53 protein-coding genes, 1 tRNA gene and 1 pseudogene (2 of these 55 only partly in view) are annotated in these 56,717 nt (G+C 71.1%); 19 read left to right on the forward strand and 36 right to left on the reverse strand.

Annotated elements, in window-relative coordinates:
* From ACIRRH_RS28975 to ACIRRH_RS28995, 5 genes are all read right to left on the reverse strand, one after another.
* Window positions 1-300, reverse strand: the 5' portion of a protein-coding gene (locus ACIRRH_RS28975) for an LPXTG cell wall anchor domain-containing protein (protein WP_403073273.1). 831 nt of this gene lie to the left of the window's left edge; only the first 300 of its 1,131 coding nucleotides appear in the window; its start codon is at window positions 298-300; its stop codon lies off the left edge, out of view.
* 376 nt (window positions 301-676) lie between these two features.
* Entirely contained in the window at window positions 677-1,255 is a 579-nt protein-coding gene (locus tag ACIRRH_RS28980) for an NAD(P)H-dependent oxidoreductase (protein WP_403073275.1), read from the reverse strand.
* A 115-nt stretch (window positions 1,256-1,370) separates the two neighbouring features.
* Complete coding sequence (locus ACIRRH_RS28985; protein ID WP_403073363.1) at window positions 1,371-2,306, reverse strand: NAD(P)-dependent oxidoreductase; 936 nt, start codon at window positions 2,304-2,306, stop codon at window positions 1,371-1,373.
* Window positions 2,307-2,349: 43 nt separating this feature from the next.
* On the reverse strand, window positions 2,350-2,769 hold the full coding sequence (locus tag ACIRRH_RS28990) for a hypothetical protein (RefSeq protein WP_403073277.1): 420 nt from the start codon (window positions 2,767-2,769) through the stop codon (window positions 2,350-2,352).
* Window positions 2,770-2,989: 220 nt separating this feature from the next.
* On the reverse strand, window positions 2,990-3,550 hold the full coding sequence (locus ACIRRH_RS28995; protein WP_224281307.1) for a heme-binding protein: 561 nt from the start codon (window positions 3,548-3,550) through the stop codon (window positions 2,990-2,992).
* 298 nt (window positions 3,551-3,848) lie between these two features.
* Between ACIRRH_RS28995 and ACIRRH_RS29000 the strand changes: the two genes are divergently transcribed.
* Entirely contained in the window at window positions 3,849-5,102 is a 1,254-nt protein-coding gene (locus ACIRRH_RS29000) for a sensor histidine kinase (protein WP_403073279.1), read from the forward strand.
* A 13-nt stretch (window positions 5,103-5,115) separates the two neighbouring features.
* A complete protein-coding gene (locus ACIRRH_RS29005; protein ID WP_403073281.1) occupies window positions 5,116-5,763 on the forward strand; it encodes a response regulator in 648 nt (215 codons plus the stop codon).
* Between the two features lie 641 nt (window positions 5,764-6,404).
* Here ACIRRH_RS29005 and ACIRRH_RS29010 read toward each other — a convergent pair.
* Window positions 6,405-6,884 (reverse strand): hypothetical protein, encoded by a 480-nt coding sequence (locus ACIRRH_RS29010; RefSeq protein ID WP_403073282.1) that lies wholly within the window; start codon window positions 6,882-6,884, stop codon window positions 6,405-6,407.
* A 363-nt stretch (window positions 6,885-7,247) separates the two neighbouring features.
* On the opposite strand from ACIRRH_RS29010, the gene ACIRRH_RS29015 reads away from it, so the two are divergent.
* Both ACIRRH_RS29015 and ACIRRH_RS29020 read left to right on the forward strand, forming a co-directional pair.
* A complete protein-coding gene (locus ACIRRH_RS29015) occupies window positions 7,248-8,033 on the forward strand; it encodes an alpha/beta fold hydrolase (RefSeq protein WP_403073284.1) in 786 nt (261 codons plus the stop codon).
* Between the two features lie 154 nt (window positions 8,034-8,187).
* Window positions 8,188-9,306: a nucleotide disphospho-sugar-binding domain-containing protein gene (locus tag ACIRRH_RS29020; RefSeq protein WP_403073286.1), complete on the forward strand. Its 1,119-nt coding sequence runs from the start codon at window positions 8,188-8,190 to the stop codon at window positions 9,304-9,306.
* Window positions 9,307-9,405: 99 nt separating this feature from the next.
* On the opposite strand, the gene ACIRRH_RS29025 is transcribed toward ACIRRH_RS29020, so the two are convergent.
* Together ACIRRH_RS29025 and ACIRRH_RS29030 are read right to left on the reverse strand one after the other, a co-directional pair.
* On the reverse strand, window positions 9,406-10,023 hold the full coding sequence (locus ACIRRH_RS29025) for a cysteine hydrolase family protein (RefSeq protein ID WP_403073288.1): 618 nt from the start codon (window positions 10,021-10,023) through the stop codon (window positions 9,406-9,408).
* A complete protein-coding gene (locus tag ACIRRH_RS29030; RefSeq protein WP_403073290.1) occupies window positions 10,020-11,336 on the reverse strand; it encodes an MFS transporter in 1,317 nt (438 codons plus the stop codon). Before ACIRRH_RS29030 ends, ACIRRH_RS29025 begins: the two co-directional genes overlap by 4 nt.
* Window positions 11,337-11,482: 146 nt before the next feature.
* Here ACIRRH_RS29030 and ACIRRH_RS29035 point away from each other — a divergent pair, with 146 nt between their 5' ends.
* Window positions 11,483-12,418 carry a LysR family transcriptional regulator gene (locus ACIRRH_RS29035; protein ID WP_403073291.1) on the forward strand — a complete coding sequence of 312 codons (936 nt, stop codon included), beginning with the start codon at window positions 11,483-11,485 and terminating at the stop codon, window positions 12,416-12,418.
* Between the two features lie 75 nt (window positions 12,419-12,493).
* Here the strand turns inward: ACIRRH_RS29035 and ACIRRH_RS29040 are convergent.
* A tRNA-Gly gene (locus tag ACIRRH_RS29040) sits at window positions 12,494-12,567 on the reverse strand.
* Between the two features lie 276 nt (window positions 12,568-12,843).
* On the opposite strand from ACIRRH_RS29040, the gene ACIRRH_RS29045 reads away from it, so the two are divergent.
* On the forward strand, window positions 12,844-13,065 hold the full coding sequence (locus tag ACIRRH_RS29045; protein ID WP_174315667.1) for a hypothetical protein: 222 nt from the start codon (window positions 12,844-12,846) through the stop codon (window positions 13,063-13,065).
* Window positions 13,066-13,136: 71 nt separating this feature from the next.
* Window positions 13,137-13,712: a dCTP deaminase gene (dcd, locus tag ACIRRH_RS29050; protein ID WP_224281315.1), complete on the forward strand. Its 576-nt coding sequence runs from the start codon at window positions 13,137-13,139 to the stop codon at window positions 13,710-13,712.
* 73 nt (window positions 13,713-13,785) lie between these two features.
* On the opposite strand, the gene ACIRRH_RS29055 is transcribed toward dcd, so the two are convergent.
* The 4 genes and pseudogenes from ACIRRH_RS29055 to ACIRRH_RS29070 form a co-directional block, all read right to left on the reverse strand.
* On the reverse strand, window positions 13,786-14,676 hold the full coding sequence (locus tag ACIRRH_RS29055; RefSeq protein WP_403073293.1) for a metal-dependent hydrolase: 891 nt from the start codon (window positions 14,674-14,676) through the stop codon (window positions 13,786-13,788).
* A 95-nt stretch (window positions 14,677-14,771) separates the two neighbouring features.
* A complete protein-coding gene (locus ACIRRH_RS29060; protein WP_403073295.1) occupies window positions 14,772-15,800 on the reverse strand; it encodes a YIP1 family protein in 1,029 nt (342 codons plus the stop codon).
* Window positions 15,801-16,012: 212 nt separating this feature from the next.
* Window positions 16,013-17,086 (reverse strand): annotated as a pseudogene (locus tag ACIRRH_RS29065) (sugar phosphate nucleotidyltransferase); the annotation flags it as partial.
* A 339-nt stretch (window positions 17,087-17,425) separates the two neighbouring features.
* Window positions 17,426-19,657: a (Fe-S)-binding protein gene (locus ACIRRH_RS29070; protein WP_403073296.1), complete on the reverse strand. Its 2,232-nt coding sequence runs from the start codon at window positions 19,655-19,657 to the stop codon at window positions 17,426-17,428.
* Window positions 19,658-19,949: 292 nt separating this feature from the next.
* Here ACIRRH_RS29070 and dnaK point away from each other — a divergent pair, with 292 nt between their 5' ends.
* From dnaK to ACIRRH_RS29100, 6 genes are all read left to right on the forward strand, one after another.
* Window positions 19,950-21,791, forward strand: a complete 1,842-nt coding sequence (gene dnaK, locus ACIRRH_RS29075; protein ID WP_403073298.1) for a molecular chaperone DnaK — start codon at window positions 19,950-19,952, stop codon at window positions 21,789-21,791.
* Entirely contained in the window at window positions 21,788-22,408 is a 621-nt protein-coding gene (gene grpE / locus ACIRRH_RS29080; RefSeq protein ID WP_403073300.1) for a nucleotide exchange factor GrpE, read from the forward strand. Before dnaK ends, grpE begins: the two co-directional genes overlap by 4 nt.
* A gap of 249 nt (window positions 22,409-22,657) precedes the next feature.
* Entirely contained in the window at window positions 22,658-23,818 is a 1,161-nt protein-coding gene (gene dnaJ / locus ACIRRH_RS29085; RefSeq protein ID WP_403073302.1) for a molecular chaperone DnaJ, read from the forward strand.
* A 7-nt stretch (window positions 23,819-23,825) separates the two neighbouring features.
* A complete protein-coding gene (locus tag ACIRRH_RS29090; RefSeq protein ID WP_403073304.1) occupies window positions 23,826-24,356 on the forward strand; it encodes a heat shock protein transcriptional repressor HspR in 531 nt (176 codons plus the stop codon).
* 193 nt (window positions 24,357-24,549) lie between these two features.
* Window positions 24,550-25,542 carry a hypothetical protein gene (locus tag ACIRRH_RS29095; RefSeq protein WP_403073305.1) on the forward strand — a complete coding sequence of 331 codons (993 nt, stop codon included), beginning with the start codon at window positions 24,550-24,552 and terminating at the stop codon, window positions 25,540-25,542.
* A 580-nt stretch (window positions 25,543-26,122) separates the two neighbouring features.
* Window positions 26,123-26,740 (forward strand): hypothetical protein, encoded by a 618-nt coding sequence (locus ACIRRH_RS29100; protein ID WP_051709310.1) that lies wholly within the window; start codon window positions 26,123-26,125, stop codon window positions 26,738-26,740.
* A 7-nt stretch (window positions 26,741-26,747) separates the two neighbouring features.
* On the opposite strand, the gene ACIRRH_RS29105 is transcribed toward ACIRRH_RS29100, so the two are convergent.
* From ACIRRH_RS29105 to ACIRRH_RS29120, 4 genes are all read right to left on the reverse strand, one after another.
* The gene (locus ACIRRH_RS29105; protein WP_403073307.1) at window positions 26,748-27,740 is read right to left on the reverse strand and encodes a helix-turn-helix domain-containing protein; all 993 of its coding nucleotides are present in this window, start codon (window positions 27,738-27,740) and stop codon (window positions 26,748-26,750) included.
* The gene (locus ACIRRH_RS29110) at window positions 27,733-28,701 is read right to left on the reverse strand and encodes a LuxR C-terminal-related transcriptional regulator (RefSeq protein ID WP_403073309.1); all 969 of its coding nucleotides are present in this window, start codon (window positions 28,699-28,701) and stop codon (window positions 27,733-27,735) included. The genes ACIRRH_RS29105 and ACIRRH_RS29110 overlap by 8 nt, the downstream gene beginning before the upstream one ends.
* Complete coding sequence (locus tag ACIRRH_RS29115) at window positions 28,691-29,680, reverse strand: LuxR C-terminal-related transcriptional regulator (RefSeq protein ID WP_403073311.1); 990 nt, start codon at window positions 29,678-29,680, stop codon at window positions 28,691-28,693. Before ACIRRH_RS29115 ends, ACIRRH_RS29110 begins: the two co-directional genes overlap by 11 nt.
* A 677-nt stretch (window positions 29,681-30,357) precedes the next feature.
* Window positions 30,358-31,467, reverse strand: a complete 1,110-nt coding sequence (locus ACIRRH_RS29120; RefSeq protein ID WP_403073312.1) for a TDT family transporter — start codon at window positions 31,465-31,467, stop codon at window positions 30,358-30,360.
* Between the two features lie 70 nt (window positions 31,468-31,537).
* Here ACIRRH_RS29120 and ACIRRH_RS29125 point away from each other — a divergent pair, with 70 nt between their 5' ends.
* A complete protein-coding gene (locus tag ACIRRH_RS29125) occupies window positions 31,538-32,491 on the forward strand; it encodes a LysR family transcriptional regulator (protein ID WP_403073313.1) in 954 nt (317 codons plus the stop codon).
* A gap of 116 nt (window positions 32,492-32,607) precedes the next feature.
* Entirely contained in the window at window positions 32,608-35,214 is a 2,607-nt protein-coding gene (clpB, locus tag ACIRRH_RS29130) for an ATP-dependent chaperone ClpB (protein WP_403073314.1), read from the forward strand.
* 144 nt (window positions 35,215-35,358) lie between these two features.
* Here clpB and ACIRRH_RS29135 read toward each other — a convergent pair whose 3' ends face one another.
* A complete protein-coding gene (locus ACIRRH_RS29135) occupies window positions 35,359-35,643 on the reverse strand; it encodes a helix-turn-helix domain-containing protein (RefSeq protein ID WP_403073316.1) in 285 nt (94 codons plus the stop codon).
* A 381-nt stretch (window positions 35,644-36,024) separates the two neighbouring features.
* Here ACIRRH_RS29135 and ACIRRH_RS29140 point away from each other — a divergent pair, with 381 nt between their 5' ends.
* Both ACIRRH_RS29140 and ACIRRH_RS29145 read left to right on the forward strand, forming a co-directional pair.
* Window positions 36,025-36,582, forward strand: coding sequence for a YbjN domain-containing protein (locus tag ACIRRH_RS29140; protein WP_403073318.1), 558 nt, complete (start codon window positions 36,025-36,027; stop codon window positions 36,580-36,582).
* Between the two features lie 120 nt (window positions 36,583-36,702).
* Window positions 36,703-37,866, forward strand: coding sequence for a pyridoxal phosphate-dependent aminotransferase (locus tag ACIRRH_RS29145; RefSeq protein WP_403073320.1), 1,164 nt, complete (start codon window positions 36,703-36,705; stop codon window positions 37,864-37,866).
* A gap of 24 nt (window positions 37,867-37,890) precedes the next feature.
* Here the strand turns inward: ACIRRH_RS29145 and ACIRRH_RS29150 are convergent, their stop codons facing one another.
* From ACIRRH_RS29150 to ACIRRH_RS29230, 17 genes are all read right to left on the reverse strand, one after another.
* Window positions 37,891-38,139, reverse strand: a complete 249-nt coding sequence (locus ACIRRH_RS29150; protein ID WP_403073322.1) for a hypothetical protein — start codon at window positions 38,137-38,139, stop codon at window positions 37,891-37,893.
* Between the two features lie 4 nt (window positions 38,140-38,143).
* Window positions 38,144-38,545: a hypothetical protein gene (locus ACIRRH_RS29155; protein ID WP_403073324.1), complete on the reverse strand. Its 402-nt coding sequence runs from the start codon at window positions 38,543-38,545 to the stop codon at window positions 38,144-38,146.
* On the reverse strand, window positions 38,536-39,828 hold the full coding sequence (locus ACIRRH_RS29160; protein ID WP_403073326.1) for an IS1634 family transposase: 1,293 nt from the start codon (window positions 39,826-39,828) through the stop codon (window positions 38,536-38,538). Before ACIRRH_RS29160 ends, ACIRRH_RS29155 begins: the two co-directional genes overlap by 10 nt.
* Window positions 39,782-40,843, reverse strand: a complete 1,062-nt coding sequence (locus tag ACIRRH_RS29165) for a hydroxymethylglutaryl-CoA reductase (protein WP_403073328.1) — start codon at window positions 40,841-40,843, stop codon at window positions 39,782-39,784. Before ACIRRH_RS29165 ends, ACIRRH_RS29160 begins: the two co-directional genes overlap by 47 nt.
* Window positions 40,840-41,934, reverse strand: a complete 1,095-nt coding sequence (fni, locus tag ACIRRH_RS29170; RefSeq protein ID WP_403073330.1) for a type 2 isopentenyl-diphosphate Delta-isomerase — start codon at window positions 41,932-41,934, stop codon at window positions 40,840-40,842. The genes ACIRRH_RS29165 and fni overlap by 4 nt, the downstream gene beginning before the upstream one ends.
* Entirely contained in the window at window positions 41,931-43,019 is a 1,089-nt protein-coding gene (locus ACIRRH_RS29175; RefSeq protein ID WP_403073332.1) for a phosphomevalonate kinase, read from the reverse strand. The genes fni and ACIRRH_RS29175 overlap by 4 nt, the downstream gene beginning before the upstream one ends.
* Window positions 43,016-44,062 (reverse strand): diphosphomevalonate decarboxylase, encoded by a 1,047-nt coding sequence (gene mvaD, locus ACIRRH_RS29180; protein ID WP_403073334.1) that lies wholly within the window; start codon window positions 44,060-44,062, stop codon window positions 43,016-43,018. The genes ACIRRH_RS29175 and mvaD overlap by 4 nt, the downstream gene beginning before the upstream one ends.
* Window positions 44,052-45,056 carry a mevalonate kinase gene (gene mvk / locus ACIRRH_RS29185; protein WP_403073336.1) on the reverse strand — a complete coding sequence of 335 codons (1,005 nt, stop codon included), beginning with the start codon at window positions 45,054-45,056 and terminating at the stop codon, window positions 44,052-44,054. Before mvk ends, mvaD begins: the two co-directional genes overlap by 11 nt.
* Window positions 45,057-45,134: 78 nt before the next feature.
* The gene (locus tag ACIRRH_RS29190; protein ID WP_403073337.1) at window positions 45,135-46,181 is read right to left on the reverse strand and encodes a polyprenyl synthetase family protein; all 1,047 of its coding nucleotides are present in this window, start codon (window positions 46,179-46,181) and stop codon (window positions 45,135-45,137) included.
* A 155-nt stretch (window positions 46,182-46,336) separates the two neighbouring features.
* Window positions 46,337-46,738: a transposase gene (locus tag ACIRRH_RS29195; protein WP_403073365.1), complete on the reverse strand. Its 402-nt coding sequence runs from the start codon at window positions 46,736-46,738 to the stop codon at window positions 46,337-46,339.
* Between the two features lie 312 nt (window positions 46,739-47,050).
* Window positions 47,051-47,263 carry a ferredoxin gene (locus ACIRRH_RS29200; RefSeq protein WP_398076440.1) on the reverse strand — a complete coding sequence of 71 codons (213 nt, stop codon included), beginning with the start codon at window positions 47,261-47,263 and terminating at the stop codon, window positions 47,051-47,053.
* Entirely contained in the window at window positions 47,256-48,830 is a 1,575-nt protein-coding gene (locus ACIRRH_RS29205; RefSeq protein ID WP_403073338.1) for a cytochrome P450, read from the reverse strand. Before ACIRRH_RS29205 ends, ACIRRH_RS29200 begins: the two co-directional genes overlap by 8 nt.
* Window positions 48,767-49,702, reverse strand: coding sequence for a hypothetical protein (locus ACIRRH_RS29210; RefSeq protein WP_403073340.1), 936 nt, complete (start codon window positions 49,700-49,702; stop codon window positions 48,767-48,769). The genes ACIRRH_RS29205 and ACIRRH_RS29210 overlap by 64 nt, the downstream gene beginning before the upstream one ends.
* On the reverse strand, window positions 49,702-51,231 hold the full coding sequence (locus ACIRRH_RS29215) for a prenyltransferase/squalene oxidase repeat-containing protein (RefSeq protein ID WP_403073342.1): 1,530 nt from the start codon (window positions 51,229-51,231) through the stop codon (window positions 49,702-49,704). The genes ACIRRH_RS29210 and ACIRRH_RS29215 overlap by 1 nt, the downstream gene beginning before the upstream one ends.
* Complete coding sequence (locus ACIRRH_RS29220) at window positions 51,224-52,474, reverse strand: cytochrome P450 (protein WP_403073344.1); 1,251 nt, start codon at window positions 52,472-52,474, stop codon at window positions 51,224-51,226. Before ACIRRH_RS29220 ends, ACIRRH_RS29215 begins: the two co-directional genes overlap by 8 nt.
* Window positions 52,475-52,776: 302 nt before the next feature.
* A complete protein-coding gene (locus ACIRRH_RS29225) occupies window positions 52,777-53,064 on the reverse strand; it encodes a hypothetical protein (RefSeq protein ID WP_403073346.1) in 288 nt (95 codons plus the stop codon).
* Between the two features lie 43 nt (window positions 53,065-53,107).
* Window positions 53,108-53,263, reverse strand: coding sequence for a hypothetical protein (locus ACIRRH_RS29230; RefSeq protein ID WP_403073348.1), 156 nt, complete (start codon window positions 53,261-53,263; stop codon window positions 53,108-53,110).
* Between the two features lie 122 nt (window positions 53,264-53,385).
* Here ACIRRH_RS29230 and ACIRRH_RS29235 point away from each other — a divergent pair, with 122 nt between their 5' ends.
* Both ACIRRH_RS29235 and ACIRRH_RS29240 read left to right on the forward strand, forming a co-directional pair.
* Entirely contained in the window at window positions 53,386-55,059 is a 1,674-nt protein-coding gene (locus ACIRRH_RS29235) for an ISAzo13 family transposase (RefSeq protein ID WP_403073350.1), read from the forward strand.
* A gap of 605 nt (window positions 55,060-55,664) precedes the next feature.
* Entirely contained in the window at window positions 55,665-56,177 is a 513-nt protein-coding gene (locus ACIRRH_RS29240) for a DinB family protein (protein ID WP_403073351.1), read from the forward strand.
* A gap of 52 nt (window positions 56,178-56,229) precedes the next feature.
* Here ACIRRH_RS29240 and ACIRRH_RS29245 read toward each other — a convergent pair whose 3' ends face one another.
* Window positions 56,230-56,717 carry the final stretch of an MFS transporter gene (locus ACIRRH_RS29245; protein ID WP_403073353.1) on the reverse strand. Its footprint extends 940 nt past the window's final position, so only the last 488 of its 1,428 coding nucleotides appear in the window; its start codon lies off the right edge, out of view — the gene reads right to left on this strand; the stop codon is at window positions 56,230-56,232.

Here is a 56,717-nt window from a genome sequence, read left to right on the forward strand (position 1 = left end):
CGCCTGGAGCGAGCCCGCCTTGTTCTTGAACTTGAGCAGCGGGATGAAGACGAAGTCGTGCTTCGTCCGGTTGTCGATCTTGAAGGTGAACTCGCGGGCGTCACCGCCGGCGATGAAGGTGCCGGGCACGCCGTTCAGCGAGAGGTCGAGGCTCGCGTGCGACGCCTTGTCGGCCTGCGGCGCGACGGCGGACGGGGTGCCGGTGGCACCGACGGCCATGGCGCTCTGGGCGCCGGCCAGCACGAGCGAGGACGCGAGCGCGGCGGCGCCGGCAAGGGCAAGACTGCGACGTATGGACAAGGAAGACCTCACGGAAGTGTCCGGGCGAGGCCCGGGCGCGAGGGGGCGGCCACAGACGCCGCGTACTCCCCGCGAAGCTGAAAGTCCGACGGAGAGTACCGAACGACCCGACCGGTCCGGAAGCCGGGTGACCGGCTACGGTCCGGACTCAGGGAAGTGATGCCCGAATCGTCCAACTCTGGCCACCCGTAAGGCTTTTGCGCCGAACCGAGGGATGGCCGACAGGTGACGGGTACACGCCCGGAGGACGGTACCGCACGGCCCCGCGGCGAGCGGCGAATGCGGACCAGCGCCCGGTCCGCCGGGCGCCGGTCCGCACGGGCTCGGGCCCCGGCCTCGACCCGGGAGATCGACCCGCGGAGTCGGCCTTGGGAGATCAGCCCGCGAAGAAGGACTTGGCCGCGATCACCGCCCGCTCGTCACCCAGCACGTCGCCCGGGCGGGTCCCGTTGCCGAGCAGCACCCCGCCCCAGCGCATCCCCATGTACTCGGCGGTCAGCCGGAGGGTGCCGATCAGCGGCTCCGCCTTGTCGTCCCCGGTGGCGAGGGCGGTGACGCCCCAGAGCGTGCCGCCGCCCAGCCGGGCGCGGAAGTCCACCCCGGGCACCCGCATCCAGGCCGACCAGTGGTCGAGGTAGAGCTTGGCGCTGGTCGGCAGCGAGTACCAGTACAGCGGCGCGACGAAGACCAGGTCGGTGGCCGCCAGGGTGGCGTCCAGCAGAGTCCGCTCGTGGCCGGCCGGCTCGGGGTAGCTGCCGTCGCCGGTGTGCCGCAGGTCCCGGAAGGGCGGCAGCGGGTGCTCGTCCAGCCGCAGCCAGCGCTGCTCGGAGCCGCCCGGCAGGCTCGACTCGGCGGCCAGCCGGGCGAGTCGAACCGAGTTGCCGTCGGCCCGCGCGCTGGCGTCGAGGAACAGGAACCGGCGCGACGCCTCGGCGCCGGACTGCTGATCGGCCATCAGGACTCCTCCGTCGTGCGTGCGGTGCGGACGCAGGAGGGAGCAGCCGTCGAACGCCGGTTATTCCGTGCCCGTGCCGCCCCCGGACCGGAACCCGGGGGCGGCCGGCCGACGGTCAGTCGGGCAGTCCGGCCCGGCGGCGGGCGACGGCGGCGACCGCCGCCCAGTCCTTGTCCCCGTCGCCGTGGGCCAGCGCGTCCAGGAAGGCGTCCCGCAGGATGCTGCCGAACGGCAGCGGGACGTTGCGCGCGGCCCCCGCCTCCAGCGCGAGGCCGACGTCCTTGAGCCCGAGCGGCAGCCGGAACCCGGCCGGCTCGTAGCGGCGCTCGGCCACCATCGCGCCGTAGCCGGCGTGGATCGGCCCGGGGAAGAGCGTGCCGGTGAGCATCTCGACCAGGTCGGTCGGCCGGACGCCGTGCGCCTCGGCCAGGCTGCACGCCTCGGCCATCGACTCGATCGCGCAGGCGATCAGGAAGTTGGTGCTGATCTTGGCCGTGTTGGCCTGCCGGGGGCTCTCGCCGAAGTGCCAGGTGCGCTCGCCCATCGCGGCGAACAGCGGCTCGGCCCGCTCCAGCAGCCCGGGCTCGCCCGCGACCAGGATGTTCAGCCGCCCCGCCGCCGCGACCGGCGGCCGGCCGAGGACGGGGGCGGCGACGTAGCCGATGCCGTGCTCGGCGTGCAGCGCCTCGGCCCGCTCGGCGAGGGCGAGCGAGACGGTGGCCATGTTGACGTGCAGGGTCGCCGCGGCGCCGGCCAGCAGCACGGGGTCGAGCAGCAGCTGCTCGACCGCCGTGTCGTTGGCGAGCATGGAGACCACCGTGTCGGCGGCGAACACCTCGGCGAGCGAGTCGGCCGCCTCCGCGCCCTCGGCCACCATGGCGGCCACCGGCTCGGGCGAGCGGTTCCAGACCCTTACGGTGTGGCCGGCCCGCAGCAGGCTGCCGGCCATGCCGCGCCCCATCGCCCCCAGCCCCACGAAGCCGATCGTCCGCCCGGGCATCCGTGCACTCCTCTCGCCGCCACTGCTCGTGTGCGACCGACTGTATGTCAGGAGGCCTGCGGACCGGCCTGCGGACCCGCGGCCGGGTGGCGGCTCACGCGCAGGCCGGCAGCCGGGTGCGGTCGGCGACCGCGCCGCGCTCCAGCTCGGCGACCACCCGGCTGCGCAGCAGCTCGTACTGGGCCTGGAGCCGGCCGGGGCGGGCCGGGCGGGCGACCGGACGGCCGGGGCCGACCAACTCGTCCGGCCCGAACTGCTCGCGGGTGAGGTCGATCTCGAAGCCGGTGGCGAAACGGTTCCACCAGTGGAGGTCCGTCCGCACCCCGTCGACGTACACCTCGCCCATCATGAGCTCGCCGCCGAGCAGGTCGTGCACCACCATCGCCGTCACCCCGCACTGGCCGCGGGCGGGATTGTCGGGACGCCAGTGGGCCAGATCCTCGGGCGCACAGGTGTCGACGCCCCAGGAGGAGCGGATCGCACGTTCGATGTCGTTGAGGGTCCACGCCGTCATACCGGGAAGCCTGCCACGCGCCACTGACAGTGGCACCGGCTTTTCGAAGGGTCATCCCGTGTTCTGCGGCGACCCTCCCGGCGTTCACCCGAAGGAGGCAATGGCCCGGCCGGCCCGGCCCTTGCGCGGGGCGGGCCGGCCGGGCTGCCGCCCTCCGCCCGGGCGGCGGCGCGGCGGGGAGACGTCCGGGGAGCTGTCCCGGGAGGTGTCCCGGGAGGTGTCACTTCGCCAGCTCGGCGACACCGGCCTGCGCGAACTGCTCGTCCAGGTCGCCGCTGGGAGCACCCGCGACACCGACGGCCGCGATCGGAGCGCCCTTGGACTGGATCGGGGCACCGCCGGCCAGGAACAGGGTGCCCGGGATGTCCTTCAGGTTCGGGGCCTGGGCCAGGCGCTTGGCCAGCTCCGAGGTCGGGGCGTTCCAGGACACCGCGGTGAAGGCCTTGCGCTCGGCCGAGACCGGGGCCTGCGGGCCCGCGCCGTCGCCCTTCAGCAGCACCCGGGTGACACCGTCACGGTCGACGACCGCGACCGACACGTGCTGGCCGGCCTTGGTGGCCGCATCCAGGGCGGCCTGGGCGGCGCGGGTGGCGGCGTCGATGGTCAGACCGCTGCTCGCGGCCAGGTTCTTGTTCTGGGTGTCGGCCTTCGCCGCGGCCGGGACGGCCGGGGTGTCGGTGGACTCGGCGCTGGCCGAGACGGCGCCCACGGTGGCGGCGGCGAGCGCGGCGGCGACGACGGTGCCGGTCAGCACCCGGGTGCGCACGGAGGTCTTCTTCATGGTCCGGCTCCTCAGCGGATCTGCGGGGTGGGGTGGGGGGTCGGGAGCCGCCGGACAGTTGGGGGGATCGCCCGGCGGCGTGCTCCGATCCTCCGCCCGGGGACGGGGCCGCCACATCGACGGTCCGGCGCGGGCGTCCGGGCATGACGGTGGACGGCGGCGTCAACCGATCGGCTGATGCGGACCCGGGCCGGACGGGTCACCATCGAGGGATCGATGCAGGTCAGTGCGGACCGGGACGGCCAGGACGGGCCGGCACCGACCGCGCACGCACCACCCGTTCAGCCAGGAGCCACCCGTGCAGCAGCCCCGCCCGACCGCCGGCCGCGCTGCGGACCGTACCGGTGCCGGCCGTCGCGGCGTCCTCGGCCACGACGCCGGCGATCCGGACGCGGGCCGGCTGGCGCTGCTGCTGGACTCCGCCTTCCTGCTGCTGCTCGCCGCCTCGCTCAACCGTTACCTCACCCACCACTCCGGCAGTGCGCAGGCGCCCTGGGTGATCGGGCTGAGCGCGGCCCTCGCGGTCGCCCAGCCGGCTGGCTCCTGGCTCGACCACCACCGTCCGCCCGCCCCGGGCCGGCGCCGCCGGTGGCCGTCGGCCCTGGTGATGGCGCTCTGGGTGGTGCTGGTGCTGCTCGCGCCGAGCTTCGCCTGGTGCGCCGTCCCGCTGATCTACACCGCGCTGCGGGCACTGCCCGCGAAGGCGGCCATCCCGCTGGTCGGCGCCCTGACCCTGCTGGTGGTGATCGCCGAGATCCGGCTGCCCGGCGGCGTCGACGCCACGCTCGTCCTGCTGCCCCCCGCGGTGGCCGGGCTCGCCACCGGCGTCTTCCTGTTCATGGCCCGGCAGGCCGCCCGGCAGCGCGCGCTGATCGCCGACCTGGTCCGCACCCGGCGCGAACTCGCCGCCACCGAGCGGCGGGAGGGCACCCTGGCCGAGCGCGAGCGGCTGGCGATGGAGATCCACGACACCCTGGCGCAGGGCCTGTCCAGCCAGCAGATGCTGCTCCAGGCCGCCGAGCGCACCTGGGACACCCACCCGGCGACCGCCCGCACCCACGTCCGCACCGCCGCCGAGGTGGCCGCCCGGAACCTGGCCGAGGCCCGCCGCTTCGTCCACGACCTCGCCCCGGTGGAGCTCTCCGACGGCCGCACCCTCGACCGGGCGCTGCGGGCGCTGGCCGAGCGGGAGTCCGCCGAGAGCGGGCTGCCGGTCCGCTTCCACCTGGACGGCACGCCGGTGCCGCTGCCCGCCGCCGCACAGTCCGCGCTGCTGCGGATCGCCCAGGGCGCGCTGGCCAACGTCCGCGAGCACGCCGGGGCGTCGGCCGCCGCGATCACGCTCTCGTTCCTCGGCGACCAGGCCGTACTGGACATCGCCGACGACGGGCAGGGCTTCGACCCGGACGCGGCCGGCACCGGGGGCGGGCGCGGGTACGGTCTGCCGGCGATGCGGGCCCGGCTGCGGCAGCTGGGTGGCAGGCTGACCGTGGAGAGCACGCCCGGCGAGGGCACCGTCGTCTCCGCCGCGATCCCCCTGGAACACCGATGAGCCTGGAGCAGCGATGAGTACGACTCCCGCCCGGACGGCTCCCGTCCGGCTGCTGGTCTGCGACGACCACGCCGTGGTGCGGGCCGGACTGCTCGCGCTGCTGGCGAGCGCCGGCGACATCGAGGTGGTCGGCGAGGCGAGCACCGGGGAGGAGGCCGTCGCGCTGGCCGCCCGGCTGGCGCCGCAGGTCGTGCTGATGGACCTCCAGCTCGGCGAGGGCATGGACGGGGTGGAGGCCACCCGGCGGATCACCGCCGTCCCGGGCGGGCCGCACGTCCTGGTGCTCACCACCTACGACACCGACGCCGACATCACCCGGGCCATCGCCGCCGGCGCCACCGGCTACCTGCTGAAGGCCGAACGGCCGGAGGAGCTGTTCGCCGCCGTGCACGCGGCCGCGCAGGGCCGGACGGTGCTCTCGCCACCGGTCGCCTCCAGGGTGATGGCGCACATGCGGGCGCCGGCGCCGCAGCTCACCGAGCGCGAGCAGGACATCCTCGAACAGCTGGCGCAGGGGCTGGGCAACCGGGAGATCGCCCGGGCGCTGTTCATCAGCGAGGCCACGGTGAAGACGCACCTCGGCCGGATCTACGACAAGTTGGGCGTGGACACCCGGGCGGGCGCGGTCGCGGTGGCGAAGGAACGCCGACTGCTGCGCTGAGCCCGCCCGCGCTCCTCCCCGGCTGCGCTCGGCGCTCGACCGGTGTCACTGCGTGCTGCCATGATGCTCGGAATGTCGGATTCCAGACCGGCGTCCACCTCCGCCCGCCCTCGCCCGGCGCGGGCGGCTCGGCCGGCGGCCATCCTGACGGCACCACAAATCCCTGGTCCAGGGCCCTTACGGGCGCTGCGGGAGGCCCGTCACAATGTGGATGTTTCGTGGATTTCGCTATTGACAAACCAACCAAGCGGTTTGTTAGTTTGAGATCAACGACGTCCCCGGAGGTGGGGGCTCGCCGGGGCCTGTGCGGACCACTCTCGCCGGAGGGTGTGGCCAGGGGGGCGGCGGGTTTGCCGGGGTGTCGGGGGGAGCGGCAGCGCCGAAGCCGCGCGACGAGGCGGCGCGGAGCGAGTCCGGGGGGGCGCGCGCCGCGCCGCCCCCCGGGCCCCCCCCCCCGGCCTCCACAACCCCCCCCCACGGGGGGCCCCCCCCCCCCCCGCGCCCGGGGGGGGGGGCCCCGGGGGGGGGGGGGGGGGGGGGGGGGGGGGGGCGCCCCCGGCGCCGGGGGGGGGGGGGGGGGGGGGGGGGGGGGGGGGGCCCCCCCCCCGCGCCTCCCCCGGTCCCCCGCGCCAGGCCGTCGACTACGCCAGCGCACTCCAGTACGGACAGCACACGTACGGCAGCGGCGGCGCGCAGCGGTCGACGCTTCCGGACAGCACCGGGCCCCGCTCCGAGCGGGCCACTCCGGGTGAGCCCGCGGTCAGTCCGGCCTCACCCGACTCGCCGAAGCTCAGCGCCAGCCGGTAGCCGTCCGGGGTGGTCGCGGCGACGCCCGGGCGGTCCCGGTCGGCGTTCAGCGAGGTGATCGTCCAGCCGCGCCGCCGCCAGTGCCGCTCCACCACGTCCACCAGCACCGCCCGTCGGGGCAGTGAGACGACGGTGAGGAGGTCCCGGCCCCGGGTGACGTACCAGAGCAGATCCGACTCGCGCCCCGGCAGCGGCAGCCGTGCCCCCGCCCGCGCGGGTGACCCCTGCCAGGCCGGCGCCGGACGGACGGCGTCCAGGGTGTCCTGGAGCAGCGTCTCGCAGCGTTCGGCGGCGTCCAGTTGATCGACCGCCACCCCCGGCCCCGGACCCGACCCGGACTCCGACCGTCGGACCGGCGCGACCCGCGCACCCCCGGGGCCACCGCCCGGGCATCCGACGTTCAGTTCGGCACCACCTGACTGCACAGGGCCCTCCGTACTCCCCCCGGCGTTCAACCCGGGCAGGCATTCCGTCACTGCTTGGACGGCGGGCGGGTACTGGCAGTTCCCCACCCGGCCCCGTCCCTCACCGTTCCCACACTTCCATAGTGCACTGCACGGTGCAGTTGAATCACTAACCTGCACTGTGTAGTTTACTTCTCGTGCCGAACCGCCGGGCCGGACCCCCGACCGACCGCCCCCAGCAGGCCTTCTGACCCACCGTCGAGAGGATCCGCCATGCCCGTCATCACCGTCGGCACCGCCCGCATCCCGTACCGCGTCGTCGGCGAGGGCCCCGACACGCTCGTCCTGGTGCACGGCACCGGCCCCGGCTCCGCCATGTGGGACGGCCTGCTGGACGCCTTCACCGACCGCTACACCGTGCTGCTGCCCGACCTCTCCGGCAGCGAGGCCGCCGAGGACGACGGCGCTCCGCTCACCCTGGAGGCCATGGCCACCCAGGTCGCCGCCGTGATCGAGGACGCCGGCCGCGGCCCCGCCGACGTCCTCGGCTTCTCGCTCGGCGCCGTCGTCGCCACCGCGACCGCCGCCCTGCACCCCGAACGGGTCCGCCGCCTGGTCGCCGCCGCCGGCTGGATCAGCGCGGAACAGGACGAGTACCTGCGGCTCTCCATGGCCACCTGGCTCTCGCTCGCCGACCACCCCGCCGCGTTCGGCGGCTACGCCACCCTCACCGCCTTCAGCCGCGGCTTCCTCAACCGGATCGGGCGCGAGGCCGTCCAGGCCAACACCGCCTACATGCAGCCGACTCCGGGCACCCTGCGGCACATCGCCCTCAACCTCGGACTGGACCTCGGCCCGCTGCTCCCGCGCGTCCAGGCCCCCGCCCTGGTGATCGGCTGCACCCAGGACGCCACCGTCCCGGTGGAGAACACCCGCCGGCTGCACGCCGCCCTGCCCGGCAGCGCCTACGCCGAGTTCGACACCGGCCACATCGTGCTCGCCGAGCAGACCGAGGCGTTCACCGGCACCGTCCGGGACTTCCTCCTTGCCTCCGCCTGACCTCGGCAGCGGCGCGTGGAGCACACCGCCGCCCGAGAGGCAAGCCCCGCTCCAGAAAGGCTGATTACCGCGCATGGTGACCCAAATCAAATTGACTGAACGTCAACTTCGAAGGTGAGACTGCCTTGTTGGCGAATTTCGCAAGGAGACGACCATGCGCATACTTTTCACCGGCCCCTCCGCGGCCGGTCACCTCTACCCGATGGTGCCCACCGCTCAGGCGCTGCGCGCCGCCGGGCACGAGGTCCTGTTCGCCACCGGACAGCCGGTCGACCTGATCCGGCCCGCGGGCTTCCCGATCGTCGAGATCGGTGACGGCCGGGGCCTGCGGGAGATCATCGAGGAGCGCCTCGGCGGCAAGGTCCAGTACATCAACCACGACAGGACCCAGGAAGAGATCTTCGACATGGCGGCCGCGATGTTCGCGCACGCCACCCGCCCCGGCGTGGACGGCCTGCTGGCGGCCGCCACCGACTGGGGCGCCGACCTGCTCGTCCACGACTCCTGCCACGCCGCTCCCCCGCTGGTCGCCGCCCGGCTCAAGATCCCGTCGGTGGTGCACAACTTCGGTGCCAGCCCCGGCCGTTCCATGACCGAGCTGGTGGCCTCGCACGTATCCGACCTGTACGAGGAGTGGGGCCTGGCCGGCCCGACCGTCACCGCGGCGCTCAACGTCGGCCCGCTCGGCGGCGACCCGGACGGCCTGGCGATGCGCTACGTCCCGTACAACGGCGGCGGCATCGTCCCGACCGAGTTCCTCCGCAAGCCCGAGCGCCCGCGGGCGGTCGTCACCCTGGGCACCGTGCTCTCCGAACTCGACGGCGTCCGCGCGGTGGTCCGCATGGTCGAGGCGGCGGCCGAGGTCGACGCCGACTTCCTGCTCGCGGTCGGCGACGCCGACCTCGCCCCGCTCGGCACCCTGCCCGCCAACGTCCGCAGCCTGCCCTGGGTCCCGCTCAACGAACTGCTCGGCCGCGCCGACGCGCTGATCCACCACGGCGGCTCGGGCACCATGCTGACCGCCCTCCAGGCCGGCCTGCCCCAGCTGCTGCTCCCGCAGGGCGCGGACCACTTCGTCAACGCCGACGCCCTCACCGCCACCGGCGCCGCCCTGAGCTCCGCCTCCGACGCCGTCGACGCCCCGCTGCTCACCCGCCTGCTCACCGACGCCGCGCTGCGCGACGCCGCCCACCGGCTGCAGGCCGACAACGCCGCCCTGTCCTCCCCGGCCGCTCTGGTCCCCGTCCTGGAGGACCTCGCCGCCCGCCGCTGATCCCACCGCCGCCCCGGGCGGCAGCGGAACGACGCGCGACAGCCGCAGGTCAGCCGACCTGCGGCTGTCGGCGGTACGGGCGGCGGAACGGAGCGCTCCTCATGACGTCGAGGCCCGGAGCAGGGCGCGCAGCCCGGCGGTGTCGACGACATGGGCCCGGGACGGGAGGACCCGGTGGAGCAGGACGTCGTGGACTCCGGGGTCCGGATCGGCGACGCCGTCGGACAGGACGTGGAGCCGGTAGTCGCGGTCGGCCGCGTCGATGACGGTGGACAGGACCGCGCCGCTGGTGCTGAGGCCGGAGACGACCAGGGTGGTGATGCCGCGCTCGCGCAGCTGCCGGTCGAGGTCGGTGGTGGACATGGCGCCGTGGCGGGTCTTGCGCACGACGATGTCCCCGTCCCGGGGCGCCAGGCGCTCGTGGACGGCGGCGGCGGGGTCCTCGTGGTGCATGGCGCGGTGTCGGGCCAGCAGGGCGAAGGACCTGTTGGCGGCTGGGACCGCGTCCCAGTCGGCCTCGGTGAAGCCGACGCGCACGTGGGCGATGGTGCCGCCCTCGGCGCGGACGTCGGCGACGGCGCCTGCCAGGCGGCCGAGCAGGGCCTCGCGGTCCCCCTCCTCGGGCAGCGCGGCCAGGATCGCGGGCTGGCAGTCCAGGACGAGAAGAGCGGTGTGCGCGGGGTCGAGTGCGGGGCCGAGTGCGGGCTGGGTGCTCATGCGGGTGTCCTCCGTGCTGATGACGTGCCTGGTACGGCGTCCGGTCGGGTGCGGTCGGGCCGCGTTCGTTCGGGTCCGGTGCGGTCGGGCCGCGTTCGTTCGGGTCCGGTCCGATCGGGCCGGGGAAGCAGGAGCGGGGTGGCCAGGATGAGCAACCCCGCGACCGTGATGGCGGTGCGCGGGCCGGTGGCGTCGGCGAGCAGCCCGCCGAGCGCGGTGCAGACGGCGATGGACGCCTGCTGCCCGATCGACCAGGCCGACAGGGTGCGGGCGACCAGGTGCTTGGGCGTGCGTTCGAGCCGGTAGGTGGCGAGCACCGGGTTGAACAGGCTCATGTTGACGATGATCGCCAGCTCGACGGCCATCACGGTGACGAGGCCGACCACACCGGGGCGGACGAAGGCCAGGCCGATCAGCCAGACGGCGCGCAGGGTGCCGACGATCCGGAAGACCCGGTCCCGGCCGTAGCGCGCCACGACCCGCCGGGCCAGCCGGGAGCCGATCAGTCCGCCCAGGCAGGGGGCGGCGAAGGCGAGGCCGTACTGCCAAGGGGCAAAGCCGAGTTGGCGCAGCAGAAGGACGGCGAGCATCGGCTCGGTGGCCATGATCAGGCCGGCCACGAGCATGTTGTTGAGGTAGAGCGCCCGCAGACCGGGGTCGCCCGTGATGTGGCGCCAGCCGTCGAGCACCGCGCCGGCCCGGACCGGGTTCCCGCCGGCCGGCCGCGGGGCCTCCTCCCGGCCGCGGATCGCGACGATGCAGAGCGCGGAGAGCAGGTAGCTGAGCGCGTCGGCCACCACGGTGGTGACCGGCCCGAACCGGCCGATCGCCGCCCCGCCCAGCGGCGGCCCGACCGCGATGGAGCTCCAGTTCGTGGACTCGAACCGCGCGTTGGCCACGAGCAGGTCGTCCGGCCGGACGAGGGCCTTGAGGTAGGCACCGCTGGCCGCGCCGAACGCGATCTTGGCCGCGGCGACCACGACCGAGACCACGAGCAGTTGGACGAAACCGAGCCATCCGAAGGCATAGGCGACCGGGATCGTCGCCATGGCCGCGAACCGGATCAGATCCATCGCGACCATGACCGGGCGCTTGCGCCGGAACTCCACCCACGGCGCGAGCGGCACCGCGACCAGCGCGCCCACCGCGGGCCCCACCGCGGACAGCGCGGACACCTCGACGGGGCCGGCGTCCAGCGCCAGCACGGCGATCAGCGGCAGCGCCCCGAACCCCAGTCCGGACCCGTACGCGCTCACCGCGTACGCCGCCCACAGCCAGCCGAACCGCCTGCCCAGCCGTTTCCTGCCCACCATGCCCGGTGTGCTCCCCTCGACGTCCCGACCCCGACCGAACAAAGCGAAGTTGACCGGTGCGAGCTAACCGGGCGGCGCAACAGCCGGTCAAACAACCGATTCGCCCACCAGGCACAACCACGGGTTGTTCACTAGGGTGGGTCGGCGTGGATCTCGAAGCAGTGCGCACCTTCGCCGCCATCGCGGAGGCCGGCCAGTTCCAGAAGGCCGCCGTCGACCTGGCAATCACCCAACAGGCCGTCTCCAAGCGCGTCGCCACGCTGGAGCGCGACCTCGGCGTACGGCTGTTCACCCGCACCCCGCGCGGCGCCGAACTCACCATCGACGGGCAGGCGTTCCTGCCCCACGCCCGCGAGCTGCTGCGCGCCGCCGAGCGCGCCGTCGCGTCCGTGCGCACCGGCCGCCGCCCGCTGCGCGTCGACGTGATCGCCTCGCGCGGCGCGGCCTCGGGCCTGATGCGCGGCTTCCACCACGCCCACCCCGAGATCGACCTCGACGTGCTGATGCTGCTGGAGATCGAGACCGCCGTCGCCGCCATCCGCTCCGGCACGATCGACGCGTCCTTCCGCGCCGTCGCCATGCCCGGCCGGCCGCTGCCCGAGGACATCGAGTCCGTCCGGGTGCTCGACGAACCGCTCCAGCTCCTCACCGGCCCCGCCCACGCGCTGGCGGGCGCCAAGTCGGTGACCGTCGCCGAGCTGGTCGGCCACCGGATCTGGATGCCCGGCATCATTCCCGGCAGCGAATGGGGCGCCTACTACGACGACCTCGTCGCCGAGTTCGGCCTCACCATCGAGGCCACCGGCCCCAACTTCGGCTCCGACGCGCTCCTCGACACCATCGCCGACACCCCGGCCCTGGCCACCTTCATGAGCGAGCAGACCCGCCTCGTCTGGCCCGCCGGCCACGGCCTGCGCCGCATCCCGGTGACCGACCCGACGCCCGTCTACCCCCACTCACTCCTCTGGCACCGCGACAACCCCCACCCCGCCCTGCCCACCCTCCGCGCCCACCTCGCCACCACCGCGCCCACCCCCGACACCCCGGGAGCCTGGACACCCACCTGGACGCTCCCCCACTGACCACCCCACGGCGGACTCACCACCCGCCCCGGACAACACGAAAGCCGCAGGTCATGTGACCTGCGGCTTTCGGTATGGAGCGGGCGACGAGAATCGAACTCGCGCTCTAAGCTTGGGAAGCTCATGTTCTACCATTAAACTACGCCCGCCTGATGAGCCGTCAGAGACCGCTCGATCCAGTGTCACTGTACCCCATCTGCGACGGTGGTTGCACAGGGGGTCGGCGGACGTGGCGGAGCACAGTGGGGCAGGCGTGGGGGCGTACTGTTTGGGCCGCGTGCGAGTGCCCCGGTGGGTGGGGGTCGGGGCGGCGAGCCACGGTGAGGAATGTCCGGAACATCCCCTAATGTGACGCTGTCCTGGGGCTCGGCCGCCGGGGCGCGTGAGTACGGGTGAGTACTGGGTTAGGGATGGGAAGGGGATCGATGGAGCAGCGCGCCGTCGTTCGTTGTGCCGAGGGGCACCTGTTCAGCACCACCACGTTCCCGATGCAGAACCTCGGTCCGGGCCGGCTCGGGCCCGGGCGGTTGATCCGCTGTCCGCAGTGCGGACGGCTGCGGAGTTCGGTGCTGGCCGACGTGCGGGAGCTGTCGGAGCCGCAACTGGCGCGGGCGATGCGGCTGGAGGCCGCGGAGTTCCTGGCCTGACGGCGGACGGACGGGTAGCCGGGCCCCGGGCGGATTCGTCCGGGGCCCTTTCTTGCACGTAACCTCGAAGCGTGCTGCTCTCTGACAAGGACATCCGGACCGAAATCGACCTGGGCCGGGTCGTCGTCGACCCGTTCGACCCGGCGATGATCCAGCCGTCGAGTATCGACGTGCGCCTCGACCGCTTCTTCCGCGTGTTCGAGAACCACAAGTACCCCCACATCGACCCCTCCGAGGAGCAGCCGGACCTGACCCGGCTGGTCGAGCCGGAGGGCGACGAGGCGTTCATCCTCCACCCCGGCGAGTTCGTGCTGGCCTCGACGTACGAGGTCATCACGCTGCCCGAGGACGTCGCGTCCCGGCTGGAGGGCAAGTCGAGCCTGGGCCGGCTGGGCCTGCTCACCCACTCCACGGCCGGCTTCATCGACCCCGGCTTCAGCGGCCACGTGACCCTGGAGCTGTCGAACGTCGCGACGCTGCCGATCAAGCTGTACCCGGGCATGAAGATCGGGCAGCTGTGCCTGTTCCGGCTGTCCTCGCCCTCGGAGCACCCGTACGGCTCGGAGCGCTACGGCTCGCGCTACCAGGGCCAGCGCGGCCCGACGCCGTCCCGCTCGTTCCTGAACTTCCACCGCACCAAGGTCTGACCGCAGGGCCCACGGAGCGCACGCACGACGGGCGGCCACCCCACACCGCGAGGGGTGGCCGCCCGCGGCGTTCTCAGGCCCGCTTGGGGCTGGTGACGGCGACCAGCTCGGTGCCGTCCTCGGACAGCCGCAGTTCGGTGCGCAGCTCGGCCAGCTCGCCGAGGTGGTGCAGGTGGGTGCCGCCGCAGAAGATCTGCGCGCCGCCCTCGGGCAGCTCGCAGTGCCACTGGCGGCGGGCCGTGAGCTCGGGGCCGGGCACCTCGATGCGGACCGGGGCGTCGGCGGCGACCCAGGCGGCCAGCCGGGCGTTGACGGCCTCGGTGAGGGCCGGCAGGGCGTCCGCGAGGGCCGGGAGCTCCTCGGTGGCGTCCACCGTGAAGCCCTTCTTCTTCAGCGACTTGCCGAGCCGGTAGGTGTCGGTGCTGGCCGCGGTGTCCATCACCGAGCTCGCCATGGCGAGGCTGTCGAAGTCCGGGTGGCCGAAGGCGTCCGAGCGGTCCGGGTCCTTGCGCCAGCGCGGGGCGAGCGCGGCGTTCAGGGCGAGGGCGAGCAGGTGGCAGCCGCTGTGCGAGGCGCTGAGGGCGCCCCGGCGCTCGGCGTCGACGGCGAGCGCGACGGTGCGGCCGACGAGGTCGCCGGGGTCGGTGTCGAGGACGTGCAGGACCAGCCAGGACCACTCCTCGTCACCGCGCCGGACCGGGATGTCTGCGCCGACCAGCAGCTCGCCGCCCTCCGGGCCGACGGCGCCGGTCAGGCAGTCGACCACGGCCAGCTCGGTGCCGTCCACGGTCAGGGTGCCGAGGTCGGCCGGCTGGTCGGGCCAGGTGTGGTCGAGCGGGTGGAACGGGGTCGCCTCGGTGACGACGGCGTACCGCCCGTCGGCCAGCGGGTGCACCGCGAGCACCGGGGACTCGCCGGTCACCGCCCCGGCCGGGAAGCTGACGTGAGTGGTGGGGAGGGTCATGCCTGGCTCCGGTGAAGGTGGGACGACGAGGGTGGGGCGGGCCCGGCGCTCGACCGCGGCCCGCCCCCCATTCTGCCCTCCGCCCGTCGGACCCCTCAGCCCAGCGTCGGCAGTTTGATCAGCACCAGCAGCGCGACCAGCTGCACCGCCGAGGCGGCCGCGGCCTTGCCCCAGGGCAGGTCGTGCAGCCGCCGGACCATGCTGGTCAGCAGGTACGCGCAGAGCATCCAGGTGGCCCAGCCGACGACCTGGACGACGGCGCTGCCGGAGGGCAGCACCAGGTCGAGCAGCAGCCGGGGCGCGTCGGTGAGCCAGCCGATCAGCGCGGCCAGGCCGACGGTGGACTTCCACGGGCCGTCGCCGCCCAGCTGGCGGGCCAGCGCGTAGGTGACCCCGCCGAAGAGCGCGCCGGTCACGGTGAAGCCGATGGCGGCGGCGAGGATGCCGGTCAGCGCCACGGTGAAGGTCGAGTTGACGATGTCGTCGTGGGTCAGCCCGATGCCGAGCACCGCGAGCGCGCCGTACAGCAGCGAGACGGTGAGGGCGGGCAGCCAGACCTGGTGGTCGCGGGTGCGGTCGAAGATCGCGGTCGGGGAGCGGAACAGGCCGGTGAACAGCTCGCGCCAGTGCGGCCGGGGCCCGGCGACGTGCGGGGCGGACTGGCCGCCGGCCCGGTAGACGGCGACGTTGTCCTGGCCGTACGGCTGCTGGTCGTATCCCTGGTCGGGGCCGTAGCCCTGGTCCGAGCCGTAACCCTGGTCCGGGCCGTAGCCCTGCGCGGGCCCGTACGGCGGCTGCTGCCCGCGGCCGTCGTCGTAGTAGCCGTGCTCCTGGCCGGGGTGCCCCTGGTACGGCGGCTGCTGCCCGTACGGACCGCCGGCCGCGTAGGGGTCGCCGACCGGGAAGGCCCGGGTGTTGCCGGGCCGGTCCGCCGCGTACGGGTCGTATCCGTCCCCCGCCGTGTGCCCCGGGCCGCCGGGCCCGCCGGGGGCCGCCGGGTGCGGGGCCGTGAAGTACTCCGGCCCGTCCGTCCCCCCGTGCCCCCCGGGCGCCGGCGGAGGGGCCGACCATCCGCCGTGCGGACGGTCCGCGCCCTCACCGCTGTCGTATCGATTACCAGCCACGGTCCGAAGGTACCCGTCCGGCCCGGCCCGCGGCGGCCCCGGACGGAGCCGGGGCCGGTTTGCAGCGAGGCTGAGACGAACGGGGCCGAAAACCCGCGGACCGGGCCCTCGGATCCCAGGGCTCCAGGGCCCCGCGTCTAGCGCTGTGCGCCGATCGACGGCCCGTGCACCGCCGCGGCCGCGCTGGTGCCGGCCGGGCAGCCGCCCGGGCCGGCCGAGGTGCGGACGGCGCCGACCGGCAGCAGGGTGCCGCAGGCGATCCGGATGCCGTTCGGCAGCTCGTTGTCCGACTCCACGATCGCGCCGTCGCCGATCACCGCGCCGTCCAGCGCCGAACGGTCGCCGACGGTGGCGAAGGCGCCCACGATCGAGTCCTTGACCAAGGCGTCCGGGCCGATCAGCGCGCCCGGCAGGATCACGCTGCCCTCGACGATCGCGCCGGCCTCGACCACCGCGTCCTCGGAGACCACGGTGCCACCGCTGAGCACCGCGCCCGGGTGGACGGTGGCGCCGGGCAGCAGCAGGGCGTCGCCGGTCGGGCCGGGGACGGCCGGGGAGTCGACCTTGCCGAGCACCAGGTCGGCCGAACCGCGGACGAAGGCCGCCGGGGTGCCCAGGTCCAGCCAGTACGAGGTGTCGACGACGCCGCGCAGCAGCGCGCCGGTGGCCAGCAGCTCGGGGAAGGTCTCGCGCTCGACGGACACCTCCCGGCCGGCCGGGATGCGGTCGATCACGGACCGGGTGAAGACGTAGCAGCCGGCGTTGATCTGGTCGGTGACGATCTGCTCCGGGGTCTCCGGCTTCTCCAGGAACTCCAGCACCCGCCCGTCCTCGTCGGTCGGGACGAGGCCGAAGGCGCGCGGGTCCTCGACCCGGGTCAGGTGCAGGGTGACGTCGGCCCCGGCGGCCACGTGGCCGTCGCGCAGGGCGGCGATGTCGACGCCGGAGAGGATGTCGCCGTTGAAGACCAGGACCGGCTCGTCCGGACCGCAGGTCAGACCGGAGGCGGCGTTGCGGATGGCCCCGCCGGTGCCCAGCGGCTCGCGCTCGGTCAGGTAGACCAGCTCGATGCCGTACGGCGTGCCGTCCTGGAAGTGGTCCTCGAACACCTCGGCCAGGTACGAGGTGGCCAGCACGACGCGGGTGACGCCGGCGGCGGCCGCGCGGGCCAGCTGGTGCGCGATGAACGGGACACCTGCCACCGGCAGCATCGGCTTGGGGGTGTGGGTGGTCAGCGGACGCAGTCGCGTGCCCTTACCACCGACCAGCATGATTGCCTCGGTCATGGTCTGCGCTGTTCCCCTTGTGGTCTCTGCGGCCCGGCCCGGCGGGCCGACACCTCGTCGTCGGTCTGGACCCGTCCGGCCGGCGCGGGTCGCCACCCGCCCGGGGCTTCCGTCCGGAACGGGTCGACCGGCACGAGGCCGGTCCGGGCCTACTGTATTTGCTTCCGACCGAATACCCGTCCGGCAGCTGTGCGATTGCCGCCACGCCCCCGTGCACCGGCCGTACCGACACGGGCCGTGCGAGCCGCCCAAAAGCCCGGCCCGGCGGTCGCGTTCTCGGCGTCCACCGGGCCGGGCAGTTGTAGCAGAACTGTCGAACAGCGGGCTCTGCGGCGGTCGTTACGCGTCCACCGTCGCGGGCTGCTCCTCGCTCTCGGCCGGCGGGAGGGCCTTCACCGAGTCGAGCAGCAGCTGGGCCACGTCGACCACCTTCAGGTGCTCCTTGGCCGCGCCCTCGTTCTTCTTGCCGTTGACCGAGTCGGAGAGCATCACCAGGCAGAACGGGCAGGCGGTGGAGACGATGTCCGGGTTGAGCGACAGCGCCTCGTCCACGCGCTCGGTGTTGATCCGCTTGCCGATGCGCTCCTCCATCCACATCCGGGCACCGCCGGCGCCACAGCAGAAGCCGCGCTCCTTGTGCCGGTGCATCTCCTGCTGGCGCAGGCCGGGGACCTTGTCCATGATCGCGCGCGGCGGCGTGTAGACCTTGTTGTGCCGGCCCAGGTAGCAGGGGTCGTGGTAGGTGATCAGGCCCTCGACCGGGTGGACCGGGACGAGCTTGCCCTCGTCGATGAGGTGCTGGAGCAGCTGGGTGTGGTGGATGACCTCGAAGTGGCCGCCCAGCTGCGGGTACTCGTTGGCGATGGTGTTGAAGCAGTGCGGGCAGGTGGCCACGATCCGCTTGACCGGGGCGTCCTCCAGGGCCGCGTTCAGCGTCTCCACGTTCTGCGCGCCGAGCATCTGGAACAGGAACTCGTTGCCCAGGCGACGGGCCGAGTCACCGGTGCAGGACTCCTCCTTGCCGAGGATCGCGAACTTCACGCCCGCGGTGTGCAGCAGCTCGGCGAAGGCCTTGGTGGTCTTCTTGGCGCGGTCCTCCAGGGCGCCGGCGCAGCCGACCCAGTAGAGGTACTCGACCTCGGCGGGGTCGATGTCCTCACCGATCACCGGCACCTCGATGCCGGTCTCCTTCTTGAGCTCCTTGACCCAGTCCAGGCGCGCCTTGGTGGCCATGCCCCACGGGTTGCCCTTGTTCTCCAGGTTCTTGAGCATCGTCCCGGCCTCGGTCGGGAACGAGGACTCGATCATCACCTGGTAGCGGCGCATGTCGACGATGTGGTCGATGTGCTCGATGTCCACCGGGCACTGCTCGACGCAGGCGCCGCAGGTGGTGCAGGACCACAGCACGTCCGGGTCGATGACGCCGTTCTCCTCGGCGGTGCCGATCAGCGGGCGCTCGGCCTCGGCCAGGGCGGCCGCCGGGACGTCCTTGAGCTGCTCGGAGGTGGCCTTCTCCTCGCCCTCCGCGTCCTTGCCGCCGCCGGCCAGCAGGTACGGCGCCTTGCCGAAGGCGTGGTCCCGCAGGCTCATGATCAGCAGCTTGGGTGAGAGCGGCTTGCCGGTGTTCCAGGCCGGGCACTGCGACTGGCAGCGGCCGCACTCGGTGCAGGTGGAGAAGTCGAGGATGCCCTTCCAGGAGAAGTGCTCGACCTGGGAGACGCCGAAGACGGCGTCCTCGGCCGGGTCCTCGAAGTCGATCGGCTCACCGGCGGAGGTCATCGGCTGCAGCGCGCCGAGCGCCACGGCGCCGTCGGCGTTGCGCTTGAACCAGATGTTCGGGAAGCCCAGGAAGCGGTGCCAGGCCACACCCATGTCGGTGTTCAGCGAGACCGTGATCATCCAGATGAAGGAGACCGAGATCTTGATCGTCGCGACCAGCCAGAGCAGGTTGTGCAGGGTGCCGACGCTCAGCCCGGAGAACAGCTTGACCAGCGGGTACGAGACCACGTACTCGGCCGAGTAGTGGTCGGCGCCCAGCTGCGCGCCCTCCAGGCCGCGCAGGGTCAGGATGGCCGCGCCGATGATGAAGATGACGGCCTCGATGAAGTACGCGAAGCCCATGTTGGAGCCCGCGAAGCGGGACTTGCGGCCCGCCTTGTTCGGCAGGCTCAGCTGCCGGATCACGATCAGCACCGCGATGCCGAGGAAGGTCACCAGGCCGAGCAGCTCCTGGAACACCAGGTACGGCGTCCAGTCACCGATGATCGGGACCTCGTAGTCCGGGTCGAAGAGCTGACCGAACGCGCCGACCAGGGTGAGGATCAGCGCGTAGAACCCGACGGCGACGCACCAGTGGGCGATGCCGACGACGCCCCACTTGTTCATCCGGGTGTGGCCGAGGAACTCCCGGATCAGGGTCACCGTGCGGGCCACCGGGTCGTTGATCCGCGCGCCCTTCGGGACGGGCTGGCCGAGCCGGATGAACCGGTAGATCTGTGCGATGGCACGAGCGAACAGCGCCACGCCGACCACGGCCGTGCCCAGTGAGATGAGGATCGCTGCTAGCTGCATCCGGCTTCTCCGTACTCCAGCGGCGGTGAGGATAGAGGTCGGTCAAGTGTACTCGTGGGTAACTTAACCACCCACCGGCCGGACACTATCGCCCACTAGCACCGATTCAGAAGCTGCTCAAGGTATGGCGGCAGTCACGTGAGGCCATAGTCGCTCATTCGGGTCAAAAAGGAAGGGGACGTGCGAAGCCGCAGCAAAGTTGAGTCGACCAGACTCATTGCTGTTGACTCGCTCGCGCCCCTCATGCATGCTTGAGCCCGTAAAGCTCAACTCTTCCGTGGAGGTATCTACGATGGCACGCGCGGTCGGCATCGACCTCGGTACGACGAACTCGGTCGTCAGCGTTCTGGAGGGTGGCGAGCCCACCGTCATCACGAACGCCGAGGGCGCGCGGACCACGCCGTCCGTCGTCGCCTTCGCGAAGAACGGCGAGGTCCTGGTCGGCGAGGTGGCCAAGCGCCAGGCGGTCACCAACGTCGACCGCACCATCCGCTCGGTCAAGCGCCACATGGGCACCGGGTGGAAGATCAACATCGACGGCAAGGACTTCAACCCCCAGCAGATCTCGGCCTTCGTGCTGCAGAAGCTGAAGCGCGACGCCGAGGCGTACCTGGGCGAGACCGTCACCGACGCCGTCATCACCGTCCCGGCGTACTTCAACGACTCCGAGCGCCAGGCCACCAAGGAGGCCGGTGAGATCGCGGGCCTCAACGTCCTGCGCATCGTCAACGAGCCGACCGCGGCCGCCCTCGCGTACGGCCTGGACAAGGACGACCAGACCATCCTGGTCTTCGACCTCGGCGGCGGCACCTTCGACGTCTCCCTGCTGGAGATCGGCGACGGGGTCGTCGAGGTGAAGGCCACCAACGGTGACAACCACCTCGGTGGTGACGACTGGGACCAGCGCGTCGTCGACCACCTGGTCAAGGTCTTCCAGGCCGGCCACGGCGTCGACCTGTCCAAGGACAAGATGGCCCTCCAGCGTCTGCGCGAGGCCGCCGAGAAGGCGAAGATCGAGCTGTCCTCGTCCTCCGAGACCTCGATCAACCTGCCGTACATCACGGCCTCCGCCGAGGGCCCGCTGCACCTGGACGAGAAGCTCACCCGCGCCCAGTTCCAGCAGCTGACCGCGGACCTGCTGGAGCGCTGCAAGGTCCCGTTCCACAACGTGATCAAGGACGCCGGCATCTCGCTCTCCGAGATCGACCACGTCGTCCTGGTCGGTGGCTCGACCCGCATGCCGGCCGTCGCCGAGCTCGTCAAGGAGCTGACCGGCGGCCAGGACGCCAACAAGGGCGTCAACCCGGACGAGGTCGTCGCCATCGGCGCCGCGCTCCAGGCCGGTGTCCTCAAGGGCGAGGTCAAGGACGTCCTGCTCCTGGACGTCACCCCGCTGTCCCTCGGCATCGAGACCAAGGGCGGCATCATGACCAAGCTGATCGAGCGCAACACCACGATCCCGACCAAGCGTTCCGAGATCTTCACCACGGCCGAGGACAACCAGCCGTCCGTACAGATCCAGGTCTACCAGGGCGAGCGCGAGATCGCCGCGTACAACAAGAAGCTCGGCATGTTCGAGCTGACCGGCCTGCCGCCGGCGCCGCGCGGCCTGCCGCAGATCGAGGTCACCTTCGACATCGACGCCAACGGCATCATGCACGTCGGTGCCAAGGACCTCGGCACCGGCAAGGAGCAGAAGATGACCGTCACCGGCGGCTCCTCGCTGCCGAAGGACGAGGTCGACCGCATGCGCCGCGAGGCCGAGCAGTACGCCGAGGACGACCACAAGCGCCGCGAGGCCGTGGAGACCCGCAACTCCGCCGAGCAGCTCGTCTACTCGACCGAGAAGTTCATCGCCGACAACGCCGACAAGCTGCCGGGCGACGTCAAGACCGAGGTCGAGACCGCCATCGGCGAGCTCAAGGAGGCCCTGAAGGGCGAGGACATCGCGAAGATCCGCGAGGCCTCGGAGAAGGTCTCCACCACCGCGCAGAAGCTCGGCCAGGCGCTGTACGCCAACGCCGACGCCCCCGCCGGTGCCGCCGCCTCCGGTGACTCCACCCAGGCCAAGGACGACGACGTCGTCGACGCCGAGATCGTGGACGACGAGAAGCCCAAGGGTGGTGCCGCATGACGGACAAGCCGCAGGGCGGCAAGCCCGGCGACGACTCCGCCGCCGAGGAGGCCGTGATCAAGGCTGCCGAGGAGGCCGCCGCGGCCGGCGCCGGCGAGTCCGGTTCGGAGGACCTCGCCGCCGCCAAGCGCGAGCTCGCCGAGCGCACCGGTGACCTCCAGCGCCTCCAGGCCGAGTACCAGAACTACCGCAAGCGGGTCGAGCGCGACCGGCTGACCGTCCGCGAGATCGCCGTCTCCAACATCCTGGAGTCGCTGATCCCGGTCCTGGACGACATCGGCCGCGCCCGCGAGCACGGCGAGGTCACGGGCGGCTTCAAGTCCGTCGCCGAGTCGCTGGAGACGGTCGTCGCCAAGCTGGGCCTCCAGCAGTTCGGCAAGGAGGGCGAGCCCTTCGACCCGACCATGCACGAGGCGCTGATGCACAGCTACTCCTCGGACGTCACCGAGGACACCTGCGTGCAGATCCTCCAGCCCGGCTACCGCATCGGCGAGCGGATCATCCGCCCGGCGATGGTGGCCGTCGCGGAGCCCCAGCCCGGCAGCCAGGCGTCCTCCTCGGACGCCGAGGCGAAGTCCGCCGACACGGACAAGTCCGACGGTGGCTCGGACAGCTGACAACCTGTGACAGCTGACAACCAGTGCGCTGCGGAGTCGTACGCCGGCCAGTACGGCGGCCGGCTCCGCAGCGCGCTGTCAACGGCTCTTCTTGCAGTTGCTGTTGACAGCACAGTGACGATGGACTCGGGAGGTGGCGGAAGCCGTGAGCGAGCGCAGCATGGGGGTCCCCCCGGCCGAAGGCTGGGGGAGAACCATTGAGGGGCGCGTGTACCGCTCAGCGGCTGCCGAGCGTAGCGAGGTGGACGCATGAGCGGTAAGGACTACGTGGAGAAGGACTACTACAAGGTCCTCGGCGTGCCCAAGGACGCCACCGCCACCGAGATCAAGAAGACCTACCGCAGGCTCGCGCGCGAGTTCCACCCCGACGCCAACAAGGGTGACTCCAAGGCCGAGGAACGGTTCAAGGACATCTCCGAGGCGTACGACGTCCTCTCCGACGAGAAGCGCCGCAAGGAGTACGACGAGGCTCGCAGCCTCTTCGCCAACGGCGGCTTCCGGGCCGGCGGCGGCCCCGGCGGCACCGGCAGCTACAGCTTCGACTTCGGCGACCTCTTCAGCGGCAGCCAGGGCGGCAGCGGTGGCGGCGGCATCGGCGACGTCTTCGGTGGCCTCTTCAACCGCGGCGGCACCCGGCAGGCCCAGCCCCGGCGCGGCGCCGACGTCGAGACCGAGGTGACGCTCTCCTTCGAGGAGGCGGTGGACGGCGCGACCGTCCCGCTGCGGATGACCAGCCAGGCCCCCTGCCGCGGTTGCAACGGCACCGGCGCCAAGTCCGGCACCACGCCGCGGGTCTGTCCGACCTGCGTCGGCGCCGGCACCGTCAGCCGCGGCCAGGGCGCCTTCGCGCTCTCCGAGCCGTGCAAGGACTGCCGCGGCCGGGGAATGATCGTCGACGACCCCTGCCCCGACTGCCACGGCAGCGGCCGGGCCAGCTCGGCCCGCACCATGCAGGTCCGGATACCGGCCGGCGTCCAGGCCGACCAGCGCATCCGGCTCAAGGGCAAGGGCGCCCAGGGCGAGCGCGGCGGGCAGCCCGGCGACCTCTACGTCACCGTGCACGTCGACCCGCACCCGGTCTTCGGGCGCAAGGGCGACAACCTCACCGTCACCGTCCCGGTCGCCTTCCCCGAGGCGGCGCTCGGCGCCACCATCGAGGTGCCCACGCTGAACGGCCCGTCCGTGAAGCTCAAGCTCCCCCCGGGCAGCGCCAACGGCCTCACCATGCGCGCCCGCGGCAAGGGTGCCACCCGCAAGGACGGCACCCGCGGCGACCTCCTCGTCACCGTCGAGGTCGTGGTGCCCCAGCACGTCACCGGTGACGCGCTGAACGCCCTGGAGCAGTACCGCGAGGCCACCGCCTCCGACGATCCGCGAGCCGCCCTCTTCCGGGCGGCGAAGGGAGCGTGACGACCAGATGTCCCCGATGAACCCGATCGACCCCGACACCCCGATCGGCCCCGGCGTCGGCGAGGGCCTGCCCGGCGCCGGCCCCCGCCGCACCCGCCGGGCCGCCGCGGCCCCACCGCAGTACGTCCTCACCGAGGACACCCCGGTGTACGTCATCTCCGTGGCCGCCGAACTGTCCGGCCTGCACCCGCAGACCCTGCGTCAGTACGACCGCCTCGGTCTGGTCTGCCCCGACCGCACCGCCGGCCGCGGCCGCCGCTACTCCGCGCGCGACATCCAGCAGCTGCGCGAGGTCCAGCGGCTCTCCCAGGACGAGGGCATCAACCTGGCGGGCATCAAGCGGATCATCGAGCTGGAGAACCAGGTCACCGCCCTCCGGTCCCGCGTCGCGGAACTGGTCGACTCCCTGGAGGGCGCCGCCACCGCCCTCCAGCAGCGCGAGGCCGCCGTCCACGCCTCCTACCGCCGCGACCTCGTCCCGTACCAGCCCCCCACCCCGCAGTCCAGCGCCCTGGTCGTCTGGCGCCCCAAGCGCTGACCTGGCGATCCACCGGCCGCCGGTCCCTCCTCTCGGGGGGGTGCCGGCGGCTCGGTGTTGGTGAGAGAGTGCTCTATCGGGCCGGCACGGTCGATCTGCGGGCGGCAAGGCACCCAGTCAGCGCCACCTAGGATTCTTGCCACAGAAGACGACAGTCGCGTTGACTACTTCCCGGTCAACACTAGGAGCCGAGATGAGTGGGCGAGAGCACGCGGGAGCTGCATTCGGCGGATCGCGCGTCCTGTCCGAGGAAGCCCGAAAGCTCTACCTGCAGGCCGTCAACGAGAACGGTCGTCTCTCCCGGAGCGCGTGTCCGGCCGCCGGTGTCCCGGCCCTCGACGAATTGTTGAAACTCGGACTGCTGATACCCGACAGCGACGACCCGGGCGCTTTGCTCGCCGTCGATCCGGCCCAACTCGCCGGCAGTCTGAGTTCCACCTGGCAGCGGCAGGCCCTCGATCTGCTCTCGAGAGCGGTATCGCTGCCCGGGGACCTCAGCGAACTCGCCGAGGCATTTCACGCCCCGGACACGACGGGTGGGGCCATCGAATACATCCACGGGAAAGCGCGGATAAATCAGAGACTTCAGCAGTCGGCCGCCGCGGGGGTCACGGAAGGCCTGTCCATGCAGCCCGGCGGCCCCCGTCCGGCGGAAATGCTGACGTCTTTCCTGGCGCGCGACCTGGAGATTCTCCGCCACGGCGCGTCGATGCGGACGATTTACAACGCGAGCACCCGCTACCACCAGGCGACCCGGGACTACGTCGCGAAGCTGACCGAGGAAGGCTGGCAGTTCCGCACCCTGGACGAGCCGTACGCCCGGCTGATCATCGTGGACCGCAAGCTGGCCGTGATCCCGGTGGTGGACGACGACCTGGCCGCGTTCATCCACGATCCGGCCATCGTCGGCTTCCTGATCGAGGAGGTGTTCGAGCGGAGCTGGAACCGGGCCCTGGAGTTCGACGGGGATCGTTCCGTCCCCCAACAAGTGGTTTCCAGACTGCGCCAGACGATCATCGACCTGATGCTCGCCGGGACGAACCACCGGGTCATCGCACGACGACTGGGCATCAGTGAGCGGACCCTCGCGCGCCACATCGCGGAACTGAGGGAGGAGTACCACGTCGACTCCCTCTTCCAGCTGGGCTACGCGCTCGGCCGGTCGCCGAAACCGGGAGTGGACTGAGGGAGGGCGGCCGCCGAATCCCGCCCCACTCAGCGCAAATGGCTCACCCTTCACGCCCGCTTCGTCCCGATCGGGCCGTACGGCTGGATTTCAGCCCCAGTGCAGGTCGTCCGCAATGGCCGCCTGCGCAGTGGTGGTCACATCCGCGTGCCCGCCGTCGGACGGGGACGAGACTCCGGTCAGAACCGCTACGCCGATGAGGATCGGAAGCGCAACCTTGCAGACGAGTCGACGCACAGACACGGACCCACCCTCCTTAGCTCTCGAACACCTTGGGCCGAATCAATAGCACTGGCGTCCACATGATGCCGCACCTCGCGCGAGAGTGCCATCCCCAACTCCCCCCGGCCGGAGCGTCATCTCTCTGCCAGGCATCCAGATGCCAGGGCGGGATGCTGGACGCGGCTGCGCGCACTGATAGACGATCAGTTCGCTCCCAATGGTCCAGCACAGATAGCGAACTTGCCGCTGTACCGTCAAATATCTGCCGGATCTCTTCCGCTCGCAGACTCAAAAGCCACTGTCCTCAGCGCCCACCGGCACCACTTCACCACCCGGTCGGCCTTTCCCCGGAGTCGACATGACCGAGCCCTACCTGCGTCACCACGACAGCCAGGCCCCTGAGGGTCGGCGTGCACGTGTGTTCCTGGCCGCCCCGCTGATGCGACTGACCGGGCCGGCCGACAGCGTGGTGACCCTCGCCAGCCGGACGCGGCTGACGACGCTCCGCACCACCCTGCTCCGCAGCGGTGCCGCCGTGTACAGCGCGCACCACAGCGACGCCTGGACCATCTCCGGCCGCGCGCCGGAGCCCCGCGTCCCCTCCGACTTCCGCGCCCTCCAGTCCGCCGACCTCGTGTTCGCCTACGTCGGGGCCCCGCTCTCGGCCGGCGTGAGCCTGGAGCTCGGCTGGGCGTCGGCGCTGCGCAAGCCGATCGTCCTCCTGGTCGACGAGGCCATCACCCACAACCCGCTGATCGCCACCATCGAGCAGGTCGCCCCGGTCCTGCCGCTGGTCTTCGACGACACCTGGTCGCAAGAGGCCCTCAACCACACGGTGGAGACCGCGCTGGACTGGGCCGGCATGGCGCTCTCCCTGCGCGAGGGCTTCTGGACCGCCCCCGGCGAGCAGTTCAACGTCCCCCGGCAGCAGCCCCCGGTCCCCGGCTACTGGCCGACCGGCGCCGCCACCGGCTGAGCGGCGGCTACCCACCGGACTCCCCCGTCCGGGCTCCCCGCATCTGCCAGCCGAGTTGGAACAGCGTCTCGGCGTCGTACTGTTCCCGCAGCCGGGCGATGTGGGCGGCCACCGTTCGCTCGCCCAGGCCCATCCTGGTGGCGATCGCCCGCTGAGTGAGGCCCTGGGCGAGCAGCCGGGCGATCTGCCGACGGCTGGGCGGCTCGGTGGAACCTGCGGCCGGCGATGCCCAGTTGACGCCCTCGGCGCGCTGCCAGAGCTGCTCGAAGGTGTCCACCACGAAGGCGACCGTCGACGGGTCGTCGACCACGGCCGCGCTGGTGTAGTCGGGGGCGGCGGGGATGACGGCCACGGTGCGGTCGAAGACCAGGAAGCGTTTGAAGGGATGCTCCAGCACCCGGATCGCACAGCCGAGCCGGGTGGCGTCGGCGGCGTAGCCGACCGCCGGAGCGTCCGTACGGGCCGTCGCCTCGAACAGGCAGCGCATCGTGCCTCCTCGTTCCAGGTACCGGCGGGTGCGTGTGAGGGATTCGGCAAGCACGTCGGCGGAACGCCCGGCGCCGGGTTGGGCGGTCAGGCTTTCGTCCGGATGCGTGTGGGTCAACTGCTCCAGTCGGTGCCGGATCTCCGACTTCCCGGTGATGATCCGGGTGCCGGCGCGCCCGGTCTCGCGCTGGGGTGCGGTGTCGTAGGCGTGGGTGAGCTCGCGCAGCAGGTCGGGGACCTGGTCGGCCTCGACCAGCAGCCGGGTGCCGGTCCTCCGGAGATCGGTGCCGATCCGCCGGCCGACCGCCCTGGGGTCGACCGCACTGTACGAACCGTCCATCAGCTGCGGTACCAGCAGCCCGAGGTCCACCAGCTGCCGGAGCGCCGGCTCGTCCTGCGCACCGACCTCGGCCGCCCGGACCCGGCCGCCCTCGCGCAGGACGGCGAGGTAGAGGGCACGGGCGGCGGCGTCCTGGAGGGTGGCGGAGAGCCGGGTGGCGGGGGTGTCAGTCATGGCGTTCTCCCCGGAGCTGCCAGCCGAGGTGGAAGAGGGTGTGGGCGCCGTAGCGGTCGCGCAGCCGGGAGATGTGGGCGGCGACGGTGCGTTCGCTCACGCCCAGCCGGGTGGCGACGGCCCGTTGGGTGAGGCCGCGGGCGAGCAGCCGGCCGATCCGCACGGTGGTGACGGACGGCGGGTCGAGGTGGCGGCCGGCGGGAGTGGCGCGGGCCCAGTCACGCTCGAACCGGGCGACCAGGTAGGCGACGGTGGTGGGGTCGGTGAGGAAGACGGCCCGGCTGCGGTCCTCGGCGGCGGGGATGACGGCCACCGCGCGGTCGAAGACCAGCACCCGCTCGTACGGTTCGGCGAGGACCCGGACCTGGGCGCCCTGTCCGGTGCGCAGGGCGACCTGCTCCCGCACCGCGGGGTCGGCGAGGGTGACGGGCTGGTAGACGGTGCGCAGCGAGCAGCCTCGGCGGAGCAGTGAGAGGTCCTGGGCGAGGGCCATCCGCAGGCCTTCGACCGGACGCGGTCCGGGCTGGGCGGCCAGGACCTCCTCCCGGCACTCCGAGACGAGCTGGCTGATCCGCCTGCGGACCTCCGCGGCGTCGTCGACGGTGCCGGCCCCGGAACCGGCGGCCCCTGGTCCGGCGGCCCCGGGGTCGACGGGAGGGGAGCCCGGGTGGCGGGCCGCGTCGTAGGCGCGGGCCAGCGGCCCGAGGGTGCCCGGGAGCCGTTCGGCGTGCTGCAGCAGGCGGATGGCGCGGGTGCGCAGTTCGAGGCCGAGCCGGTCGCCGAGGGCGCGCGGGCCGGCGGCGGTCCAGCCGGTGGCGGTGGGGGTGAGCAGGCCGCGGGCGACGAGGGCGGCCAGGGCGGGGCGGTCGCCGGGGGCGAGGTCCTCGGGGCGCAGCCGGCCGCCGCTCCGGACGGCGGCGAGGTAGAGGGCCCGCTCGGCCGGGCCGGGCTCATCGGTCATCTCGGGCGCCTCGCATCAGCCAGCCGAGCTGGAAGAGGGTCTGCGCGCCGTAGCGGTCGCGCAGCCGGGAGATGTGGGCGGCGACGGTGCGTTCGCTCAGGCCCAGCCGGGTGGCGACGGCGCGCTGGGTGAGGCCGCGGGCGAGCAGCCGGCCTACGCGGTCGGCGATGGTGCGGGCGGGCGCCTGGCCGACGGCGGCGGCCTCGGCGGTGTCGGCGCGTGCCCAGTCGCGTTCGAAGGTGCCGACCAGGTAGGTGATGGTGGCCGGGTCGGTGATGAAGGCGGCGGTGCTGTTGTCGTCGTTGGCGGAGATCACGGCGACGGACCGGTCGAAGACGATCAGCCGCTGGAAGGGCTCGTCGAGCACGCGGATGAGCGAGCCGTGCCGGGTGACCTCCTCGGCGTAGGCGAGGGCGGGCGGGTCGGCGAGGGCGAGCGGCTGGTAGATGGTGCGCAGCGAGCAGCCGCGCTGGAGCAGCTGGACGTCCTGGAGGAGGGCGACCTGGAGGGTGTCGGCGGGCCGGTGGCCCGGCTGTGCGGTGAGGACCTCGGAGCGGCAGTCGGAGACCAGCTGGGAGATCCGCTGGCGGATGTGGACGTGCCCCTCGACGTGGACGGCGCCGCCGGCCCGGCCGGTCGGGCGGGGCATCGCGTCGTAGGCCCGGGTGAGGCTGTCCAGGGCGCCCGGGAGGTTCTCCGCGCGGACCAGCAGCCGGGTGGCCTCGCTGCGCAGTTCGGCGCCCAGGCGGTCGCTGACCGAGCGCGGGCTGACGGCGGTGTAGCAGCGGTCCATCGGGTTGACCATCAACAGGCCGATGTCGATGAGCTGTTGGAGCGCGCCCCGGTCGGCGTCCGGGACCTCGCCGGTGGGGACGCGGCCGCCCGCGGCGATGATGGCCAGGTACAGCTGCCGGGCGGCCTCGTCGGGCTCCTCGCCCACGGGCCCGTGGTGCGGCGTGACCGCCGGTTCCGCCGTCACGTCGCACTCTCCCTGCCGGATGCCTCTCCCCTGGTGCTGCCCGCGCTCCCCGCCGCGCGAGTCGCGGCACCGGTGGGCCGGGCGGGCTCACGGTACCGGTGGGCCGGCACGGCGTGATCATGGGTCAGGCGGTCACGGTACCGGGCGGGACGGCGGGCCCCCGGGCCCGGGTGCCGTCGCACGCCGGGTCGTCCGGGGGCCGCCATCGGTACGCCAGTGCCAGGGCGCTCCCGTCGAGGCGGAGCAGCAACGCCTCGACGGGTCCGGCTCGGAGGCCATCACCACACATGGCCCTGGCCGGCGCTCTTCCCCCCCGTTCCGCGGGCGCGGGGTGTCGCGCCTGCGGTCAGTTTCGAAGAGCGAGTCGCCACCATCAGGCTGCGGTGCCTGGACGACCTGGCGTGTCTCCACCCTCACAGCGTGACGGCCGGTGAACAAGTGCCGCCCGAGTGCATGTTCGCGCAATTGCAGTTATCTGCAGGCCGGCGCAGGTGCGGCGGATCGGACGACGGGGGCGGATTCCGGTCAGGGCCCGGGCCCGCGAGGGGTGTCGGCGCTGCCCGGCACCCCTGCCGGTTGGCCGTGCACCGTCATCCCGGCCGTGCACGTTCCTGCATCCGCGGCGTGCTCCTGAGTTGCGCGTCCGCGCGCGGGGGAACGGGCTCGCTGCCCCGGCCTCAGCGGGCGAGCAGCCGCCCCCGCGCCAGCCCGGCCGCGGTACCGCTCGCGGCGAGCACCCAGGCGAACGCCAGCAGCAGGTACAGCCCGACGGCCAGCCCGCTGAAGCCCCCGAAGCCGGTGTGCCGGGCGAGCGCCGAGGCACCGGTGACGCAGGTGCCGACCGGGAAGGTGTACGCCCACCAGGTCATCGCGAACGGCATCCCGGCCCGCCGGGCGCGCAGGTTGGCGGTGAGCGCGACGGCCAGCCAGAGCATCGCGACGCCGATCACCGCCACGCCGTACAACTCGGCGAGGTCGACCATGGCGGGCGCCAGCGCGGGCAGCACCGGGCGGGCGGCGTCGGCGAGCTGGTGGACCGCGGTGACGGACTGGCCGAGCGGGCCGAGCACCAGGAACAGCGAGGGGGTGAGCGCCAGGGCGGGCAGCTTGCTGTGGAACAGCCCGGTGAACACCACCGGCAGCAGCACCAGGGTGGCCAGCAGACCGACCCCGAACAGCGCCCAGCAGCCGTACAGCATGGCCTGCTGCGCCGTCCCGGCCGGCAGGTGCGGGACGAGCGCCGGGCCGCAGGCGGAGGCGACCAGCGGGGCGACCACCGGCAGCAGCCAGGTCGGGTTGGCCTCCAGGGCGGAGACCGGGTGCCGGGTGATCATCAGGTACGGGATGCCGCCGGCCACGGCCAGCGCGTACAGGGTGCCGAGGCTCCACAGCACCGCGTCCAGGGCGACCGCCGGGCCGGTGCCGATCACCCGGGAGCCGATCAGCAGGGTGCCCAGCCCGACCGCCAGCAACGCCATCGGCGGGCAGCCGTAGAAGACCGCGGTGGCCGGGTTGTCCAGCAGCTGGGCGCGGGCCGCCTCGCGGTGCCGGGTGAGGTGGACCAGCCGGGCCCCGGCCAGCACCAGCAGGGCGGCCAGCGCGAGCGCCCACATCACCTCGCCGAAGCCGGTCAGCCCGGGCAGCCGCACCGGCAGGACGGCGGCGCCGTTCGCCAGGATCGCGGTGCCCATCACGGCGGCGTACCAGTTGGGGCCGAGCTGGGCGAGGTCGAGCCGGGGACTGACGGCGGGGCGGGCGAGGGGGCGGATACCGGCCAGAGTGGACATACCCCCACCGTCGCCCGGAAGACCGGCGGCCGGTAGCGCCGCGGCTTCTATGGGGGCATAGCCTGAACCTATGGCCCTCTCCTCGCACGTCCCCGAACTCGGCGCCCTGGAACTGCTGCTCGCGGTGGCCCGGCTGGGCAGCGTCGGCAGGGCGGCGGCCGAGCTGGGCGTCAGCCAGCCGACCGCCAGCGCCCGGATCAAGGGCATGGAGCGGCAGATCGGCCTCCCCCTGCTGGACCGCTCGCCCAGGGGCAGCCGGCCGACCGAGGCGGGCCGGCTGGTGGTCGAGTGGGCCCGGCACGTGGTGGAGGCGGCGCAGGCACTGGACGCCGGGATCGACGCGCTGCGCGAGCGGCGGGACGCCAAGCTGCGGGTGGTGGCCAGCCTGACCGTCGCCGAGTACCTGATGCCCGGCTGGCTGCTGGGCCTGTCCGAGGCCAGCCCGGGGACGGCGGTGACACTGCGGACGGCGAACTCGGCGGAAGTCGCCGGGCACGTCCTGGCCGGGGACGCCGACCTCGGCTTCATCGAGGGCTCGACCACCCCGCCCGGCCTGGCCGGCGTGGTGGTGGCGGCGGACCGGCTGGTGGTCGTGGTGGCGCCCGGCCACCCGTGGGCGCGCCGCCGCGCCCCGCTGACCGGAGCCGAGCTGGCGGCCACCCCGCTGGTGCTGCGCGAGCCCGGCTCGGGCACCCGGGAGGTGCTGGAGACGGCCCTGCAGCCGTACGGGGGCGCGGCGCGGCCCCGGATGGAGCTGGCCTCGTCCACCGCGCTGAAGGCGGCGGCGATGACCGGGGCGGGGCCGGTCTGCCTGAGCGAGCTGGTGGTGATGGAGGAGCTGGCCACCCGGCGGCTGGTCGAGGTGCCGCTGGTGGAGGAGCTGAACCTGCGGCGGCCGCTGCGCGCGGTGTGGCCGGCCGGGCAGCGGCCGGGCGGGCCGGCCCGGGAGCTGCTGGGGCTGACCCGGCAGTCCGTCGAGCGTTCACCGAGAAGTCGGGCAGAAACCGGGCCCGAAAAAGGTTGAGTGGAATAGACTCAACTTAGTGCATGCTGTACGTAGCAGCGCGGCGGTACACGGAAGCGGGTACGCGGCGCTGTACGCAGCAGCAGTGAAGGACGACGAGGGAGGACCCCCCAGCAGTGGACGCCAGCAAGTTCACCACCAAGACGCAGGACGCCCTGTCCGCCGCGATCCGGCAGGCGGGCACGGCCGGCAACCCGGACGTCAGGCCGGTGCACATCCTGATCGCCCTGCTGGAGCAGCCCGAGGGCATCGCCCGGCCCCTGCTGGAGGCGGTCGGGGCCGACGTCACCCGGGTCGACGCCGAGGCCCGCCGCCAGGCGGCCGCGCTGCCCAGCGCGATGGGCTCGACGGTCGCCGCGCCGCAGCTCGCCCGGGACACCATCGCGGTGCTCACCCAGGCCGGCAAGCGCGCCGACGACCTGGACGACCAGTACGTCTCCACCGAGCACCTGATGGTCGGCCTGGCCGCCGAGGGCGGTCCGGTGGCCGAGCTGCTGGTGCACCAGGGCGCCACGCCGAAGGCGCTGCTCGCCGCGTTCAAGGACGTCCGGGGCAGCGGCCGGGTCACCTCACCGGACCCGGAGGGCACCTACAAGGCGCTGGAGAAGTACGGCACCGACCTCACCCAGGCCGCCCGGGACGGCAAGCTCGACCCGGTGATCGGCCGCGACCACGAGATCCGCCGGGTGGTCCAGGTGCTCTCCCGCCGGACCAAGAACAACCCGGTCCTGATCGGCGAGCCCGGCGTGGGCAAGACCGCCGTGGTCGAGGGCCTGGCCCAGCGCATCGTGGCCGGCGACGTGCCGGAGTCGCTGCGCGGCAAGCGGCTGGTCGCGCTGGACCTCAGCGCGATGGTCGCGGGCGCCAAGTTCCGCGGCGAGTTCGAGGAGCGGCTGAAGGCCGTCCTGAACGACATCAAGGCCTCCGACGGCCAGGTCGTCACCTTCATCGACGAGCTGCACACCATGGTCGGCGCGGGCGCCGGCGGCGACTCCGCGATGGACGCGGGCAACATGCTCAAGCCGATGCTGGCCCGCGGCGAGCTGCGGATGGTCGGCGCCACCACGCTGGACGAGTACCGCGAGCGGATCGAGAAGGACCCGGCCCTGGAGCGCCGCTTCCAGCAGGTGCTGGTCGGCGAGCCCAGCGTGGAGGACTCGATCGCCATCCTGCGCGGTCTCAAGGGCCGGTACGAGGCGCACCACAAGGTGCAGATCTCGGACGCCGCCCTGGTCGCCGCGGCCACCCTGTCCAACCGCTACATCACCTCCCGCTTCCTGCCCGACAAGGCGATCGACCTGGTCGACGAGGCGGCCTCCCGGCTGCGGATGGAGATCGACTCCTCCCCGGTCGAGATCGACGAACTCCAGCGCTCCGTGGACCGGTTGCGGATGGAGGAGCTGGCCCTGGAGAAGGAGTCGGACCCTGCCTCGGTGGACCGGCTGGCCCGGCTGCGGCGCGACCTCGCCGACAAGAACGAGCAGTTGAGCGTGCTGACGGCGCGCTGGGAGCAGGAGAAGAAGAGCCTCAACCGGGTCGGCGAGCTCAAGGAGCGGCTGGACGACCTGCACGGCGCGCTCGAACGCGCCCAGCGCGACGGGGACTTCGAGCGGGCGTCCAAGCTGATGTACGCCGAGATCCCGGCCGCCGAGAAGGAGCTCACCGACGCCCAGGAGCGTGCCGCGGACCAAGACGCCTCCGCCTCGATGGTCAAGGAGGAGGTCGGCCCGGACGACGTGGCCGACGTGGTCGCCTCCTGGACGGGCATCCCGGCGGGCCGGCTGCTGGAGGGCGAGAGCGCCAAACTCCTGCGCATGGAGGAGGAGTTGGGCAGGCGCCTGATCGGCCAGGCGGAGGCCGTGCAGGCCGTCTCGGACGCGGTGCGGCGCACCCGCTCCGGAATCGCCGACCCGGACCGCCCGACCGGCTCCTTCCTCTTCCTCGGCCCGACCGGCGTCGGCAAGACCGAACTCGCCAAGGCCCTGGCCGACTTCCTGTTCGACGACGAGCGGGCGATGGTCCGGATCGACATGAGCGAGTACGGCGAGAAGCACTCGGTCTCCCGCCTGGTCGGCGCCCCGCCCGGGTACGTCGGCTACGAGGAGGGCGGCCAGCTCACCGAGGCGGTCCGCCGCCGCCCGTACAGCGTGGTGCTGCTGGACGAGGTGGAGAAGGCGCACCCGGAGGTCTTCGACGTCCTGCTCCAGGTGCTGGACGACGGGCGGCTCACCGACGGCCAGGGCCGCACGGTGGACTTCCGCAACGCCATCCTGATCCTCACCTCCAACCTGGGCAGCCAGTACCTGGTCGACCCGGCCACCCCGGAGGCGGAGAAGCGGGAGCTGGTGCTGGGCACCGTCCGGTCCGCGTTCAAGCCGGAGTTCCTCAACCGGCTGGACGACATCGTGGTCTTCGAGCCGCTGGGCACCGGCGAGCTGAGCCGGATCGTCGACCTCCAGGTGGCCCGGCTGGGCGAGCGGCTGCAGGAGCGGCGGCTCACCCTGGAGGTCTCCGAGGCCGCCCGCGACTGGCTGGCGCTCACCGGCTACGACCCGGCGTACGGCGCCCGCCCGCTGCGCCGGCTGGTGCAGTCCGCGATCGGCGACCAGCTGGCCCGGGCGATCCTGTCCGGCGCGGTGCACGACGGGGACACCGTCCTGGTCGAGCGGGACGAGGCGGGCGACCGCCTCACCGTCCGCGGCCGGGGGCCGCTGGAGAAGTAACGCCGCCGGGCGTCCGGCGCACGGGCCGCCCCCTCCGCTCCGGCGGCCGGGGGCGGCCCGTGCCGCACCCGCGGCCCGGGGCCCGGCTTCGGCCGGCGCCCAGGCTCGGGCCCGTTTCCCGCCCGCGGCCCGCGCCGGGCACCGTCACTCGGCCGCCGCCTGCCGCAGCAGCCGCCGCGTCCGGCCCCGCCGGCTGCGCACCAGCCGGTGCAGTTCGGCCACCTGGGCGTCCGGCAGGTCCCAGGTCTGGGTCAGCAGCCGCAGCGTGGACGCCCGCGGACAGGACACCCCCCGCTCCAGGTCGCGGATCGACCGCACGCTCAGCCCTGCCGCCTCGCCCAGCTGCTCCTGCGTCATCCCCCGGTCCAGCCGGATGCTCCGCAGCAGCAACCCGAGCGATGCGCCGTCCCCCGTCGCCGCTCCACCCACTCCTGCTCCCCCCTCAATTCCGGACAGTCCACCTCAGGACTGCTCAACTCACCCGGCCGGCCCGGGACTTGATCGAAGCGAGTACCGTCGCACGCTAACCGCATCCGGTCGGTACGGCAGGCAAACCCAGCGCGCCCGGCGCGTGACGTGGCTCACGCGCGCCCCTCCGGGCGGCCCGCCCCCGCCCCGCACACCCTCCGTGACCGCCGCCCGTTCCACCCGCCACCGAACGGCGCCGTTCGGCGCCGGGAAGAACGCCCGACGAAGATCGACGCACCCCTCGGTGCCCCTGTGAGCGGAGCCCCGAATGAGGCAGGATGGGAGGTGGAAAGGGCGGCCTCTCATTGCCGGCCACCACGTGCACTGAGGAAGAGGACCCCCATGAGCATCGACCCGTCGTCCATCCCGTCCTTCGGCGTTCCCCAGGGCGGCCAGCCCGGCGGCCAGGGCGGGCGGCCGGCCGGCCCGCCGCCGATCATCGTCCCGGACCAGGGCCTGGTCACCCAGCTGCTGGACCAGATGCAGCTCAAGCACGTCGTGGACGAGGAGGGCGACCTCACCGCCCCCTGGGAGGGCTTCCGCGTCTACTACATGTTCCGCGGCGAGCAGAAGGAGCTCTTCGCCGTGCGCGCCTTCTACGACCGCGCGTACCCGCTGGAGAAGAAGGGCGAGATCCTCGACCTGATCGACGAGTGGAACCGCGAGACTCTCTGGCCCAAGGTCTACACCCACACCCACGAGGACGGCGTGGTCCGCCTGATCGGCGAGGCCCAGATGATCGTCGGCACCGGCGTCAACCTGGACTACTTCGTCACCACCACCGCCAACTGGACCCAGGCTGCGGTCGGCTTCGAGCAGTGGATCGTCGAGCGCCTCGGCCTCCAGAACGAGATCGAGGGCGAGGACGGCGAGGACGGCGAGGGCACCGACGAGGCCTGATCCCGTCCCGGTACTCCGGTCCGGCCCGCCACCGCCTCCGCGCCGGTGGCGGGCCGTTCTTGTCCCCGCCCCCCGGCTGTCCCAGGATGGCCCCTGACGACGAGCCGTGAGGAGCCACCGATGGGTACCAGGCCGCTGCTGAACCGCCGACTGGCCGGGATGGGCACGACGATCTTCGCCGAGATGTCCGCCCTGGCCACGGCCACCGGCTCGATCAACCTCGGCCAGGGCTTCCCGGACACCGACGGGCCCGAGGAGGTCCGCGAAGCGGCCGTACGGGCCCTGCGCGAGAGCCGCGGCAACCAGTACCCGCCCGGCCCCGGCATCCCCGAGCTGCGCACCGCCATCGCCGAGCACCAGCAGCGCTTCCACGGCTTGACGTACGACCCGGACACCGAGGTGCTGGTCACCGCCGGCGCCACCGAGGCCATCGCCGCCACCCTGCTCGCCCTGCTGGAGCCCGGCGACGAGGTGATCGCCCTCGAACCCTTCTACGACTCCTACGCCGCCTGCATCGCCATGGCCGGCGCCACCCGCCGCCCGCTCACCCTGCGGGCCCCGTCCTTCCGCCCCGATCTGGACGAGCTGCGCGCCCTGATCACCCCGCGCACCCGGCTGCTGCTGATCAACACCCCGCACAACCCCACCGGCACCGTCCTCACCGCCGACGAGCTTCGGGCCATCGCCGCGCTCGCCGTCGAACACGACCTCCTGGTGATCACCGACGAGGTCTACGAGCACCTCGTCTTCGGCACCGCCGTCCACCACCCCATCGCCGCCCTCCCTGGCATGCGCGAGCGCACCGTCTCCATCTCCTCGGCCGGCAAGACCTTCTCCTTCACGGGATGGAAGGTTGGTTGGGTAACTGCGAGTCCGGCCCTCGTCTCGGCGGTCCGGACTGCGAAGCAGTACCTCACCTACGTCAGCGCCGGCCCCTTCCAGTACGCCGTCGCCGAGGCGCTCCGTCTCCCCGACAGCTACTTCAACACGTTCCGGGCCGACCTGCTTCGGAAGCGGGACCTGCTGGTCGACGGACTCTCAGCGGCGGGCTTCCGCGTGTTTACCCCCGAGGGCACCTACTTCATCACCACCGACATCACCCCGCTCGGGGAGAAGGACGGCCTGGAGTTCTGCCGCTCCCTGCCCGAGCGCTGCGGTGTGGTCGCCATCCCGAACATCGTCTTCTACGACAACGCCGAAGCCGGTCAGAGCCTGGTTCGGTTCACCTTCTGCAAGAAGGACGAAGTCCTGAGCGAGGCGGTGACGCGACTCCAGCAGCTCTGACCGGCAGCGTGCAAATACGGGTGACTACTTCGGTGGCTTTGTAGTGTTCTGCGCTCGGCTGGCTCGGCGGGGCCAGCTCGGCTTCTGGCCGATCGCGATGGCGCAGGCAGCCGCCGTCCAGATCCGGGCAAGCTCCATGCCGTCGGCCCTGCGATCAACAGAGCACATCAGCGCGATGATCCCGATGAGGCCTGCAAAGAGGACAAGCAGTACCGCTGGAACGGCCCGCAGCGGCAGGGCTAAGGCGCGAGCGAAGGACGATGCGTCGATCATGCGATCACCTGGCCAGTGCGGGGCTGGCCCCGAACTCGGCGACCCAGGCTCGGGCCGCGTGCTTCTTGGTGCTGATCAGGATCTCGGCGTACCCAGTTCCCCCCGGGCCCGGAGGCTCCGCCTCGCGCCACGCGCTCTCGGACACGGCCAGCACCAGGACCGACGCACTGGCGGTCAACACACCGCGCAGCTCGGGGCCGTCGAGCAAGCGGAACGCCTGGCTCACGTGACGGCCGACGAAGCCGTGGTCGTCTCGGAAGACGTCGCCGCTGTGCGGTGCCGCGCGGAGCCGAATCTGGGCATCTGGCCGTGCAGTGCCGTTGTACTCGTGGATGGCGACGGCCAGCGCCGGGACCACCGTGCCGGCGAGGGTGTGAAGCCCTGCGGAGTCGTCGATCACGGCCATGATGCCGTCGCCACGGTCAAGCAGGTCGTAACTCTCCGCATCCAGACCGCCAGCGGCCAAGGCGCGACCAAGCGCCTCGTACAGGCCTTGTAGTGCCGGCCGCCCGCCGCGCGTGCGAGTTTGTTCAGGTCCTCGGCCGCTTTCGCGAGGCGCTTGGCCCGGGCGGCCTGCTGCCCGGCCGCGTTCGCGGTGGAGTGGACCAGAATCCGTCGCAGGGTCAGGACGGGGTCACGCTTTCGCGGGCCTGTCAGGGTGTGGATGTCCTCCAGGACCCGGTAGACCTCCTGATGGGCCGGGGCCTTGCCCGCGTCCCGTTCGGGGATCCAGTCCACGACCGTCGCCTGCTCCACGTCGAGGGCGGCGTAGACCCCGTTCTTGACCTGGGCGGCCGGGAGCGGTGCGATGAACGGGACCTCGGCTTCCACCAGGGCGCTGACATTCGCGTAGGACACCAGCTTGGCGTCCGCGACCATCAGGAACTCCTGCCGGCCTGCCAGCTTGCGCAGGTCCTTCATCGCGCCGACGACCTGGGAGACCTCGGCGGCCCCGCCGCCGAAGACGCGCGCGTGGACCGGGATTCCGCCGTCGCCGGTGACCGCGAGGCCCGCCTGGACCTGCTTCAGGTCCGTACGCCGGTCCTTGGGGTGTCCGTACTTGATGACCGGGAACTGCTCGTCCTGGTCCTCCTGCGGATAGGCGCCGTGGACGGACATGCTGGTCATGTCCCAGTGCAGCCTGGAGACGTCGATGCCGAACTCGGCGATCGCCCGCGCGCCGACCGTGCCCGCGAGCTGTTCCAGGTGCGGGGCGATCGCGTCCAGCGCACGGGCCAGGCGGTCGTCGTTGAGCAGGGCCGGCTCCATGCCGAACACCTCCTCCACCGCCCAGACCCGAGCCCAGTCCCCGACCCGGAACAGCGGCATCGGCGAGGTGAGCCGGTTCGCGACAAGCGCCTCGACCGCCTGGCCGTGCGTCAGGTGAGCGCGCGCGGCGGAGGGGCACAGCCCGTCGACGATCCCAGCCACATCCAGCCGGCGCAGAAACTCGGCAGCGACAGGCAGAGCGCCCAGACGCTTCTCCACCACGGACGTCACCACGCACTCAAGGCGCTGACGCTCAGACCGTGGCCGCGGGGACCGGGAAGTCATCGACACACCCAAACCAACGCCGCCAAGCCCACCAGGACACCCGTCCCGGGCCCGAACCATTCGATTCGACGACCCGCGAAGTACGGGTCTAGACACCAGCCTTTGCGGTCTTGTGGTCTCGTTCCAGTTGGACATGCGCACGCATCAGTTCGCCGGGGTTGGTCTGCGCCGCGAGCAGCGACAGCTCCCCGCAGAGCACCGTGGCCGCCGCGATGACGGCGAGCCGGCGGGCGTTCTCGCCGGGCTCGCGGGCCGCACGGCAGCCGAGCCGGTTCAGGTTGGTCTCCACGAAGCCCAGGCCCTTGCCGTTGCCGACCGTGCCGACGATGAGGTTCGGCAGTGTGCAGGCGAAGTACAGGTCGCCGTCGCGGTCCTCGGCCGTGACGACGCCCTGGGAGCCCTCGACGATGTTCGCCGCGTCCTGACCGGTTGCCAGATAGAACGCGAGCAGCATATTCGCGTAGTGGGCGTTCGCCGAACGGATGCCGCCTGCGAGAAGGGTCCCGAGCAGGTTCTTGCGGAGGTTCAGCTCGGCGATCTTCGCGGCGCTGGTGTGCAGGACGTCGGCCACCACGTCACGCGGCACGAGCAGCTCGGTGACGACGTTCTTGCCGCGGCCCAGGATGCCGTTGATGGCGGTGGCCTTCTTGTCCGTGCAGTAGTTCCCGGAGATCGACCCGTAGGAGATGCCGGGAACCGTTTCCAGTAGGTGTTGGAGGAGCACGTCGGAAGCCAGGGTCGCCATGTTGTGCCCGGAGGCGTCACCGGTGCTGAACTCGAACCGGATGAACAGCAGGTTTCCAGTGATCTCATGCCGGATGCCGATCAGCTGGGCGAACCGGCTGCAGCCGCGTACCAGCTCGCGCAGCTCGTCGATGCGGGCCTCGATGGTCCGTGCCGCGGAGAGTGCGGTGAGCGCGTCGGTCGCCTCGATGAGCACGGAACGGGTCATGCGCTCGTCGACGAGCGTGGCGACGATGCCCTTCTCGGTCAGCCGGGACACCTTCGCGCCGCGGCCGACCGAAGGCCAGAGCGGAGACTCGTACGTGGCCAGCGGTACCTGGGTTTCGGTGGTGGCGACGTTTCCCGAGATGCGGACGGGCCCCACCCACCTCATCGGGACGCCGGCGGTGGCGTGCGCTTCGGTCATCGTGTGCTTCCTGTCATCTCGGAACGGATGTCGACGGAGCTGCTGCGCTGGGCGAACCGCCGGATGTCTATGCCTCGGTCCGTGCAGAAGGACCGGAGCCGGCCGTGGATCAGCACATCGCAGCGGGTGAGGTCGGCGGGGGTCCGCGCACCGAGCATGGTCTGCAGCGCGGCGAGCTGGTCCAGCCAGGTGGAGATCTGTGCGATCAGGGCGGGTACGCCCCCGTCGATCAGCGTGCGCAGGAATACGCCCGAGGAGCCCACGGCGCCGGCGCCGAGCGCGAGCGCGCGGGCGACGTCGAGCGGGTTGCGGATCCCACCGGAGGCCAGCAGGGGGAAGCCGACGTCCTGAGCGTCCAGCAGACAGGCCGGGGTGGACTGCCCCCAGCCGTGCAGGAAGGCGTAGTCGCCCAGGGCGCGCCGGCTGTTCTCGATACGGGCGAAGTCGGTGCCGCCGCGGCCGCTGACGTCGGCGACCCGTACCCCCAGATCCGGCAGCGCCAGGAGGGTCTGCCTGCTGAGCCCGTTGCCGACCTCCTTGACGATCACAGGGACGTCGACGGCCGCCGTGATGTTCGCGATCTGGGCCGGCCACGACCCGAACGACCGGTCGCCTTCCGGCATGGGCGTCTCCTGCGCCGTGTTCAGGTGGATCTGCAGGGCGTTCGCCTCGATCAGGTCGATGGCACGGCGGGCATTGTCGACGGACGCGGTCGCGTTGACGTTCGCCATCACGAAACCGTCGGGGTTCTCGGTGCGCAGCACGCGGAAGGTGTCCGCGCAGGAGGGGTCCTTGAAGTAGGCGTGCATGGACCCGGACGCGATGGCGGTGCCTGTCTCCCGGGCGGCGATGGCCAGGTCCCGGTTGATGGCGCCGGTCTTGGTGCTGCCGCCCGTCATCGCGTTGATGTACAGCGGCAGTTGCCAGGTGATGCCGGCGAACGTCGTGGCCAGGCGGACGTCCGGCCGGTCGATTCCGGCGAGGGCGTGGTGGACGAACGACACGTCGTCGAACTGGTTGCGTCCGCTGTGCGCGCGCTGCTGCTCCGTGGCGAGCCGGACATGGTCGTCCTTGCGCTGGGCGCTGCTCATTCCTCGACTCCTTCCGTGGCGGGAGACACCGGTAGCGGCAGCACCCCGGCCGCGGCCCATTGCCTGTGTAACGGTGAGCGGTCGTAGCGGGCCTCGGCGTCCAGCAGCGCGATGCCGCAGTCGCCGCCCCCGGCCCCCGAGGGCTTGGCGGCGCCTCCGACGCGTTCGGCGATGGCGCAGAGGGCCGTCAGTTCGGGGGTGAAGATGCCGAGGCGGACCTCGTCGTCGAGGCGGACCAGCTCTTGACGGGCCCGCCGGACCTGCCGCAACAGGCCCTCGGTATCGCCGTCCTCCAGCGCGATGACTGCGGCGTGCACGAGCTCGCCGGTCGCCCCGACGTATTTCCGGTACGCGGGGCTGCCCCGCCAGGTGCGCCGCTGCAGGTCTGTCACGAGGGACGTGGTGGACGCGGGGTTGCCGGTCCAGCCGACCTCAAGGCAAAGGTTCCGGGGCGGCGACAGCCGTCGTACGGAGAAGCCCGGCCATGGCGCCCGGAGCGCCTCTTCGACTCCCTGACGGCGGGTCAAGTCGAGTACGACGTCCCGGTCGGGCGCCCGGTAGGCGATCCAGCCGCCCCAGGTGCTGGTGGCGATGTCTCCGCCGGATCCCTTGGGGTCGATATGGGCGGAGGCGATCAGCGCCGTCCGGAAGCGTTCTTCGGCGGTGAGTTCCAGTCCGCAATGGGCTGCGACGGCACTGACCGTCGCCACGGTCACCGCGCCGCTGGAGCCCAGTCCGAACTTCCGGCCGTCCTCGTGCAGCGTGCTGCTGATCGACACCGCCAACGGCGGGACGGACCGGCCGCGTTCGGCCAGGAGGCGGGCTACGGTCTCGACCGCCGCCACCACATGAGGTGTGCCCGTACCGCCTGTCAGCCGCCCGTCCTGCCACGGGTGGTGCACCGGGCCGGCTCCGATGTCGGAGGAGACGACGACACCGGGTGCGGCGCCGTCGGACACGGTGACGGTGATGTACCGGTCAACTGCCACCAGGATCGCCTGGTTGCCCGGTTCCACCACCGCGTATTCACCCGCGACGAAAAGCTTGCCCGGAGCGCGCCGGGTCACCGTGCGCGGGCCGGTCACCGGCATTCCTCCGCCACCAGACGGGCACCCCGCCCCGGACCGGCGATGTGCACCGCTCCGACCGGCGCGGCGGCGCGCAGGGCTTCCGAGACCCGCTCGGCGTCCGAACGTGGGCAGAGCACCTTCACGTTGGGACCGGCATCCATCGTCGCGTAGGCCGGCACGCCATCCCGCCGCAACTGCAGAACGCTGTCGAGGACGGCGAGCGAGGCCGGTGACAGGTAGCGCACGGCGGGGCGTGCGGCCAGCATGGTGGCGTGCATGCCGAGGGCGTTGCGCTCCGCAATCTCGCCCACCGCTGGCAGGTCGCCGCGGGCGAGCGCGGCTCGCATATCCGCCAGGTCGGCCCGGCTGGACACCGCCCACGGCTCGTACAGCGGTGAGGTGTCCACGGTCCTCCGCATGGCCTCCCGGCTGGACACCGCCTTGGGGGCGGAGCTGACCACCGCGACCACCAGCGCCGGTTCCAGGTCCACGGCCGGCACCGGTTCGGCGTACGAGCTGAGATCGGCCTCCTCGGGAGTGCCGCCGGCGTGGCCGGCGTGCCATACGGCGAACCCATCAAAGATCGACCGAGAGGCCGACCCGGAGCCGCGTCGGGCCAGCTGGGACAGGCCCCGTGCGTCGAGACCGAGCCCGTACGCCGCGGCGGCGGCGACGGCGAGGGCAGCGAAACCGCTGGCCGAAGAGGCCAGGCCGGCCTCGGTGGGGACGGTGTTCTCCGTGTCGACGTGGGCCCGTTCGGTGCGCCCCGACCGCTCCCGCACCAGCCGGAGGAATGCGGTGATGCGCCGCTCGGCCTCTCCCGTCGCGGGCTCGCCGTTGAAGGCCACCGTGTCCTGCCCGGCGCCGGGTGCGAGCTGGACACGGGTGGTCGTCGGGAAGATGTCCAGAGTCATCGACAGGCTGTCGGTACGGGGCAGGAACAGGTGCTCGTCCTTCTTGCCCCAGTACTTGATCAGCGCGATGTTCGGCTGGGCAACGGCTGTCGCGATGTCCGTCCGCTGCGCGGACAGCAGGGCGGACGGCTGTTCAGCGCTCATGAGTGGACCTCCTCAGCTGTACGGCCCACGTGTGTACGGCACCGGCAGCGTGCAGCTGCCGGGCCACTTCCCCGGCCCGCTCCGGGCGGGACACCGCGAGAACACAACCGCCCAGACCACCACCGGTGATCTTGGCGCCCAGGCTGTCGGCCTGCAGTGCGGCATCCACCAGTGCATCGATCCGGTCGGTGCTCAGACCCGCCCCGCGCAGCAGGTCGTGATACTCGGTCAGGCACGATCCGAATTCCTCGGGTTCGCCCTCGGCGAGGAAGGCCTTGGCATCGTCGACGAGTTGCGCGGCACGGCGCATGAACCGTTCCTCCTTTCCGGTCCCAGCCCGGAATCCGGCGCGAAGCAGCTCGACCGCCTCCTTGGTGCTCCCTGCGGTTCCGCTGTCCGCGACGACGAACAGTGCGTCGCAGCCGATGTCCAGCGCCTGTGCCTTGCCCGCCTGGAAGAGGAGCGGGGCGGTGGCCCCGACGGTCATGGCGTCGACGCCGCTGGCCCGGCCGTGCGTCAGGTTCTCGGCCGCCTGCACCAGGTCGAACACCTCGCCTTCGGTCAGCTTCCGGCCGAAGAGGTCGGCCAAGGCGAGGATGATCGCTCGTGCGTTCGCGGCGCTGGAGCCGAGCCCGCGGCCGGGCGGAATCGCCCCGTCGAGGCTGACGTCGAGGTGTTGTCCGCCGGTTACTCCCATGTGCGCCTTGAACGCGGCCGTCAGACGTCGCAGACCGTCCAAGGCCTGTGCCGTGACCGCGCGGGAAGCCGACCCGGTCATGGTGAAGGTCGGACCGCCCCGGCTTTCGGCGGATTGGCTGGACCATCCTGCGCTTGCCGTGACCGCGAGTTGGGGAATGGGCATCGCGAGCGCAGGGGTTCCGTACACGACCGCGTGTTCTCCCAGCAGAATGGCCTTGGCATGAGCGCGACCGGTACCGACGGCGCGAGCCCGGTGGGCCTTCGAGCCCTCCTCCACCGAGGTCGGAAGAGTCAACGCACTCAGCTCCCCATGTCGTTGCCGCGGTGAGACCGCATCGTCAGGAATCCAGGAATGTGCGAGGCGGAACGTTCTTCAGTGGTTCCTGAAAGCGACATAGTCGGCCATAGCCAGCAGCGGCCGGCGTTGCTCCTCGGTGAGGCCCAAAGCCTCCAGCTGATCCGCCGCACCCCTCCTGTGCCGGTCGATCTCGGCTTCCGTCCACGCGCGTCCGCCGGCCGACTCGATCAGCTTGGCGGCGCGGTCGGCCATGTCGTCGGTCAGCGGCTCTGCGCCGCGGTAGATCGCGGCCAACTCCTCGGCGGCTGCGCCGGTGCCGTTCATCGCCGCGACCACCGGGATGCTCTTCTTCCTGTTCCGCAGATCGGAACCAGCCGGCTTGCCGGTGGCCGCGGGGTCGCCCCAGATGCCCAGGACGTCATCCACCAGCTGGAACGCCACCCCCAGATGCCATCCGAACTTGGCCAGGCGCTTACGAGCCTTGGCCCCGCCCCCGGCGAGTCCCGCACCCAGCTCGCAGGCGCAGCTCAGCAGCGCGGCGGTCTTCGCCTCGGAGACGGCCAGCGCCTCCTCCAGCGAGATGGTCGTGCGGTGCTCGAATGCCACATCCGCCATCTGCCCTTCGGCGAGCGTCGCGATCGTCTCGGTGAGTAGCTTGGTGGCCCAGATCCGGTGTTCGGAGTCGTCCTCCAGGACCGCGCAGCCACGCGCGAGCAGAACGTCGCCGGCCAGAATCGCGGCCGGGACACCCAACGTGGCCCAGACAGTGGGGCGTCCTCTGCGCTCGAGATCACCGTCCATGACGTCGTCGTGGAGCAGGGAGAAGTTGTGCACCAACTCGACCGCGACGGCGCCACACACCGCCCGCTGGACATCGCCCCCGCAGGCCTCCGCCGCGAGGACGGTCAGGGCCGCGCGAACCATCTTGCCGCTGCCCTGGTCCGTCGGCTGCCCCGCCAGGTCCAGCCAGCCGAAGTGGTAACCGACGATCGGGCGTATTCGGCTGCCGAGCGTGTCAATGGCGGCGCGCAGTGCAGGTGTGACGATTCCGGCTGCCCGCAAGGTGTGGTTGCGGCCCGCATCGACTGCGCTCTCCAGTGTTTCGGCGGTATCGGTGTACAAGAAGTGCCCCTTGCCATGGGATGGACAGGACGATGCGGCGAAGATCCGCGGGCGTAACGGTGTCTCCTGGATCCGGTCCGGCCGGCCCGGCGTCGAGCTCGGGCCGGCCGGACCTCAGATCCAGGTCGTGCTAGGGCGTGTTGCGAAAGTGCTGGTCACAGCCACTCGTTGATGGCTGCGACCAGCACGGTCGCCTCGTAACGGACGGCGAGCTTCTCGTATCGAGTCGCCACGGCCCGATGACGCTTGAGCCTGTTAATCCCGCACTCCACCGCGTGGCGTTCCTTGTAATCGGCCTTGTCGAACTTCGGCGCTCGGCCGCCCCGGGAGCCTCGTTTCTTTCGGTTGCGGACCTGGTCAGCCTTCTCCAGGATGGTGCAGCCGATGCCGCGTCTGCGCAGGTAGGTGCGGTTCGCGCGGGAGCCGTACGCCTTGTCGGCGCGGACCTTGTCCGGCCGGGTTCGCGGCCGGCCTCGACCGATGCGGGGCACCCGGATGCCCTCCAAGACCGGCTGGAACTGCGGGCTGTCATGCCGCTGACCAGCAGCGACGAGCAGCGAAAGCGGCTTTTGTCCCTGCTCAACCGCAACGAATGCCGTCTATCAACTGCCGCCGGGTCCACACCGGTTGACGGCCCGGCTTTTTGCCCAGCGGCAGCAGCGGTTCAAGCCGGGCCTACTGGTCGTTCGTCAGATCCCCACGTCCCACGGCAGGTGATCATTCACGACCAAGATCGACTTTCGCAACACGCCCTAGGAGACCGCTGAAGATCTTGCTCTGGCCGTCCGACTCACCCCAGATTGCCGGTAGATGTCAATCGCCATTAAGCGGGGCAAGGCGGGCGCATTTTCAAGATCTTCAGGACACTTCTAGTCCGGGCGATGCCAGGACAACGCCCCGGAGGGGCACTTCTCGACCGCTTCCTGCACTTCTTCGTTTGTGGCGAGATCGGCCGTCGGGGCGTCCGGCAGCAGTTCCACGTACCCCTCGATGTCCTGCCCGAAGTAGTCGGCGGCAGAGATCAGGCACTGCCCGGAGCCCACACACATGTCGCGGTCCACCCGCACCTCGAGGTCACTCATCGTGCGCTCCGCTCTCCGTCCGCTTGGTGAACAGGAACTCCAGGTCCTTCGGGGAGAGCGTGATCGTCGCGTTCATCTTCGGCTCCGAGTAGTCGCTGAGCGCGAAGTCCCACTGGTGGATCATCATGGCCAGGCAGTAGGTCGCCTCCAGCACCGCCACGCTTTCGCCGAGGCAGCGGTACGCGCCGAACCCGAACGGCATGAACGCGGACGCCGTGACCTCGGCACCGTCCTTGTCCAGCCAGCGGTCGGGGTCGAACTCGTCGCCGTGCGGGAAGTTCCGTTCGTCCCGCTGCTGTCCGTAGTGCGAGTACAGGATCGCGGCATCCTTCGGTATGGCATAGCCGCCCAGCGTCGTGTCCACCGACGCCTGCCGCGAGAGGAGATACGAGGACGGGTACATGCGCAGCGCCTCGAACAGCACCCGCTTGAGCGCCGGCAGATCGTGCCGACCGATCTCTGTGTCCGTCCAGTCACGATCCTTGACCAGCGCGTCGATCTCCGCCCGGCATTCGGCGAAGATCCGAGGGTGCCGGGCCAGTTCGTAGCAGGCCCAGCTGATGGTGTTCGCCGTGGTCTCCGTCGACGCCAGCAGGATCGTCGCGGCCTGGTCACGGACCTCGGTCCGGTCGAACTTCTCGCCGGTTTCCGGGTCGGTGGCGTTGATCAGCATGTCGAGGAGGCCGGCTTCCTCACCGGCTCCGTTACGGAACTTGTCGTCGATGACCGAGTACATGTACTCGTTGAAGGCGTTGAGCAGCCTTTCGAAGTCCCGGTTCGACTTCGTCGGCAGGTGCTTGTAGATGCCGGTCACATCGACGGCCTGGATCGCGGCGTTCTCGACGAAGACCGGGACGGCCTCGCGTACGAGTCGCAGGACCTCCGGCGGGGTCTTCTCGCCGAGCATGGTCGAGGTCACGATGTCGCAGCCGACCCCCATGACCGGCCCCATCAGGTCATAGGGCTGCCGTTCGGGCACCGCGGCGACGAATTCGGACATGATCTTCCGCATCACGGGGAGATGCATGGCCAGCCGGCGCTGGCTGAACGACGGGAGCATGATCCGTCGTTGCCGCCGGTGCAGGTCACCGGAGGTCGTGACCACACCGTTTCCGACCATATTCCGCATCTTCTTGAAGTGGATGCCGCGCACGAACTTGTCCGCGTCACTCACCAGGATCTGTGCGAGCAGCTCGTAGTCGTTGACGAAGTACGCCGTCTTCGGGCCCAGCTTGACCCGCGTCACCGGGCCTGCGTTGCGCACTGTTTCGATGAACTCGAAACGGGACCGCAGGATCATCGGCAGATGCCCGAGCACCGGAACGCTACCCGGAGCCAGGCCGGGACGCCTACCCGGAGTCGTAGCGGTTCTGGGGGTGGTGACGGCGCCGGTGGCGCTGGGAGAGGTGGCAGTGCTCATCGCTAGGAGGTTTCCCTTCATCCGTGCACCGAGGGTGAGGAGAGACGGCCCTCTTTGTGGGGGTCGATGGCGCGATTTGCTGCTCAGCGGTAGCGGTTTGTCTCCGTCGGCCAGGTCGCCGCTGCGTAGATCAGCGGTCGATGGCATGCGAGGTAGTCGAGCAACTCCTGTGCATGGCTGCCGAGATGGCCGCTGCACTTGATGGATTCCTCGATGCAGTCCAGGTCGGTGATCGCCTGCACGCAGTCATCGCGAACGTGGGCCAGCGCGGTGCTCTCGTCGTAGCCGGCGTGGTCCATCAGGATCCGCACCGCATTCGACTTGTCGACCGCCTTCTTCTCCCGGCCCCACGAGTAGTAGTCGTTCGACAGACAGCCGAACCGCACCACCACATCGTCGATCGCTCGCCGGATGGGGTCGTCACGCAGCGCTGCGAAACTGCGGCCGCCGTTGATCCACTTGTCCAGAACGACCTGGACGTCCATCGTGCAGTAGCCGCGGCGGAAGCTCAGATACGTCGCCAAGGACGTCTTCTTGGTGTATTCGTTCCATACCCCTTCCCACTTCATCGCCGTGATGGCGCGCTTGATTTCGTGGCCGATCTCGTCTGCTGCTTCCGCGCCGAGCGCTGCGTCGAGCCGGGACATCGTTGTCCGTACCAACTCGAAGAAGGGGTCCGACAGGCGGGGCCCGGCAGTTCGCCAGGTGTCCACGACCTCGGTGACCCCGTCGAACCACTCGCCCGGAGCCAGCCGCCCGCCGTCCTCCTGGACGTAGTCCCACCGGTCGTCGTTGACGATGAGACAGGCCGTCCACAGCGAAGCCGCCAGCAAGGTTTCGGCATCCGCATCGGGATAGACCAGCGCCGCGGCCCCCACGATCCTCGAGTGCCCGGAAATCACGGCGCAGTCGGATTCCTGGAGCTCGAGCGCAGCAATGATGGAGCTGTAGGCCGATTCGACCTCCGCCGAATTCGAGTTCCGCCGGCCTTCGTACTCGAACTCGATCGCGTCGGGCATCAGTACCTGCTCACGACGGCACGACCGCACATCACCGTCACTTCGACGATCCGGAAAGGCGTGTACAGGTCCTTACCCATCCACAGCGGGGGATTCTCCCTGGACTCGTCCTTGACGAAGTCCTTGGCCCTGGATATCGCTGCCGCACACTCCTCGGCGCCCTTGCCGCCATGGCTCGCGAACAGGTCGAGCGCCATCACCGCGTAGGCCGTTTCCTCGGGTGACGGCTCCGCCATTCCCCAGCCGCCCGAATCCGTCTGATGTCGAAGCAGCCATTCCCTGGCGCGACGCAGCGAATCCAGCAGCGGTTCATCCTGCTTCCGGGCGTCGAGCAGGGCTTCGACACATGCCGCCGTGGAGTAGTACGGCGAGACATTCCATTTGTCGTACCAGCAGCCGTCCTCGGTCTGCTGGGAGATTACCCACTCGGCACATGCGTCCTCGATGGCACCGTATTCCGTGATGCCACGGCGCATCCTGAGATGATTGAGGTACTCGAGGGCGTGCGCGTTCACGGTCTCCGAGGGTGTTTGCTCCGTCGGATACGAAACGAAGTGGTCCTCGGCCCAGAACTTCATTAGGATTTCCGGGTGAGTGGGGGCGCCGAGTTTGTCGCCGGCGAGATTGGCGTAGGCCGTGTCGTCTCCGTCAGGCGGCAGACCCGGCCCGCCGCCGATACCCGAATCGCTGAACCCGGCGGCAATCTCTTCGATGAGTTCCCTGGGGATCGGCACGTCCGGGAAGTATTTGAGCACCAGATTGAGTACCCAGAGCGCCTCGAAGTACGGCATGGAACTTCCCATCGGGATCGCTCCGCCGTAGCGGCTCTGCGCTTCATCGAGATAGGCACGAGTCGATGCCCCGGCGTCCGTCCCCACAGCCGACATCCAGGCCGCTGTGGACGACGGAGAACACGTCACCGCACCGTCCGCGGCGGGCGTTACCGTCGCCGCGAACTGTTTCGGCAGCGGATGGAACGCCTCGAGTGTGTGCCATGCCGTCTTCGGGATGGCCTGCCCCCGGGCGATCCGGTCGGTCAACTGGCGCCACAGCTCAGGCTTCGCGCCCGGCGGACTGGGAAACTCCTGCTCGTGCCCGGCCTTGCCACCTGCAGCCGGGCGGTGGCGCTGCAGCACCTCGCTCAGCAGATCGATCAGGCTGGGCACGATGATCTCGGATGCCACGGTGTCGGGCAGCCTCGGCAGCTCGCCCTCACCGAGCGCCAGCTCCCAGAGCTTTTCACAGGCCCGCGCCACAGCGTCCGTCACTCCGGCCCGGTCGGCGTATTCCGGCCGCGAGGACAGACCCGCCACCGCGCCCAGCGTCGGTACGAGCTCGAACCCGACCGACCCCCACAGGCCGTCCGGTCGCTGCGTCGCGAGCAAGTAGTCGATCTGCGGTGTGCCCACGTCCGCACGCTCGGATATCCGCAGGAACTGTCCGGTCTCGTACGGCGAAGGGCTGAACTTTGTTACCTGGTCGGCAGCGCGGTCCTTCAACAGGGCCGCTATCCGATCGGCGTCACTCATCGCCGACACCGCTTCCGTCGGCACCCCGCAGATTGACGGGGAGCGTCTTCAAGCGTCGGCTGATGAGCAGCACCGGCTGCCAGTCAGGAGTTTCATATCCGGGGCTGAGGTCAGGGAAGCGGTCCAACAGAATCCTGAAGAATTCATCCGCCTCCATCCGTGCGAGCGCCGCGCCAAGGCAGTAGAACATGCCGGTAGCGAAAGCGAGATGGTCGTTCGGATGCCGGGTGGCATCCAGTCGGTCCGGGTCCTCGAATACCCTCGGGTCGCGGTTTCCCGCCATCAGCGCCAGGAGGAACTGCTGCCCCGCTTCGAATTGATGACCAGCCACCTCGACGGGCTCGGTACTGACCCGTGTGATCACCGAAGCCGGTCCGGCGAGCCGGAGCATCTCCTCGACCGCACCCGGCATCAGGTCAGGATCGGACTTCAGCAGCTCCAGCTGATCAGGGTGATCGAAGAGCTGGACCAGGCCACTGGTGATCAGTCCGCCGGTGGTCTCGTGCCCGGAGAAGAGCAGCATCACGCAGTTGGAGAGGATCTCCGCCTCGCTCACGAGGCCCTCGCGTTCGGCGGCGACGAACATGCTGATCAGATCGTCCTTGGGCTCCGCCCGGCGCTCCTTGACCACCTCCAGGACGAAGTCCTGCATCGCCAGCAGGCTCCGCTGGCACTCCATGAGCCGGTCATAGCTGACGATTTCGGCGATCGCCCCGATGTCGGCCGACCAGGCGAGCAATTGCGCCCTGTTGTCCATGGGCACGCCGAGCATCTCGGCGATGACGCACGCGGGCAGCGGATACGCGATGTCGGAAACGATGTCCATGCGTCCGGCCGGCTCCACCGCATCCAGCAGTTCATGCGACAGCTGCCGCACGCGCGGCCGCATCCGATCAATCATGGCCGGGGTGAAGTAACGTTTCAGCAACCCGATGAACCGCTGATGATCTGCGGGAACGGTGTGCCCCATCCACTTCCCGACGGCGGTGCTCAGCGGCTTTAATTCCTCTTGCTGCTCGGGGCTGAGCAGTCGTATGCCCTGTGTCAGGTTGGCCGGAGCCATGCGGTGATCTTTCAACACTCGGACGATATCGGCATGTCGAGTGAGAAAAGCTGCGTCGATAACCGGAACCCAGGCAATTGGGGTTTTCTCGCGTAACTCACGGAGCTCTGGAATGCGGTCCACGTTCTTGCCGGACGAGATCAGTTCGTACTTGGGAAACCTAGTCTCTAAGCTAGCCATCTAGTGCATCTCTCCAGTCGCTAATAGTGCAACCTTCATGAACGACAGCCCGGTGATGCCCAGCAGTTTAGACGTGGTCATGTCACGCAGTCAAGCTCAACTGGACGTTCTGGCAAGGGCCCTGCTGGCGCATCACTCAGAGAGAGAGGCGAGTCAACCTCAGGGCCCCGGGGAGAATCCCGTTCGCCCGTTTTGATCACGGCATGCCGTGCAGGTTGAGGGCTGCGTCGGGGCGGGTGTGAGCGCGTCGGCCGCTGGCGATATTGGTCCAGCCGGCCCGGTCGAGGGCCGTGCGGGTCAGGTCACGCAAGGCGCTCATGACGGCCGGGGGGTGTGGTGACGTCGGATCTGGCTGGCGTCCTCGGCGAAGGTGACTCCTTGGTCCAGTGGACGGTGTTCTCGGTGATCCAGTGGCTGCGGGCCCAGGAAGCGATCTCGGCGGGGGACGCCTGGTGGGCGGGCAGGTCGGTGACTGCGTAGACCGTCTCGGTCTGCCACTTCTTCGCGCCGAGGGGACGGCGTTTGCGGTGGATGCGAACGACCTGGCGGGCGTGGGGGAAGAGCAGGCCGTCCACGGAGACGACCTTCACCTCCCGCACCTCCTCGCGGCCGTGTCCCCGCTCGCGTGCACGGTCAAGGACAGGTGCCTTGCCCCAGGGCAACTTCCTCAACTGCCCCCGCGAGCGTGGGCTGGTTGTTCTTCACCGACAGCAGGTAGTGCGCGTGACGGTCCTCGACGAGGTAGCGGGCGTGCTCCTTCTGCGCGTGCATCGCGTCCACCGTGATCACGGCCTCGTGCAGCTCCGCGTCGTCGATGGTGTCCAGGAGCGGGGCGAACTCGCAAGGCCGGGTAGTTAGGGCTTGCAGATCAACAACCCGTAGCTTCCGGATTTTGGGCTCGTTGTTGTGGTGTGGGCACTCCGGTTGAGCAACAAGCCGCGTTGGCAGGGAAGTTCGAGGCGATCTGGCCGCATCTGGACGAGCGGCAGCGTCGTCTGCTGCTGGGGGCGGAGGCGCGGTCGATCGGTCATGGCGGGATCAGGCTGGTTGCCCGGGCCGCCGGGGTCCGCGAGGCGACGGTGTCGCTGGGGGTGAGCGAGCTGGATTCCGGGGAGCCGCCGCTGGGCCGGGTGAGGAGGCCTGGCGGCGGGCGTAAGCGGGTCGCAGACCTGGACCCGGCACTGCGGGAGGCGCTGCTCGCGCTGGTCGAGCCCGATGTGCGCGGCGATCCGATGTCGCCGCTGCGGTGGACCACCAAGTCCACCCGCCACCTCGCCGCCGAGCTGACCCGCCAGGGGCACCGGGTGTCGGCCGACACGGTCGGCGACCTGCTGCGCGAGGAGGGCTTCAGCCTGCAGGGGAACGCCAAGACCATCGAAGGCAGGCAACACCCGGACCGCGACGCCCAGTTCAACTACATCAACGAGCAGGCCAAGGCCTACCAGGCCGAAGGGAACCCGGTCATCAGCGTGGACACCAAGAAGAAAGAGTTGGTCGGGAACTACAAGAACGCCGGCCAGGAGTGGCACCGCGAGGGCGAGCCGGTCCGGGTGCAGACCCACGACTTCCCGGACCGGGAGCTCGGCAAGGCGATCCCGTACGGAATCTACGACCTGGCCGCAAACACGGGCTGGGTCAACGTGGGCACCGACCACGACACCGCCGCGTTCGCGGTCGAGTCGATCCGTCGCTGGTGGAAGGCCCGCGGCAGCCTCGACTGCCCGGCCGCATCCCGGCTGCTGATCACCGCGGACGCGGGCGGCTCCAACAGCTACCGCACCCGCGCCTGGAAAAGTGAACTCGCAGCCCTCGCCCTGGAGACCGGCTTGCAGATCACCGTGTGTCACTTTCCTCCGGGCACATCACAATGGAACAAGGTCGAACACCGACTGTTCTCGCACATCACGATGAACTGGCGCGGCAGGCCGCTGACCAGCCACGAAGTCATCGTGAACAGCATCGCCGCGACCCGCACCAACGCCGGGCTGACCGTCCACGCCGAACTCGACACCAGCACCTGCGCCACTGGCGTCACCATCGGTGACCGACAGATGGACGTTCTGCCGCTGGACCGGCACACCTGGCACGGAGACTGGAACTACACGTTACGGCCCGAGCCCTACGCCGAGATCAACGAAGCCCCGGACCCGTTCGACCAGCCCAGCCCCGACCTCGCCTGGCTGCAGCATCCGGCCTTCACCGGGCTCACCCCGGCCCAGTGGGACACACTGATCGCCCAGCTCTTGACCCTCCACGACACCCAGCACGAAGGCCAGTTGGACAAGCGGCGCGGCCACCGGCCCCGTATCAAGGGCGACGGCACCACCGGCCGCCGCCCCGTCCTCACACTCGCCGACCGGCTGATTGCCGTCCTGCTCCACCAGCGGCTCGGACTCCCGCAGGTCGCCGTCGCCCGACTCTTCGGCGTCACCCCGGAGACCGTCAACCGCCGCATCCGCGACGTCCGCCAACTCCTCCAGGCCACCGGCCGCACCATCAAGCCCGTCGCACCCCGACTCGCCGACGTGGAGGCGCTCTTCGAGCTCGCCTCCACCCTCCCAGCAGAGATCAAGACTGCGAGTTAATCCTCTGCACGCCCTAACTACCCGGCCTTGAGGGAGGGCCCGTCTGTCGGTACACGACTTCGTGCACAAGTGCGAACGCGGGCTGATACGGCTTGCCGGGCGGGCCGGCCACCGGCAGCACAACCGGCACCCCAGCACAGTGGGCAGAGCATTCTCGTGCAGGAAAGCGCGCGATCCCTGCGGTAGTCGGCGTCGTCGGCCAACCCAGGCAAAGGGCGACTGCGGTCGACGGCGCCGAGCAGCATGGCGATGCCCAGCTCGGGTCTGGTGGCGAAGGAGATCTCCTCGGGCCCCCGGCGTCCTGGCGTCGCTACGCGTCCCGGGCCCAAAGGGTGGGCAGGTACAGACGCTGGTCAAGAGGGGCGGCTACACGTTCCGCTGCTCGCCGACCGCGAGCCGGAAGCCGCCACGGTTCGATCAAGCCAGGACGTGCCGTCAACCTGTCACTTCCGCATCGGGGATGATGCGAGAGAGTGAGCGGCTGCTGACAGGACTCGGTGGCTGTCGTGGCGGATCGCCACCCGTCTGCACCGGACAATTGTTCGCCCTGCCGACAGGCCCTGTCGGCCGACGGATTCGGCCGACGGTCAGCGATACTCGGCCGGGTGAGCACCACCGAACGCCCTGTACCGCCCTTGAACGCCGACGAGCGCACCACGCTCGAGAGCTGGCTCGACTTCCACCGCGCCACGCTCGCCATGAAGTGCGAAGGCCTGGACGACGAGCAGGCCGCCGTCGCATCAGTGCCACCGTCCGGCTTCACACTGACCGGCCTCGTCCAGCACATGGCGGAGGTGGAGCGGAACTGGTTCCGCCGGGTGCTCGCCGGAGAACAGGTCCCGCCCATCTACGACCCGCAGGCTGACCCACACGGCCCCGACGGCGGTTTCGAACTGGCCGAGGGCGTCACTCTGCGCGACACTCTCGCCACGTGGCACGCGGAAGTCGTCCGCGCCCGCGAGCACTCCGTTGGCCGTGCTCTGTCCGACACCGGCCGATTCATGGACCAGGACGTCAGTCTCCGCTGGATCTACGTCCACATGATCGAGGAGTACGCCCGCCACAACGGGCACGCCGACCTGGTCCGGGAACGCATCGACGGCGCCACCGGCGTATAGAACCGGTCGGACGGTGCTCGCCCCGCCGGTCCTCTGCACCTCGCCCGACCGGTCAGGTGTCCGCCGACTGCCTGTGCCGGAAACCGAACGCCACCGCGATGCCGCAGGCGGCAAAGACGGCCGCGCCGGCGAATGCCATGGTCATACCGTCGACCAGGAGTCCGCGTGGGAGGACACGTGTGTGGTCGGTCGCGAAACCGAAGATGGTGATGAGCGCGGCGAGCCCGACTGACGAGCCCACCTCCTGCATGGTCTGCAGGACACCGCCTGCCGCGCCGGCGTCCTGCGCCTCCACAGTCGACATGATCGCCACGTTGGCCGAGGAGAACGTGAACCCGATGCCCACGCCCAGCAGCAGCATCGGTACGAGCAGACCGGACAGATACCCACTGTCGGTGGACAGCTGGGTAAGGCCGATCATGCCGGTGGCGATCAGCGAGGCGCCGGTGATCATGAGCCGTTTCGGTCCGAACCGGGGCAGCAACCGGGCGGTCAGGCGGCTGGTGACGACCACGCCGAGCGCCATGGGCAGAAACGCGA

The organism is Kitasatospora sp. NPDC101235 (assembly GCF_044767505.1).
In the GTDB taxonomy this organism is placed as follows: domain Bacteria; phylum Actinomycetota; class Actinomycetes; order Streptomycetales; family Streptomycetaceae; genus Kitasatospora.

Coding starts and splice junctions, on each gene's coding strand:
- ACIRRH_RS28980 (WP_403073275.1), bottom strand. CDS start 1,255: ATGGCCGATCAGCAGTCCGGCGCCGAGGCGTCGCGCCGGTTCCTGTTC.
- ACIRRH_RS28990 (WP_403073277.1), bottom strand. CDS start 2,769: ATGACGGCGTGGACCCTCAACGACATCGAACGTGCGATCCGCTCCTCC.
- ACIRRH_RS28995 (WP_224281307.1), bottom strand. CDS start 3,550: ATGAAGAAGACCTCCGTGCGCACCCGGGTGCTGACCGGCACCGTCGTC.
- ACIRRH_RS29005 (WP_403073281.1), top strand. CDS start 5,116: ATGAGTACGACTCCCGCCCGGACGGCTCCCGTCCGGCTGCTGGTCTGC.
- ACIRRH_RS29015 (WP_403073284.1), top strand. CDS start 7,248: ATGCCCGTCATCACCGTCGGCACCGCCCGCATCCCGTACCGCGTCGTC.
- ACIRRH_RS29020 (WP_403073286.1), top strand. CDS start 8,188: ATGCGCATACTTTTCACCGGCCCCTCCGCGGCCGGTCACCTCTACCCG.
- ACIRRH_RS29025 (WP_403073288.1), bottom strand. CDS start 10,023: ATGAGCACCCAGCCCGCACTCGGCCCCGCACTCGACCCCGCGCACACC.
- ACIRRH_RS29030 (WP_403073290.1), bottom strand. CDS start 11,336: ATGGTGGGCAGGAAACGGCTGGGCAGGCGGTTCGGCTGGCTGTGGGCG.
- ACIRRH_RS29045 (WP_174315667.1), top strand. CDS start 12,844: ATGGAGCAGCGCGCCGTCGTTCGTTGTGCCGAGGGGCACCTGTTCAGC.
- ACIRRH_RS29055 (WP_403073293.1), bottom strand. CDS start 14,676: ATGACCCTCCCCACCACTCACGTCAGCTTCCCGGCCGGGGCGGTGACC.
- ACIRRH_RS29070 (WP_403073296.1), bottom strand. CDS start 19,657: ATGCAGCTAGCAGCGATCCTCATCTCACTGGGCACGGCCGTGGTCGGC.
- dnaK (WP_403073298.1), top strand. CDS start 19,950: ATGGCACGCGCGGTCGGCATCGACCTCGGTACGACGAACTCGGTCGTC.
- grpE (WP_403073300.1), top strand. CDS start 21,788: ATGACGGACAAGCCGCAGGGCGGCAAGCCCGGCGACGACTCCGCCGCC.
- dnaJ (WP_403073302.1), top strand. CDS start 22,658: ATGAGCGGTAAGGACTACGTGGAGAAGGACTACTACAAGGTCCTCGGC.
- ACIRRH_RS29090 (WP_403073304.1), top strand. CDS start 23,826: ATGTCCCCGATGAACCCGATCGACCCCGACACCCCGATCGGCCCCGGC.
- ACIRRH_RS29095 (WP_403073305.1), top strand. CDS start 24,550: ATGAGTGGGCGAGAGCACGCGGGAGCTGCATTCGGCGGATCGCGCGTC.
- ACIRRH_RS29100 (WP_051709310.1), top strand. CDS start 26,123: ATGACCGAGCCCTACCTGCGTCACCACGACAGCCAGGCCCCTGAGGGT.
- ACIRRH_RS29105 (WP_403073307.1), bottom strand. CDS start 27,740: ATGACTGACACCCCCGCCACCCGGCTCTCCGCCACCCTCCAGGACGCC.
- ACIRRH_RS29110 (WP_403073309.1), bottom strand. CDS start 28,701: ATGACCGATGAGCCCGGCCCGGCCGAGCGGGCCCTCTACCTCGCCGCC.
- ACIRRH_RS29120 (WP_403073312.1), bottom strand. CDS start 31,467: ATGTCCACTCTGGCCGGTATCCGCCCCCTCGCCCGCCCCGCCGTCAGT.
- ACIRRH_RS29125 (WP_403073313.1), top strand. CDS start 31,538: ATGGCCCTCTCCTCGCACGTCCCCGAACTCGGCGCCCTGGAACTGCTG.
- ACIRRH_RS29140 (WP_403073318.1), top strand. CDS start 36,025: ATGAGCATCGACCCGTCGTCCATCCCGTCCTTCGGCGTTCCCCAGGGC.
- ACIRRH_RS29145 (WP_403073320.1), top strand. CDS start 36,703: ATGGGTACCAGGCCGCTGCTGAACCGCCGACTGGCCGGGATGGGCACG.
- ACIRRH_RS29150 (WP_403073322.1), bottom strand. CDS start 38,139: ATGATCGACGCATCGTCCTTCGCTCGCGCCTTAGCCCTGCCGCTGCGG.
- ACIRRH_RS29155 (WP_403073324.1), bottom strand. CDS start 38,545: ATGGCCGTGATCGACGACTCCGCAGGGCTTCACACCCTCGCCGGCACG.
- ACIRRH_RS29160 (WP_403073326.1), bottom strand. CDS start 39,828: ATGTCCAACTGGAACGAGACCACAAGACCGCAAAGGCTGGTGTCTAGA.
- ACIRRH_RS29165 (WP_403073328.1), bottom strand. CDS start 40,843: ATGACCGAAGCGCACGCCACCGCCGGCGTCCCGATGAGGTGGGTGGGG.
- fni (WP_403073330.1), bottom strand. CDS start 41,934: ATGAGCAGCGCCCAGCGCAAGGACGACCATGTCCGGCTCGCCACGGAG.
- mvaD (WP_403073334.1), bottom strand. CDS start 44,062: ATGAGCGCTGAACAGCCGTCCGCCCTGCTGTCCGCGCAGCGGACGGAC.
- ACIRRH_RS29200 (WP_398076440.1), bottom strand. CDS start 47,263: ATGAGTGACCTCGAGGTGCGGGTGGACCGCGACATGTGTGTGGGCTCC.
- ACIRRH_RS29205 (WP_403073338.1), bottom strand. CDS start 48,830: ATGCCATCGACCGCTGATCTACGCAGCGGCGACCTGGCCGACGGAGAC.
- ACIRRH_RS29210 (WP_403073340.1), bottom strand. CDS start 49,702: ATGCCCGACGCGATCGAGTTCGAGTACGAAGGCCGGCGGAACTCGAAT.
- ACIRRH_RS29215 (WP_403073342.1), bottom strand. CDS start 51,231: ATGAGTGACGCCGATCGGATAGCGGCCCTGTTGAAGGACCGCGCTGCC.
- ACIRRH_RS29220 (WP_403073344.1), bottom strand. CDS start 52,474: ATGGCTAGCTTAGAGACTAGGTTTCCCAAGTACGAACTGATCTCGTCC.